Genomic DNA, 48,098 nt, shown 5'->3' with positions numbered 1-48,098 from the left:
TGTAAAAGTTTTTAAAGCACATCTCGAAGCCAACGAAACATTTAGAGATGCTCCCCAGACCATTCATGAATATTCTGTGGAAACAGCTACTGATTCCGCTTTTAATTTTAAGGATAAGCTATGCAGGTTCAGGTTGTTTATAAAAGTTTCAGCATTAGATCAGGAAAAGAATCAAATTGGGTTGGATGCTGAATACGGCATAGAGTTCCACTTCCATATCGAAAACCTGAATGACTACCTGATTCACCAGGAAGGAAACGAAGTGAGGGTTGATGGTATCCTCGGAACAAGCATGTGTGGAGTTAGCTACTCAACTGCCCGCGGAATTATCCTTGAACGGATGCAGGGAACCTATTTCGACGGGGTGATATTGCCGATTGTGAATGCTTCAAAACTTTTGCAGGAAGAAACAGAGGCAACACTCAAATAATCCCCCCAGTCATTATTTTTTGATTTTTGAACCGCAGAACATCGAATCATTAATGACTGAAAAATGTTCGCGCCAGTTTGAAAGCCCCCTGTGTCCTGCTCTCCGCGCTCTGCGCCCTGCTCTTTGCGCCCCACGTCTTCAAAAATCCAGCGTAAGCTGCACGCCGGCGGTGGGTGTGTCGAGGTTGGAGACGCCCAGCCCCAGCAGACGGATGCCCAGCGGTGTGGGCAATATTTCGGTGGTGAGCTCGCGAGCTAATTGCAGTAACGTTTCGTCGTCGTGGATGCATCGGGTAAGGCTGCGGCTGCGTGTGATCTGTCGGAAGTCGGCATATTTTACTTTGAGCGTGAGGGTACGTCCACAGATATTTTTCTTCTGCATCCGACGCAGCAGCTCTTCGCCAATCTGACGCACGTGTTCGTGTATTTCTTCCGACCCGGCGAGGTCAGTTTCGAAGGTGCTCTCCGTGCTGATGCTTTTGCGTTCGCGGTCTGGCGTCACCTCGCGTTCGTCGTGGCCACGGGCGATGTGGTAATAATAATTTCCTGACTTGCCGAACCATTTTACCAGATCGACCAGCTCGTGGCAGCGTAGGTCGGCGCCATTGGTGATACCGTGTTGCAGCATCCGCCCTGCGGTAACTTTGCCAATGCCAAAAAATTTGTGGATGGGCAGCTTGTCGATAAAAGCCAGCGCATGCTGTGGGTGGATAAGAAACTGGCCGTCGGGTTTTTGGTAGTCGGAGGCGACTTTAGCCAGGAATTTATTGTAAGATATCCCTGCCGAAGCAGTGAGATGAAGCTGCTCTTTGATTTCCGCTCTTATCTTCCGGGCTATCTCGGTAGCGAGTGGCACCGATTGTTTGTTGTGCGTCACATCCAGATAAGCCTCATCGAGCGAAAGCGGCTCCACCAAATCGGTGTATTCATAGAAAATCTCACGAATCTGTTCCGATACCTGGCGATAGACTTCAAAGCGTGGTTTTACAAAAATCAGCCCCGGACATTTTCGTGCTGCCGTTACCGATGGCATAGCCGAATGTACGCCAAAGCGCCGCGATTCGTAGCTGGCTGCTGCCACCACGCCACGCTTCCGGTTGCCGCCTACGGCCACAGGTTTGCCGCGCAGCGACGGGTTGTCGCGCTGCTCCACGGAAGCATAAAAAGCATCCATGTCGATGTGGATGATCTTGCGCCAGGGGAAGTTTTCGTGTGGATTGACAGGATCGTAGCTCATAGTTTTAAAAAAATCTTCTGATGATCCACAGCAAAATGCTTAGCACCACACTGACGAGCAACATGGTGGTGATGGGAAAATAAAACTTCATGTTCGGACGCTCAATGCGAATATCGCCCGGCAGCCGCCCCAGCCAGCTCAGATGACCCTGTGCCAGCCATACCACCATACCCGCTGCTACCAGGAGAATCCCCGAGATGATTAATATTTTTGCTACAGCCGGCATGGTGTTAGTTTTTATCTAAATTTGAAAATCAATAATTATAAACAATGGCGATGAAAAAGGCTAACGTGGTGTTTGCGCTATTCGTGTGGTTTGTGTTGACGAATTTGTTGGCATCGGCGCAAACTGCTGATGCAGGCGATGGCTCACGCTACCGCATCATGTTTTACAACGTCGAAAACCTTTTCGATCCGCTTGACGATCCTATGCACCGCGACGAGGAGTTTACGCCCGGGGGCGAGCGCCATTGGACCAACAAACGCATGTACGATAAAATCAATAAGATTTACAAAGTGATTATGGCCGTGGGCGAATACGATCCGCCTGCCATCATTGGACTATGCGAAATCGAAAACCTGCGTGTGTTGCAGAAGCTGATTTATGAAACGCCTTTAAAAAATTATGGTTACCGCATCGTTCATCATGAGTCGCCCGACCGGCGCGGCATCGATGTGGCATTGCTTTATCGCGCCGACCTGTTCCGCCCTTTTGCCGACAGCGCCATCGCGCTCACCTTTGCCGACGACACCAGCTACCGCACCCGCGACATTCTGTATGTGAAAGGTCTGGCCATGGGGCGGGAGATGCTCCACATCTTCGTCAATCACTGGCCGTCGCGCTACGGCGGATATATGAACACCGTCCGCCGGCGCAACGATGCCGCCGCACTGCTGCGCCGCCAGGTGGATTCGCTTACGGCTGCCCTGGCCTCACCCGCCATCATTATCATGGGCGATTTTAATGATGATCCTACCGACGAAAGTATGACGAAGGTGCTGCAGGCAAAAAAGCCAGAGCAACCCGCCGACCCCGGCGCACTTTACAATCTGATGCTGGTTCCCGATGCAGAATGGCCTTACGGTTCGTTGAAATATCGCGAAAGCTGGAACCACTTCGATCAACTTGTGGTTTCGGGCGCCCTTCTCGCCGACACACTTATGGTGCATGTAAAGCAAAAGCGTGCGCATGTTTTTCATGCCGGTTTTTTGCTTGAAACTGATGCTACCTTTCTGGGCTACAAGCCTTATCGTACCTATCTTGGTTATAAATATCAGGGTGGGTTCAGCGACCATCTGCCGGTTTATTTAGATTTGTTGATTCGGCCATAGCAAAAAATATTTTGTTAAAAAAATGGGAATTAGGTTGTAGGTGCTAATAATTAACTATTTTTAACACCGCAAATAACCTCAATTTTGAATTGTTATGATAAGCACCAACACACCTCATAGCATCAAAGCCGGGTCGCTGCTGATCGATTCGGCTCCTTTGACAGTAGCGGAAGGCGGGGGACAATACCGCGAGCTGGTGGAGAACGTCAACAAAGGTATGTTCGTTACCGAGCATGGGATTTTGAAACTGATAAATCCTCAGGCGACGCGAATGTTTGGTTATAGCCGGGAAGAGATGATTGGGATGAAGGTTTGGGAGTTTGTGTGTGATGAAAAGGCAGAGGAAATCCAAAATCTTTTTATTAAAAAAACAGATGAAACACACACTGCACAAACAGAGGTGCAATGCCAGCGCAAAGACGGAAGTCTGTTTTGGGCAGAATTGAGTTTGTGTGGTAGCAGCAACGGCAAAGTATACGGCTCCTTAGATGACATTACTTTGCGCAAAGCAATAGCCGATGCCCACAGCATGAGCGAGAAGCGCCTGATCATGGCATTGCAAAGTACAAAAGCAGGCTTGTGGGATTGGGATATGAAAACCGATGAAATGGCGTTCGACGCGCGCTGGGCCGAAATGTTGGGCTACTCCGCCGAGGAGCTAAAACCGCGCCTGATGACGTGGCAGAATATGGTGCATCCTGAGGACGAAGTGCTGTTTCAGAAAGCGCTGAAGGATTATCTGGAAGGACGAAAACCGTTGTATCGCTGCGCCTTCAGGATGAAAACAAAAACCGGCGACTGGGTGTATATCCTTGGCAGCGGCATGATAACCGATTACGATGAAGTTGGAAACCCCATCCGGATGGTCGGGACGCATCAGGATATTACCAAACAAAAAAACAACGACAAGCAATTGCGTGAGATCAATGCCACCAAGGATAAACTTTTCTCTATCATCGCCCACGACTTGCGCAGCCCCTACAATGCACAACTGGGATTTCTCGAGACATTGCTTGAAGAGGAGAGTCCTTATTCGACCGAGGAGCGCAAACGTATCATCCGTACTCTCTATAATAGCACCAGGCAATCGTTTGCGCTGCTCGACAACCTGTTGTTGTGGTCGCGGGCCAATGCAGGCAAAATAGCTTTTCGACCGGAAGTGCTGCTGGTGGCTCAGCTTCTGGAGGATGCTCTTGAGATGCAACGCTTTTCGGCGCAAGCCAAAAATATCACCATCGAATTCCATTTGCCCGACGACAACATGGAGGTTACTGCCGACAGTGAAATGACCGATACTATCCTGCGCAATCTGGTGAGTAACGCCATCAAATTTACACCCGAGGGGGGCAGCATTACATTGTCGGCTATGAAAAACGACCCGCTGCAAACCGTGATAAAAGTGACGGATACTGGTGTGGGTATACCTGCCGTCCAGGTGCCCCGGCTTTTCGATTCTGACAGCAATTATTCGACGGTAGGCACGCAGCAGGAACGAGGTACCGGCTTGGGGCTGATCGTGTGCCGCGAATTTGTGGAGCGCAACGGCGGAAAAATTTGGGTAGAGAGTACTCCGGGAAAAGGAAGCGTTTTTTACTTTACCCTCAACTCGGCACTCAATAATCCGGTATGTCATCCAAACTGTATCCGTAATTTCAGTGAGATTTTTCAACACATAAATGGTAATGAGCAGTTGAATCGCGATTTTCATAAAAGGATAATTCCTCAGTTTAAAAATTGCCACAAGCATACTTCCCCTGAACTTATTCGGTCATTTATCGAAACGCTTCGACCAATTGCATCTGTCCACAACATCATTCCTCTTCAGAATTTTTGTGGTGTCATCGATAAAAGTCTGCAAGCGGACGACCGCAATCAGATCAACATCTGCTTTACAGAATTTGAAAAGCTGATAGACCAAATGGAACTGCTGATGCCGGATTTGACTTGAAGAATGAGTGGTGAGAAACGAGAGGTGAAAGATGAGTGATGAGAAGATAGGTTTTAGAATTACAATTTCACGGATAGGATTCCGGCGATATCCTATAGCAAGCGATAGTTGTAAAATTTTTAATTCATTTTCGTTAAAATTACACAACCCTTCGACCGCAGCCACTGTCTTTCTGAGTCCCCAGACCAAGAAAAAATTGGTCCCATAACGATATGACAGAACCGTTTTCATAGCACTAAAGTCATGGTGTTAATGATATTGGTTTTTTGAAATAGATTTCTCCCCCTCTGCCCGCACCGCGATCGTGTCATTCCGACTGAAAGGAGGAATCTACTGCATTCCAATTATTTACAAAAACTTGTCATTAGTAGCGGAGCGAAGAATCTATCCTTACATCGAAAATTATTCTATCCAAGAACTTGTTATTAGTATTTTTAAGCTTTGATTTTTTCTTTGTTGCTTTCCTTTGCATTTTAGTATTTATGAAAACGCATATTCAAATAATTTCTCTGATAATGCTGTTGTCCGTTTCCGGGAAAATGGCAGCACAGGACACCACGCATCCCTTTTTCCGTGGCGAACCTATAGGGTTGGTGTTTACAGATTTTTATACAGGTATCAAACAGGGAGATAATCCGGCGGGCTTTGAGTTGAAGCGTGCTTATCTGGGTTATCAGTTTGAATTGGATAAGCATTTCAAAGCCAAATTACAGATCGATATCGGGAATCCCGGCGACGTTTCACAAGATACGCTACGACGCCGGTTTGCCTATTTCAAAGATGCGTGGCTGCAATACAGTGCCGGCAAATGGGCTTTTACTATCGGTATCATTCCGTTGCAGCAATTTAACATTCAGGAGCGCATCTGGGGGCATCGCTACATTGCCAAATCAGCACTCGACGAGTTTGGCCTGGCAACAAGCGCCGATTTGGGCGCTTCCGCTAAATACAATCCCACCGATTGGTTATCCCTGGATTTTACGCTGATGAATGGGGAAGGCTTTAACAATCTGCAAAGTGATAATTCATTCAAAGCCGGATTTGGCTTCACCCTGAAGCCTTACAAAGGATTGATCGTTCGCAGCTATGCCGATATTATCAATAAGAGAAATACTGAGTTGCTGCTAGTATATTTTGTGGGGTATGAAATCAAAGACAAATTCCTTTTTGGGGCAGAATATGACATCAAGCGCAATGAAGATTTTTTCGAAAATCATCATGAGAAGGTCTTTTCCGCATTTGCCACTTATCATGTAGTTAGCAAGTTTGGGATTTTTGGTCGTTACGACGTCCGGCGCAGCAACACACCGCCCGACGACACGCAGCGCTGGAACCTCACCGGCGATGGCAGCGCACTGATTGCCGGCGTTGAGTACAGGCCTATTTCCAAAGTGCGCACAGCATTGTCTTATCAGGAGTGGTTTCCGTATGCTACAAGTTCAGACAACGAAGCATTTCTTTATCTCAACATCGAATTCAGAGTGTGGTAGAGAATATTCTTGCTGTGATTTCAAAAATAGATTATTTCTACCAGAGCAGGCGCCAGCTACAAAAAATCTCATCAGATAAACAGCAGCAGACTTATTGCCATCACCACCATGCCGGCTATCATTCCGCCAATGGCAATGTGGTGCTCGCCATATTCTTCGGCGGTGGGCAAAAGCTCGTCGAGCGAGATATAGACCATGATGCCCGCCACGCCTGCGAAGATGACCCCGAAGGTGGATTCACTGAAAAAGTGCATCAGGATAAAATAGCCAAGCAAAGCGCCTACTGGCTCAGCAAGCCCTGAAAGAAATGAAAGCCAAAAAGCCTTTTTACGGCTTTTGGTTGCATAATAAATGGGAACCGACACCGCAATTCCTTCAGGAATGTTGTGGATGGCAATGGCTACCGCAATACTCACCCCGAGAGTCGGATCGGACAAAGCTGCCATAAAAGTGGCCAGGCCTTCAGGAAAATTATGGATGCCAATGGCAAGCGCTGAAAACAGACCCATGCGCAAAAGCTTCTTGTCGGTGGCGGGGTCGAGGTTTTTCATTTCTATATTTTTGATCTCATGCGGGTTTTCAAATGAGGGAATCAAATAGTCGATTATTGCTATCAGCGCTATGCCGGCAAAGAAAGCAACGACGGTATAAACATTTCCCATTTTTTCCCCAAGTGCCCCCACAAGCGAAATTTTGGCTTCTGAAAGAATCTCAACGAACGAAACGTAGATCATCACCCCGGCAGAAAAGCCAAGCGAGCCGGCCAGAAACTTTGGGTTAAACTTCCGCGAAAGCAGTGCCATCACGCTCCCAATGCCGGTCGAGAGACCTGCCAAAAGCGTAAGCCCAAAGGCAAATAGAAAGTTCTCTGTTTCCATTTTTTATTAAAAGTTTCTAATATTTAAGCGCACTTAAAAATGATACCATGATAGCTTAATTGATGTCTGGTTAATTGCAAATAAAATACTTTTCCACAGTACTTTTCGATGTTTCTTATCAGCTAATATATTTTGATTGATTTGTTGATGAACTGAAAAAAACGCAAGATAGGTAACTCCGCTGGGGTTCAGTTATTAAAACCCATCAATCAGGCTTTTCCATTTTGCTGCCAGAATCCTTCAGGTTCATAACCTTTTGCTTTTCTATATCTTTGGCCACAAAAATATAAAAATCAGTAACCAATGACTCAAGAGGAAGCCCGCCGGCAGATAGAAGCGCTGAGCCGTGAACTACACGAGCACAACTATAAATATTACGTACTGTCGCAGCCCGTAATTTCAGATTATGATTTTGATCAAAAGCTCAAAGAAATCGAAGCGCTCGAAAAGCAGTTTCCGGAGCTTACCGATCCTACCTCGCCCACGCAGCGTGTAGGCGGACAGATTAATAAAGAATTTAATCAGGTTAGGCACCGCTATCCGATGCTTTCGCTGGGCAATACCTATTCGCGTGAAGAGTTGAGTGATTTTATCGAGCGTATCCACAAAAACATCTCCGGCGAAGTGGAGTATGTGTGTGAGCTGAAATACGATGGCGTGGCCATTGGTCTGCGCTATGAAGCCGGACGCCTTACCCAGGGCGTTACCCGTGGCGATGGCGAAACCGGCGACGAGGTAACCGACAATGTTAAAACCATCCACAGTGTGCCTTTGCAACTCCATGGCAAAAGCTGGCCGGAAGATATTGAGATTCGCGGTGAGGTGCTGATGCCGCACACTTCTTTTGAACACTTGAATCGTCTCAAAGCCGAAAACGATGAAGCGCCTTTTGCCAACCCGCGCAACGCCGCTTCGGGCAGCCTTAAGATGCAGGACTCCGCAGAGGTAGCCAAACGCCGTCTCACTTGCATGATCTATTTTGTTCTGGGAGAAGAATTGCCGCACGACAATCATTACGACAATCTAATGGCTGCCAGCAAATGGGGACTCAATGTGAGCGATCATATTGGGCGATGCAAAACCATCGACGAAATTTTTGATTACATCAACCATTGGGATTCCGCCCGCACCAAACTGGATTTCGATATCGACGGGGTGGTGATAAAAGTGAATAGCTATCGCCAACAGGACCAACTGGGCTTTACGGCTAAGTCGCCACGCTGGGCCATTGCCTACAAATTCAAGGCGCAGCGGGAAGCTACACGGTTGCTCTCCATCGACTATCAGGTGGGAAGGACGGGTGTCGTTACGCCGGTGGCCAACCTGGAGCCGGTGCTGCTGGCCGGAACTACCGTAAGACGCGCGTCATTGCACAACGCCGACATCATGCAGCAGCTCGACGTGCGCGTTGGCGACAGCGTGTTTGTTGAGAAAGGGGGCGAGGTAATTCCTAAAATTACAGGCGTCGATCTGGACAATCGTCCTGCTGAGGCACCTCCCACAGAGTTTATAAAAAACTGCCCCGAATGCGGAACTGACCTGGTGCGACAGCCTGGCGAAGTTGCCCACTACTGCCCCAACGAAGACCACTGTCCGCCGCAGATAAAAGGCAAGCTCGAGCATTTTATCGGTCGCCGCGCTATGGATATCGACAGCCTGGGTGAGGGAAAGATAGAGTTGCTTTACGACAAAGGCCTGGTGGAAAATGCTGCCGACTTGTATGCGCTGAATTATGAAAAACTCTTTGGATTAGAAAAAGTGTTTCCCGCCGAGGGCGACCGCAAAGAGCGCATCGTAAGTTTTCAGAAACGTGCCACCGAAAAAATCTTGCAGGGCATCGAAGCTTCAAAAGCAATTCCGTTTCAGCGTGTGCTCTTTGCCCTTGGGATTAGATTTGTGGGCGAAACCGTTGCACGCAAACTGGCCGAGCATTTTGGTTCGATGCAGGCGCTGATGCAGGCAGATTATGAATCGCTGGTGGCGGTACACGAAATCGGCGACCGCATTGCCGGCAGTGTACTCGAATGGTTTTCACGTCCCGAACATCAGGAGCTGGTGAGCCGGCTCAAAGAATATGGTCTGCAGATGGAAATGGAAAAGCCCGCCGAAGCAGCGTCACAGAAGCTTGGAAATAAATCATTCGTGGTGAGTGGAACCTTTGCAAACTACTCGCGCGACGGCATCAAAGAAGTCATCGAAGCCAATGGTGGCCGAAATCTTAGCGCCATCTCCGGCAACACCGATTATGTAGTGGCCGGCGAAAACATGGGACCTGCCAAACTTGCCAAAGCCGAGAAGCTTGGGATAAAGATCATCAGCGAAGATGATTTTATGAAGATGATAAAATAAGTCGTTTCGACCAATTTTGCCGCAAAGATTGCTGTATCTGCCAAAGCCTGCCTCTGGCAAACAATTTGCAAACCCTGCCGACATTTTAAAAAATTAATAGCAATGATGATCTATCTGATTATTTTCGGGGTGTTTATGCTGCTTAGCTGGTTGGTACAGTCGCAGCTCAAAGCGAAGTTTGCCAAGTATTCAAAGATTCCTTTGGCTGGGGGTATGACGGGCCATGAGGTGGCGGCCGAGATGCTGCGCCAGAATGGCATCCATGATGTAAAGATTGGATCGGTAAAAGGACAACTCACCGATCATTATAACCCCGTCAACCGTACCATCAATCTGAGTCCGGAAATTTATCGGGGACGCAGTGTAATGTCTGCTGCTGTAGCGGCGCACGAAACGGGGCATGCGCTGCAGCACGCACAGGCCTATGCCTGGCTCAAAATGCGTTCGGCGCTGGTGCCGGTGGTAAGTTTCAGTTCACGATGGGTGCAGTGGGTGCTGCTGGCCGGCATTTTGCTCATTAACGTTTTCCCGCAGTTGCTGCTCATTGGTATCGTCCTGTTTGGCGCCACCACGTTGTTTAGTTTTATCACCTTGCCTGTGGAGATCGATGCTTCGCGACGGGCACTGGTGTGGCTCGAAAGCAGTGGCATCGTTTCGTCGCAGCAGCATGGTATGGCCAAAGACAGCCTGCGTTCTGCCGCCATGACTTATGTCGTAGCCGCACTCGCATCGCTTGCCACCTTGATGTATTATCTGATGATTTTCCTTGGGCGCCGCGACTAAGCTGATTATTCAATCGCAAAAAAAAGGCCTCTTAAAAATAATAAGAAGGCCTTTTTTATTATAAAATAAAGGCATAATGCCTCTTTGCAGCTTATTCCTCCAACTTACCAAACAAAAGCACATCTTCGCCGCTGCCCAAAAGCAGTGTGTTCTCGCTTACGCGGAAAGGAAGTGTCTTTTCGGAAATGATTTTCAGAAAGTGATTTTCGAGCGTATCGTCGTGACAGGCCATGCGGGTAGAAGCCACATAGCTTAAGGTGAGGCTGTCGGCGCTACTCTCCAATTTGCCGGTGAAACGGTTGCAGCCGCTAAAGCCATACGCCAGATGATGATTGATAGACATGTGCAGGGTAGGGATTTTTTGGTCGCCACCGGGAGCAATGTTGCTGTTGCCCATTCGGTGCAGCTGCCAGGCACCGTTGAGGCGATAGTTGCCAAGGAAATTTCCACAGCCTGAATAGTTTTTAAACCTCTTGTCAGTGGAGGATTTTACCTGTACATCGACTTTGTATTCGCTTTTATCGCCCGACATATTGTTGGTGCAGGTTTGGTGGATTATGTCAACGACAAGTGTGCCCGCTTTAGTTTGGGTTTTGTAGCGCACGGTATCTTCATGGGTGGCTTCTTCAGGATCGATTGCCGGAGTGGTGATGCTGAAAGCATCCAGAGCTTCAAACACCATTTTGTTTTCAAAGTCTATTTCCAGCGACCAGAAAGGCTCGTTGCCAGTAGCTATGAAATCGATGCCAACATCAGCTTTTTGATAATTAATAAAAGGGTCTGTTTCGGTGGTTTTTCGATACAGCTTGTAAAATTCGTGCTGACCGGTAGCTTGTTTTTCACTCTCCATGGGCAGTTTCCTGAGGTATGCACCACCGAAAAATAGTGAGACTTCGTCGGTGCCAGCGAGCGTAAGGGTACTGTCGGCGTCAAGACGCCAGGCGCCACTGCCGATTTCGTTTGGTCTGTCGTGCCCGATGAATGTGCGCTTCTGGTCGAAGGTGCTGTCGCTAAGTAATGTGAGCTGCCAGGCGATGGCATCACAATCGTCGCAGGGTATTTCACCAAACCAGGTGCCTACTGCTTGTTGATGTAGCTGAGCCGAAGCGGGCGTTTTTGTGTCAGTTTTGTTGCCTGCCGTACAGCCGGCAATTAGCAAAATCATTAAGTAAAATGGTAGTTTTTTCATAAATAAATGTTTTTTATAATAGACCTAACAGGCAATGGGCTATTTAGTTCTTTGATAAAAATAGCGAAATGAATTTTCAAATGCAGAAAAAATAGATTTTGTTTTGATTATTTCCCCATATTCCGGTAGATAATAATCCAGTCGTTTTTGTTGTGTGGGTTGAGCCAGTGCAGCATTTTATCCAGAAATCCAGGTTCGGCGGTGGTTTCGTACTCAAGTTCAGGAAATAGCTCGCGCATCGCTTCCAGCCGTTGTGGCAGCTCCTCGTCGCGGATAAATAGGACGAAGTCGGGTTCTATATCTTTAAAACTCATACTGCGCGGTAGCAGCCCGACAGGATGCACGGTGGTAACTTCATATATTTCGACCCACTGATCCAGATAAAACTGCGGCATCAGCGGCACACTGGCATGCGTACTGTTATCCACTACGATGGCTTCGATATCTTTATATTTTTTGAGATAACTCATCGCTTCCACCGGCGCCCTTTTGGAATACATGGTGCTTACCGCAAATAATAAAAGAGTATTAATGATCAGGAAAAATATCCAGCTTCCGCTGATCCATTTTCGGTGGCGCTGAAGCCAGCTACTGTCGCGCACGATGGCGAGCCAACCCGGTACTCCGATGGTGATGATAAAGGGAATGATGGTGATGATAAACCGCTCCTGCTTGTTGGGAAACCACGAGTGAAACGCCAGGAAAAGCAGCGTTGGAAGCAGGATCAGCAGGTACTTACGCGGATGTTTGAACATTCCGATAAGCAGAAAAATACTGACGGGTGGAATGAGGAAGCCAATGAGCACCACCAGATATTTGTACCATTCGCCGGTAAGGTAGCCGTAGCGGTTTGTCATGTTGTACCGCACGTATTCGGTAAGCTCGGCAAATGGCTGTTGCCAAATGATGATATCGACCAAACCTTGCAACAGCGCAATTGCCACCAAATAGCCTGCTCCGAAGAGCAGTGCCTGCCGGATTTCCCGACGCCAAAGCAACACCAGTCCCAGACCACCGGCAAAGATCGCGGTTTGAAACCTTACTGAAAAAGCTATCCCCGCTACAAAGCCGGCTGCTAAAATCCATAACCACTCCCGCCGGTGTTCGTTTTTAATCATCAGCATCCAGATACTGATCATGAGAAAAGGGATGGCAAAAACTTCTACCAGATTGCGGACGCTTATCCAGGGCATAAACCAGAAAGCCGCCAGCAGCAGTCCGGTGAGCCGCGCTGCCTTTACATCGGCCAGTCGATGGGCAATGCGAAAACCAAGATAAACTACAACCAGCGACCAGGCGCCATGCAGTGCGCGCACCACCAGCATTTTGCTCTGCGGGTCGGTGAGATGAAGCCATTCGAGAAATCGGAAGAAATAATAATGCAGGCCGGCGTAGAAAAAGCTGTGACCCGTTGGGCCTTCGTTTTCGGCATCCCACGGCAGCCAGTGGTTGAAATTTCCATCGTCGATCCACGACTGTGCAATCTCTATCACCAGAAAATGATCGTCGAGCATGCCCCAACCGCGGGCAAAAATCACTGCCACCAGGCGAAGAAATACAGCAATCCACATTACGGAAAGCAATGGATGGCGATCCCAATAATTTATTATTGAAGTTTTAATGGATGTCATGTTGATGGGAAAAGTTTGTCGCTAGCGCCTGACATCAGGCTTGTGATGCGATTCATATTAATATTTAATCGAGAGAATTTCTTTAATCTGGATTAGGTTTTTTTGCTTGCCTTCGTTTCTGGTAACTTTGGCGGAGTGGGTAAAGTAGCGGTGTACTTCGAGAAACTTCACCTGAAGCTCATACCACTCTTTGAGGGTCGTCACCCGCGTATTTTGCATGTTCCACTCGAGCCTGAGTCGTTGGGCAATCATAAAATAATCTTCCCTGCCGAGATAGTCCAGGTCGGCATCGCAGAGAATTTTTTCAGAGAGTGTGACGGCACATTGCGGCAACCGCGTGGTGTGAATCATCCGGCACACCTGGCCAATGCTATCTTCTGAATAGCCGTATTGTGGCAACATTTCGCGGGCAATCTGGCAGGAAGCAATCTCGTGTCCGTCGTAAGCTCTCAGCATTCCCGAGTCGTGGAGCAGCGCAGAGGTTTTTATCAGCAGTTCTTCATCAGGGCTAATGCCTTCAAGCTGCGCCAGTCTTTTGGCAGAGGAGTACACGTCGAGGGTGTGGTGGATGTCGTGGTAATAGAGCGTCGGCCGAAGCTCTTTCGACAACATCTGTAAAACATCCTTTTTCAGATTTTCAAAATCCATGACATCAATGATTGGTCAGCTAAGGATTAAACCAAAAAGAGCCGGAAGTTTGTGATCCGGCTCCTGATAATTTTTTATTGACGAGCTTAATAAGAAACAATTTTTTGCCAGTTGAGCTTGCGTGGGTTGATGCACATCACAGGTATTTGTGCTGCGTTGAAGATAATCTGTTCGTCCCACGAGCCGAGGATAAACTTTGCGAAACTTTGGTCGGGGTCGGTCATAATCATCACCATGTCAGCATTGTTGCTGGTGGCATAATCGGTGATCTGCTTGGCAAAGTTGGTGTTTTTTGCTGCTTCGCGTACGGTGTATTTCACATCATTTTTATCAAAAAATTCAGTGATTTGATTTACGGCTTCATCAATCTCGCGCCCATTCATCTGGTAGATGTGAATTTCGGAGCGGAATTGCTTGGCAATATGTGCTGCCCATTTTGTTTTTTCCCAGGGTCCCGAATCGCTGGTGATAGGTAGGACGATATGGCGATAACCTTCGTTGAAAGAACGTTTTTGCACCACAATTACCGGCGCCGGTGAGCTGGTAACTACTTTGAGTGCATAACTGCCCGTGAGGTGCTGCATGCCTACCTTGCCATGGGTTCCCAGATAAAGTATGTTGGCGCCAAGCTCTTTGGCTACGTCGCTGATGGTGGTAAAAATGTTGCCTTCACGTGTCACTCCTTCAGCTTCGACACCATAGTTTAATTTGAGGTCGTCGACGATAGCTTGCAGTTTGTCTTCTACCGAGGTCTCATCAAGGCTTTCTTTCTTTAGCTGCGCTTTGGTGGTCTTATCGATTACGTGAAGCACAACCACTTTATACCCTAAAAAACGGGCAGCTTCGGCGGCCTGACTAATGGCATTGTCACCAACAGGGGTAAAATCTGTCGGCACCAAAACGAGTTTGTTCATGTTTTCAATCATAATGTTTTGTTTTTATATGTTTTGCAATTGTTCGGTTGATGAGGCACAAAAATAAAGATTATTTCTTTGATTAATCTTTACACCTAATATTTTCACTTTTTACTTGCAAGTAATGTTTGCGGTTTTATTTCGCAGCTGATGATACGGTAAAGCTGCTCTACCAGCGACGATACCTGTGCGTTGGTGTTGTTGAGCAGTATCACTGTGATGCGCTCGTCGGGAATACGTGTGAGGCTTGAGGTAAAACCGTTCCAGAGGCCGTTGTGATAAATTACGCGGTGGCCGTTCATTTCTTTCAGGCGCCAGCCAAAGCCATAGTTGTAGGAGCGTCCACGGCGGGTAACGGTAGGGCAGAAGGCTTGCTGCAGGGTGGTGTCGCTTACAAGCAAAGAAGAATACAATGCCTGGTCATATTTGAGCAGATCGCGGGTGGTGCTGTAGATGCTCTTATCGCCCAATACTTCGTCGAGAGGGCTGTGATTGTGGCGGCCACGGCGATACCTTCCGGCATAGCCAATGGCCATGCGGCATGTTTGAGTATCTGTTGCGTTCCAGGCAAAGGTGCTGTTCATTCCCAGCGGATCGAAAATTTCGTCGCGTACAAATTCATAAAAACGCTTGCCTGATACACGCTCTACCACCAGTGCGAGCATGGCATAGCCGGTGTTGCTGTAAATATGTCGTTGTCCCGGCCAGCAGTCGCGGTTTGGATTGTGATCGATGAGCAGTTGCAGCACATCTTCGTTGGTGAGGGGTTGCTCTTCGGGCCAATAATTATCAACAAAATACATGTAGTTCTGTAATCCTGAGGTGTGCTGCATCAGGTGTTTTATCGTGACTTTAGGATAGGGAAATTCGGGGATATAATTCACTACTGGTGCGTTCAAATCGATTTGGCCGCGTTCGTAGAGAATGAGTGCCGAGAGTGCTGTAAAACTTTTGCTCACAGAGGCAATCTGAAAAACGGTGTTGCCGTCCAGGGTGTCTTTGGTGTCGAGATTGGCGAAGCCATGGCAGTATTCTGCTACAGGATAACCATCCACAGCCACCAGTGCCGAACCGTTAAAACGGTTGCGCCTCAGAACCCGATCCACCAGCGAATCTATTTTGCTGATTGAAGACGCAGGAAGTGGCGGGGGGGTATCGGGTATGGTTAGCGGCTTGCTGTCGGGCGCCACGTTTTGGTTGGTAGGCGCATTATAGCTGGCTAATACAAATACAAAAAACAGGATTAGAAATCTCAGATTCATTATAATAAAACTTTGTCCCCTAAAGCATTTGGCTGCAAATGTAGAATAAAAAAGAAATCTTTTCGGTTCACCTTCTCGGATTTAGCATTTTATTAACTGCTGAATGCCCGGATTCGTGTGTTGTCTTTTAATTTATTTAATACAACTGTTTGGTTAACGATAGATTCTTTCCCGAAATATTGGGACTACAATGACAAGTTTCTGTAAGTGATTGAAATCTATTCCAAAAAAATAGAATCATCAACACCACAACTTTAGGGCTGTGAAATGGTTTTGTCATATCGTTATGTTGAAGAAATCCTGAGGTTTCGGAATGAAGCGAAGAATCTTTTTTAGTAAGGATTTTTTTACCGGACGACAATGATTTTTGATTATAATAAACGGGAAGGATAAACAAACCTTTTCTTTATTTGTAAAAAATAGAAGAGATGACTGAAGTGTATGCCATAATGCTGCCTGATGAAGGTGTTTTTAACAAAGCGGAACCGGCGTTGTTGCAGGCGTTGGAGCCATCACGGCGACCGGCACCCTGGCGATACGGCCATCGGGCAGTGTTTCAGCGTAAGGTTTTGGGCAGGATGTTGCTCCAGTGGGCGGCAGGAAATATGTACAGTTTGCCCGCCAATCAATTGACAGTAGAAAAACTTCCCATCGGGAAACCTGTTTTCGACAAGCATCCCGAAATACATTTCAATGTGTCGCATAGTGGCCAATGGGTGGTGGTGGCGCTGTCGGAAGCGCCTGTGGGTGTTGATGTGGAAAAGGTGAGGGATGTGAATCTAGCCGTAGCCCGGCGTTTTTTTGCCAAAGAAGAATATGCGCAACTCATCTCTCAGCCTCCGGAATTACAGCGATCGTTTTTTTTCGATCTTTGGACGCTTAAAGAAAGTTACCTTAAAGCTTTGGGAACTGGTCTTACCCGCCCGCTCAATACTTTTGTGGTGCGACACGAAGAGCAACAGTTCAGGCTTTACGCCAATGGTCAGCAGTTGAGCGAGACCCTGAACCAACTTAACCTGGAAGATGATTACAAACTTGCTGTTTGCAGGTTTGAGGACACCGCAACGATTTCGGCGCAAAAAATAACGCTGGAAACCCTGTTGAAGTAGGAGAAGAGAAAATTGATAAAAATGTATTCATGAAAAAATACCGAAGCCTTACTGCCCGGCTCACCTATACCATCTCTGCCATCGTGCTGGCTATTTTTATAATAATCGTATTCATAAATTTTTGGTTTACACGTTCCAACCTGCTGGAAGATGCCCATACAGATGCGCGCAATATTTCGGCACTCATCGTCAGTGAGATTCAGCAGGAGCTTTTGCGCGTAGAGCTGCCCACCAAATATTTGGCAGGTTACCTCTCGCAGGATCAGCTTGACAGCGATGAAATTGCTATCCTGTTGCAGTTGCTCACCACCAACAATGAGCGTATTCCCGGAGGCTTCGCTGTTTATTTCGACAAAACTTCACCAACAGACAACCAGCCGAATTTTCTTTTTTATCAGCATGGTGCCCATTCCGACACGATGGAGAATGCTTTTGTTGAAAAACTCCGCACATGGGCCATGCGACTGAAAACCGAAAATAAACCATTTTGGAGTGAAGCCTATAAAAATGCAGGAGGCAATGAGCTTAGTGTGGCTTACCTGGTGCCGGCATATTTGAGTGTGGATGATAGCACCCGTATCCGCGGGATGATAGGAGTGGAGCTACGCCTGAGCTGGCTTCGCGAGGTGATAGAAAAAAGAAAACAGCATCAGCGCGATTATGTTTTTATCCTTTCGCAGCAAGGTAAACCGCTGGTACGGCCAAGAGGTGAAGCCAATTTTGAGAACGATATTTATCAAACAGCCAAACAAATCAACAATCCCGATCTGGTGATGCTGGCCGATCAAATGCTGGCCGGGCACAGCGGATTTGTTACCATAGATTGGGTGTTTGAAAACTTTAAATCACTGGTTTATTACATGCCCGTGGCGCAAACGGGATGGTCGGTGGCGGTGGTTTTCCCGAAGCGTGACCTGCTTAGCGATCTTTATCTCACCACTATTATAACCACTGCCACCGGCATAGTCGGTTTTTTGTTGATAATCTTCACCATTCTCCTCATTACCCGTCGCCTTACCCGTCCGTTGCAGCAGCTTTCGCAAAGTGCCCGCGAAATTGGTCAGGGCAATCTGACCGTGGAAATGCCCGCAGTGCCCTCCAACGATGAGGTGATGGTGCTCAAGGATTCGCTTGAAACCATGCAAACGGAGTTGCAGGCTTACATCAAAAATCTGATGGCTACGCAACGTTACAAAGATCGGGTGGAGGGCGAGCTGCGCGTGGCTCACGACATACAAATGGGATATTTGCGCAGCGACTTTACTAATTTCTGTGAAAACCGAAATTTCAACATTGCGGCTACACTAAAGCCTGCCCTTCAAATTGGCGGCGACTTCTACGATTTTTTTGATGTTAATGAGCATACCGTTTGTTTTGCCATGGGCGATGTTGCGGGCAAAGGTATTCCTGCCGCGTTGTTTATGGCCATTGCGCTCACGCTCACTCGCTCGGCAGCTTATGCTACCCAAAGTCTCAGTAAGATTGTAGGTAGAATAAACGACATTTTGGTGAGCCAGAATGAAAATGCAGTCTTTACCACCTTCTTCATAGGTTTGCTCGACACACGTACCGGCGCGATAAACTTTTGCAACGCAGGCCACAACTATCCGTATCTGTTGCAGCAAGGCGAATTGTATGAGGTGAAAGCTACGCATGGCCCGGCGCTCGGAGTGGTCGATCAGGTGAGTTACAAAACCGGGAAATTACAGATGAATGCGGGTGATAAGCTGGTGCTTTACACCGATGGCGTAACGGATGCCGAAAATAGTGAAAATATCTTTTTTAGTAAAGAAAATCTGGAGCTTGTGCTGACCAGCGATGGTGCCGCGGATATCCGGGAGCTACTGCACGGCTTGATGCAGCAGCTCAAAAAGTTCACCGGAAACCAGCCCCCTTCCGACGACATTACGGTGATGGCGTTGCAGTGGAGTGGGAGCGAGGAGAAAATTTCAAATTCCAACTCGCAAATTTCAAAAGACAAATAAATTCCAAATTTCAAATTTCAAACTTAGCTGATCATTTCCCTGGTATAGCCGCTGGTAGAGCTGGTTGCGGTGGCTGAGCGTAGTCGAAGCCAACTAGCCGAAACCTGGCCATTGAGATTTGTTTGGAGCTTGTCTTATTGTTTTTTGGAGCTTTACATCATACTTCAATATGTCCGGTAAGATAGGTCACCGCTTTGCCGCCAATTTCTACGCGGTCGCCCGACATTTTGCAGTGGAGCGTGCCGCCACGTTCCGATATCTGCCGCGCCAGCAAATGCACCTTGCCCAGCTTTTTCGACCAATAGGGTGTGAGGATGGTGTGTGCCGATCCCGTCACCGGGTCTTCGTCGATGCCAATGGCCGGAGCAAACATCCGCGACACAAAGTCGCAGCTTTTTCCCGGCGCAGTCACGATTACCGCATGATAAGGAAGCTGGCGGAGAAACTGAAAATCCGGTTGTAAAGTTCTGATAAAATCCTCATTGTCGTAAACAGCCATCAGATAATCGAGTGCCTCAGCAGTGTACAGCACTGATTTGCCCACCGCTTCTTTTAATATCGTTGGTGCTTCTACATCTTCATAAAACCCTGCCGGAAAATCCAGCACCAGCATATCGTCTTGTTTTTTAACACGCAAATTGCCGCTACGAGAAGTCAAAAAGAGGATGTCGCCGGAGAAGCCAAGATGTTCAAAAAGTACGTGTGCCGCAGCCAGTGTTGCATGTCCGCACAAATCTACTTCCACCGTGGGCGTAAACCAGCGAATTTGATAAACGTTGCCGGACTTTACAAAAAAGGCTGTTTCCGAAAGGTTGTTCTCTTTGGCTATTTGTTGCATCAGCGCATCATCGGGCCAGTGGGGGAGTGGACATACTGCCGCAGGATTTCCGCTGAAAACTTTATCTGCGAAAGCATCTATCTGATAAATGGGGATACGCATAGTTGTCGTTTTTGATATGAAAGGCAAAGATAAAAAAGGTGGTGGATAAAGGGACGGAAAGTAGAATTGTAAATTCCAAGCTCCAAAAGTCAAATAATTTCCAAATTTCCAAATTTCAAATCCGGAGCAGTTTTGTTATTGAAATTTCTATATTGAAATTTACTTGGAACTGTTTACTCCGACTATTGGCGGATGATTTATTGATTCATGGAATTTATCATTGAGGTGTCGTTTTTGCCGGTATGATAATTGCAAGACTTGGAGCCTGTAAAATATTACCTTTGCCGTTACGTTTTAAGATTCATCGTTCATTGAAAAATTTGGGGCTGATTGGTTTTGACAGCAAGGAAGTGGTACAGTAAGCATGCCGGGCATTTGGAATGTGGCTCGTTATCAACTATTCCTAAAGCCATAACTGGCAATAATAACTACGCTCTCGCAGCCTAGTCGAAGTTTAGTAGACTAGCGCCCAATCCCGACACCAGGTGTCGAGGACGAGACATCCCGCAGGCGGATAAGTCTTTTTCCTGTCTGAGTTCGGGGTGAAGCAATTAAAGACTAGCCACATGCAAGCTTCGGGCTTGTGGCGAAAACAAAGAAGATAAGTTTCAGGTTGGCTGTTTGTTGCCTGCCTGTTGCCGACAATCAAGAATAAACTAAGCGTGTAGAAATCTCTATTGCTGCTTGTTTGGACCAGGGTTCGACTCCCTGCAGCTCCACTATCATTGATAAAACAGGGTTATTTGGTGTTAAACTAAGTAACCCTTTTTTTATTAAAAGTCACTAAATATGAACCTTTCGATTCCATTTAGGAATGTCATTGTTTTTTGTGGCAAGAATAAATTGGATGTTCAGTTGGATGTAAATCACTTTCAGCACAAAATCTACATCCACAATGCACCGATTATTTTATTGCTATGTAAGTAAGAATTCCCCTTCCTTCCCATCTTTTCCAGTCATTCCATCAACCCAATGTGACGAAACGCGCACGTGGGAGGCTTTTTATTTACCTTTGCCCGTCGTAAAAGGTACTTTATTAAAAAGCAAGTCATCCAATTATTTGAAGCGCTAATATGAAAATCGATAAAAATACGAATCTGGCCGAGCTCAACCAATCCAGCCATGGAACAATGATACAAAACCTGGGCATCGAATACACCGAAATTGGCGATGATTACGTGTGCGGCCGTATGCCCGTGGATGAACGCACCTGGCGTCCCGGCCATATTTTACACGGTGGTGCCAACATTGCCTTTGCCGAAACCATTGGCGGACTTGGCTCACTTGTGCTGATAGATGGTTCCCAATATGATGTGCGCGGAAGTAGCATCACTGCCAACCACGTGGGGTCGGCAACGGGAGGTTGGGTGTATGCCCGCGCCGAGATCATCCATCAAGGCAAACGCACGCACCTCTGGAATATCGACATCACCGACCAAAATCAGCGCCTGATCTCTACGATTCGCCTCACCAACTTTATCGTTCCGCGATGAGTCTGGAAATTTTAATCGAACGTTTTATTGCCAAAGCCCGAAACGAATCCTCCGGCTTTGCCGTCTGGTATTTGCCCGGCAGTAATATTCCAATGGCTGTGGTGCAGCAGGAGGGAGAGGCGGAGCACATTAGTGATTTGAGCCAACTGCATGATCGTTCAGGATTTGTAATGGCTCCGTTTGTGGTTTCAAAACAAAATCCGGTTTTACTGCTTTCGCCGAAAGGATTGTTGCAGGGGGAAGATGAAATTGTACGGTATGTTGGTGATTTCAGCGGAAGCTTCGATTTTACTAATAATAGCTCTGATGAGAATTTTGTAGAAACTCCCAAAGAAGAATTTATTTCTCAATGCAGCAACGCCATCGAATTAATACGCAAAGGCGAAATAGATAAGGTTGTGCTTTCGCGACAAAAATTTGTCAAGCGTCGCGAGGATATCCCTCCCGGCAGTTTGCTTCAGCTTTTAAAGTCAAAATATCCTGACGCTTTTGTCTGTCTTTTTTATACGTCTGTCACCGGCTGGTGGATGGGAGCCACTCCGGAATTGTTGCTGCGCGGACATGCTGACGAATATCAAACCATGGCGCTGGCCGGAACGCGTGCTCATTCTGCGCAAACACCTTTTTCGCCATGGCCTGAAAAGGAGCAGTTGGAACAGAAATTCGTAACCGATTACATCATCGAAAAGCTTGTGAGTAATGACGCTAACGACATTCATTGTGCTGCGCCTTTTACGCGAACTGCCGGAGCCATCGAACATATTTGCACTGAAATTTCTTTTAAATCCGGCAATGCCGGTAAGTTGCTGCAAGCTTTGCATCCTACCCCGGCGGTTTGTGGCATGCCGGCAGATATTGCTAAGGATTATATTTTAAAAACTGAAAAACACAACCGCGCCTATTATTCCGGATTTCTGGGCATGCTCAACATAAACGGGCAAACGGATGTTTACGTCAATTTGCGCTGCATGAAGCTACTTGGTGAAGGCAATCTTCTATACGCCGGTGCAGGCATAACCGCCGGTTCAGACCCGGAAAAGGAGTGGCACGAAACTGAAATGAAAATGGCCAGCATGGGGCGCGCACTGAATGATTTTAAAAACAAATGATGATGATTTCTGATAAATATTCCGCACAACTGCTTGCGGAGATTATGCGGGCGAAAGGCATCGTGGAGGTAGTATTCTCGCCAGGTTCGCGGAATGCGCCACTCATCAACACATTTGCTTCGTTGCATGAGTTCAACTGCTTCACCATTGTGGACGAACGTAGCGCCGCCTTCTTTGCTTTGGGGATGGCCAATCAGAGCGGGCGCACCGTTGCCATAGCCTGCACTTCCGGCACTGCCATGCTCAATTATGCTCCGGCCATTGCGGAAGCCTTTTATCAGAAGGTTCCTTTGTTAATCCTTACCGCCGACCGCCCCACCGAATGGATCGATCAGGGCGACGGACAAACCATCCGCCAACGGGATGCTTTTCGCAATTTCATCCGCGGAAGTTATGAGTTGCCACAAAATCACGACACTGCCGACAGCCGCTGGATGACCAACCGGCTGATTAATGAAGCTATCAATAAATGCCGTTTTCCCGTCCCAGGGCCTGTGCAAATCAATCTGCCGTTTGCCGAACCGCTTTATGGCATTACGGAAATGGAACCCGAAAAGCCACGCATTATTCATCAGCCGAAGCTAAAATATTCGGTTGCTGATGACGATCTCCGGCAGATAGCCGATCTTATTAATACTACTGAAAATGTAATGCTGCTGGCCGGACAAAATAATGGCGACATCATAATGAATGACGCTTTGCGCAAAATTGCCGTGTTGCCGCAATGCATTTTGTTGACAGAAAATATTTCAAATCTTAATAACGAAAACGGTGTTGCGTGCATCGATAAACTACTGTCAGTCATTGGCGACCGCCAGAAAGATTTTGCGCCCACGCTACTGATCACTTTTGGTGAGGCGGTGGTGAGCAAGCGCATCAAAACATTTCTGCGAAAGCATAAGCCAACGCATCATTTGCATGTAAATGCTTCGCCCGATCATCCCGATACATACCAATGCCTGATGCACAGCATCCACGCTGAAGTTTCCGCTTTTTTTGATCAGATTGCGTCGCTTTTGCAGGAAGGAAAGAGTGATTATCATCAGCAATGGAAAGAGCAGTGCGCCATTGCCAACCGGCGGCACAGCGAATTTTTAAAGCAATGCCCGTTTTCTGATTTTAAAGCTTACGCGCTAATCTTCGACGAGCTGCCTCAGCCTGCCGATCTGCATCTGGGCAACAGCAGTCCGGTGCGTTATGGTCAGCTTTTCGATCATCTTGCAGGGATGCGTCATTTTGCCAACCGAGGTACCAGCGGCATCGACGGCTGTTTATCCACAGCCGCGGGAGCAGCGCATCTTTCTGAAAATCTGACTGTGGCCATCGTGGGCGACCTTTCGTTTTTTTACGATAGCAATGCATTGTGGAATAATTATCTGAACAAAAATCTCCGGATCATTGTAATTAACAACGGCGGCGGCAACATTTTCAGGATCATCCCCGGCCCTTCGGATACCGATCATCTTGAAACTGTTTTTGAAGCCCGCCACCAGCGAAGTGCGATCGCTTTGGCAAAGTCTTTTGATATTAAATGTTTTGAAGCTGCCGACGAACAAACGCTTGCGGAATTACTGCCCGCGTTTCTTGGTCCGGATGCGGAAGCTCCTGCGCTGCTCGAAATACGAACCGATGGCCGACGCTCAGCGAAAGTGCTCAACGACTATTTTAAATACTTAGAAACGGGAAGGTTTTGATTTTTAATAAAAATTTTTTATCTCATGGAAAATAGAAACTGGACAACGATAAAAGAATACGAGGAAATTTTGTTTGATTTCTGGGAAGGTATTGGCCGCATCACCATCAACAGGCCGCGCTACCACAATGCTTTTACGCCAACCACCACGGCGGAGATGAGTGACGCCTTGCATCTGTGCCGCGAAGACCAGCGCATAGCGGTGGTGGTACTCACAGGAGCCGGCGACAAAGCCTTTTGCTCGGGTGGCGACCAAAATGTGAAAGGCCACGGCGGCTACATTGGCAAAGACGGGGTGCCACGCCTCAACGTGCTCGATGTGCAAAAGCAAATTCGCTCGCTGCCCAAACCCGTTATTGCGATGGTGAACGGCTATGCCATTGGTGGGGGCCACGTGCTGCACGTAATCTGCGATTTGACCATTGCTTCCGACAACGCCATCTTTGGGCAAACCGGCCCCAAAGTGGGCAGCTTCGATGCCGGTTTTGGTTCGTCGTATCTGGCCAGCATCGTGGGGCAGAAAAAAGCCCGTGAGATTTGGTTTTTGTGCCGCCAGTACAGTGCTGTCGAAGCTTTGGAAACGGGAATGGTAAACAAAGTAGTGCCGCAGGATCAGCTCGAAGACGAGGTGGTAGAATGGGCAAAAATAATGATGCAGCGCAGCCCGATGGCTTTGCGCATGATCAAGCTGGGTCTGAATGCCGACCTCGACGGACAGGCGGGCTTGCAGGAATTTGCCGGTAACGCCACGCTGCTTTATTATCTCACCGAAGAAGCGCAGGAAGGCAAGCATGCCTTTCTCGAAAAGCGCGATCCCGACTTTGGTAAATATCCCAAATTCCCGTAATGGCAACTTTCAGATCGTGGGTTTCAGCCTCGCGGCTGCGCACTTTGCCACTGGCTGCCTCCAGCACGCTGGCCGGCAGTTTCATGGCTGTGGCCGATCGCGTGTATAATATTTCAATTATCATCTGGGCGCTCGTCACCACTTTGCTGCTGCAGATACTCTCCAACATGGCCAACGATCTGGGCGACTCGCTCAAAGGTACCGACAACGAACACCGGCTGGGGCCGCTGCGCACCGTGCAAAGCGGCAACATTAAAGTGGCTGAAATGAAAATGGCCGTGGCAGTGGTGGCTTTGATTACGCTGATTTCTGGAATTATTCTTATCGTTTCGAGTCTGGGAATTGCAAATTGGAAAGTCCTGCTCTTTCTGGCGCTGGGCATCGCAAGCATTGCGGCAGCCATAACCTACACCATCGGGCGCACAGCTTATGGCTACAGCGGATTTGGCGATCTTTTCGTGTTTCTCTTTTTCGGACTTACCGGCGTATTGGGCACCTATTATCTCAACGCACACCAACTAAACGCCGACACTTTTCTGATGGCAATTTCAGTAGGATTTCTCAGCACCGGGGTGCTTAACCTCAACAACCTGCGCGACATCGACAACGACCGCCGTTCAAACAAACACACCATTGCCGTGAGGCTTGGAGAGCGCAACGCCAAAATTTATCATCTGCTTCTCATTGTCATTGCTTTGACGGCTGGGATAGCCTACACATTGCTTAATTTCGTGTCGCCCTGGCAGTTTCTTTACTTGCTCACATTGCCTCTGTTTGCCTCTCAATTGATCGCTATTTTCCGCATCAAAGAACACCGCCGCCTCGACCCGTTCCTGCGCTACCTGGCACTCACCACTTTTGCTTTTGTATTACTTTTTGGCGCCGGTATTATGATATCCTTATGAAAGCCTGGTTTAAAAAATATCAGCTCCATTTTCATCGTCCGGCAGGCACTTCCCGTGGCGTTATGACCACGCGCGAGGGTTGGTTTATTTTTGTAAAAAATGATTCTTCAGATTATACCGGCATCGGCGAAATAGCGCCTTTGCCCAATCTTAGTTGCGATGACCGTCCTGATCTGGAATCGAAAATAAATGAAGTATGTAAGGATATTAATAACTACAAATTTTGGCTCGGTGAAGGGTTGCAGGATTTTCCTTCGGTGCGTTTTGGTCTGGAGACGGCATTGTTGGATTTAAAAAATGGTGCTGACCGGGTGTTGTTCCCTTCTGAATTTACGACCGGCCGAGCTGGCATTCCCATCAATGGTTTGATTTGGATGGGCGATGCAGAATACATGCAGGAGCAGCTTTCGCAAAAAATAGAACAAGGGTATCGTTGCATAAAATTAAAAATCGGCGCCATTGATTTTGATCGAGAGTTGCAACTGATTGCTGCATTGCGAAAGCAATATGATTCCGCTGCCATCGAGATACGCGTAGATGCCAACGGCGCTTTTGGTGCTGATGACGCAATGGAAAAGTTGCAGCAGCTCGCAAGATTGGATGTGCATAGTATCGAGCAGCCGGTGCGGCAGGGGCAGTGGCCATTGATGGCCGAAATTTGTAAACACGCGCCGTTGCCCATAGCGCTCGACGAAGAGCTGATTGGTGTCAACGCTTTCGCTGAAAAAGAAAACCTGCTCGACACCTTGCAGCCGCAGTATATCATTCTGAAACCTTCGCTGCACGGCGGCATGGCCGGCTGTGACGAATGGATAGCGTTGGCGGCGGAGCGCAACATTGGTTGGTGGATTACCTCAGCGCTCGAAAGCAATGTTGGGCTAAGTGCCATTGCGCAATATACTTTCCGTAAAAATGTAACCATTCCGCAAGGCCTCGGCACCGGACAGCTTTTTACTAACAATATTCCGTCTCCGCTTGAGATCGAATCAGGCCAACTTTTTTATAAACCGGAAAGATGTTGGGATTTTAAAACCCAGATGGCATTAGAAAAGTAGTCAGAAGGAAGCATTGTTAGCGTTCAGCTTAGGCTGGTTTCGACTTGGTTCGACTACGCTCACCAACCAACCAACGCTCAACCACCGCCTAAGCTGAATCTATTTTTGCAGGCTTAGCCTGCTTTTTGCAAATTTTGATTGAACAGGTACAGTCTGTAAAAATAAACAGGACGAGGGCTTCGACAAGCTGGCTTCGACAAGTTCAGCCACCGCAGCCACCGCAGCCTCGTCCAAACGCCACGATTCAAATATTGAAAAATGATTTAAAAACTTAAAATGATCGATCACAGAAATATCAACGGAATAACGTTTCAAGGAAAATATCGCGAAGGCGAGGCGCTGCGTGATTATTGCACCGAAGAGCTGTCGATGAAGCAAACCGAACCTTGGCGCCGGAGCATCTTCAGTTTCCTAATGCAATGGCTCGACGACAAAAGCCACATCATCGTTCCTTCAAGCGGCAGCAGCGGCCAGCCAAAGCAGTTGCAGCTTAGCAAGCAGCACATGGTGAACAGTGCGCTGAAAACGGGTGCATTTTTAGATTTAAAAAAAGGAGACAGTGCTTTGCTTTGCCTATCGGCAGATTATATTGCCGGCAAAATGATGCTCGTAAGGGCGATGACGCTTGAGCTGAATCTTTTCATCACAGAACCCGCAGACAACCCGCTGCAGAATATTCCTGATGCGCGTTTCGATTTTGCCGCGATGGTGCCTTTGCAGGTACACGAATTATTAAAAACCAAAGCTGGCGAAGCAAAACTCAACAATATCCGAAACCTGATCATCGGTGGCAGCGACATTGGATTTGCTTTAAGAAATAAAATTAAAACCTTGACCAACCGCACTTTTCATACCTATGGCATGACAGAAACCGTTTCGCATATTGCCATGCAGCAGCTCAACGGACAGATTCCCGACGAGGTGTTTCATCTCTTACCGGGCGTAAATATTTCTACCGACAGCCACCAACGGCTGATTATTGACGCTCCGGATGTTGCCTCAGTGCCGGTTCATACCAACGATGTAGCTGAACTGCTCACTCCCGACACTTTCCGTATCCTGGGGCGCTACGATCAGATGATCATTTCCGGTGGCATTAATCTTTTTCCAGAAGTGCTCGAAGCGAAAATCGAAACTTTTATTCCAAAGCGATTTGCCATTTCATGCGTTGCCGACGAACGACTGGGTGAAAAAGTGGTTTTGGTGATCGAAGATGAGAAGTGGGAAGTAGAAAATACTCGAATACTGAAAGCCAATATTTCTAAAGCATTGGAGCGGTTTGCCATTCCCAAAGAAATTATTTTTATTAATAAAATCCCGGAAACTCCTAACCAAAAGATTGATCGGATTGCTTTAAGGAAGGCCGTGGAAGTCTCGGTTTAAAGTGATTTAGTTCTGATATTAATTGTTGTAATTCTTTCCGTAGCCCAGGTTTTAAGCCTGAGTTTTCGAGACGATTTAAGGAAAAGTTCAGGGCATTTATGCCCTTTTCATAAATCAATTATTAATCAAATTTCGTAACGAATGGTGCACAAAATTGAAATTCTGTAAGGGCGTAAACGCCCTGAAAAAAAGAATTGTTTGATCGCTTCAAATCCCAGCCATGAATTGCTGGGCTACGGAATCGGAGATTCGACGGGGAAAGGCTCTGCTCTATGCGCCTTGCGCCTTGCTCTTTACGCCTTGCGCCCTGCTCTATGCGCCTTGCGCCCTGCTCTATGCGCCTTGCGTCCTGCTCTTTGCGCCTTGCGCCTTGCTCTTTGCGCCTTGCTCTTTGCGCCTTTCTTCCGTAATTTTCTATCTTTGCCATCCACACATAAAAATTCATCTTTATGAATTACCATATCATCACCGCTTGGGCGCCCGGAGCTTTCGAGATCATCGTTATTCTGGTAGTGATTCTGCTGCTTTTCGGCGGACGCAAAATACCGGAACTGATGCGTGGCATCGGCAAGGGTATCAAAGAATTTAAAGATGGTGTAAAAGACGACGAGAAACCGGACGACAATCCCAAAGACTAAGCTGGCACTTCCTGGCCAGACTTGAGGAGCGGTTGTAGTTTTTTGAGCGCTGTGGCTACATCGGGCACTTTGTCGAAAATCAGCCGCAGCTTGCTTTCTGTCTGGTGCATGCGAAAAGCCACCGGGTTATTTTTCATGTAGTTGAGGACGAATCCAAAAGCCTCCGACTGGTAATACCCCGACTCCTGGGTTCCCACAAAATATCCAATCATTTTTTCATTTTTCAAAACTACTTTTTCAAGACCTATCTTGCGGGCTATCCAGCGCACGCGGATCGTATCGAAGAGCGAGTCCACTTCGGCAGGGAAAGCTCCAAAGCGGTCGGTGAGGCGCTTAGCAAAACGTTGCAGCGCTTCTTCGCTGGCCACGTTGTCGAGTTCCTTATAAAGGCTAAGTCGCTCGGTGGTTACAGCTACATAATCTTTCGGGATAAGAATTTGCAGGTCGGTTTCTATCTGGCAGTCGGTAACGAAGTCGCGTGGGGGCTGATCGCTGAAGACATCTTTAAATTCCTCTTCGCGCAGCTCAAGCATGGCTTCATCCAAAATTTTGTGGTACATCTCGTAGCCGATGTCGGAGATAAAACCACTTTGTTCGGCGCCCAGCAGGTTTCCGGCGCCACGGATGTCGAGGTCACGCATGGCGATGTTGAAGCCACTTCCAAGATTAGAAAATTCCTCGATGGCTTTCAAGCGTTTGCGGGCTTCGGTGGTGAGGGAGGACAGTGGCGGGGAAAGCAGGTAGCAAAAAGCTTGCTTGTTGGCACGTCCCACGCGCCCGCGTAGTTGGTGCAGGTCGCTCAGGCCGAAGTTCTGGGCGTCGTTGATGATGATGGTGTTGGCGTTGGGAATGTCGAGCCCGTTTTCGATGATGGTGGTAGCTACCAGCACATCGTAGTCGCCTTCGATAAAGTCGAGCATCACCTGTTCCAGATGTTTCCCGTCCATCTGCCCGTGGCCAATTCCGATTTTTACGCCGGGACAAAACTTGCGGAGCATGTCGGCTACTTCGGCGATATTTTGTACGCGGTTGTGCACAAAATAAACCTGCCCGTTGCGCGACACTTCGTAATTGATGGCCTCGCTGATGACCTCTTCGCCAAAGCCGCGCACTTCGGTATGGATGGGGATGCGGTTGGGCGGCGGTGTGTTGATTACCGAAAGGTCGCGGGCACCCATCAGCGAAAACTGCAACGTGCGCGGAATGGGCGTGGCGGTGAGGGTGAGCGTGTCCACATTCACCTTCATTTGCTTGAGCTTTTCTTTTACACTTACACCAAATTTCTGCTCCTCGTCGATGACGAGCAGCCCCAGGTCGCGGAATTTTATTTTTTTTGACACCAGCTTGTGGGTGCCGATGAGGATATCAATTTTGCCTTCTTCCAGCTCTTCGATAATGCGCGACTGCTCTTTGGCCGACTTGAAGCGGTTGATGTATTCGACGTTTACAGGAAAGTCTTTAAGTCGTTTTTTGAAAGTTTTATAATGTTGCAAAGCTAGGATGGTGGTGGGCACCATTACAGCCACCTGTTTGCTGTCGGTAACTGCTTTGAAAGCGGTGCGCATGGCCACTTCTGTTTTTCCAAATCCTACATCACCACAAACCAGCCGGTCCATCGGATATTCTTTTTCCATGTCGCTTTTGGCGTCCTGCGTGGCCGTGTATTGGTCGGGAGTATCTTCGTAAATAAACGATGCTTCCAGCTCGTGCTGCAGGTAGGAGTCGGGTGCAAAGGAAAAGCCTTTGGCACGCTTCCGTTCAGCATAAAGCTTGATCAGCTCGCGGGCGATGTCCTTCACCTTTTTCCGGGTGCGCTCCTTCAGGCGGTTCCAATTATTTGAACCCAATCTGTTGAGTGTCGGCGGCATCCCTTCTTTTCCTACAAACTTAGAAATACGATGCAGCGAGTGGATGCTCACATAAAGCAGATCGCCATTTTGGTACACCAAACGTATGGCTTCCTGCTCTTTGCCTTGATTATCCACCGTTTCGAGACCATCGAAGCGCCCAACGCCATGGTCGATGTGTGTAACGAAGTCGCCGGGCTGCAGGTCGTAAATTTCTTTTAGCGTCAGCGCCTGACGTCCTTTGTTGCTTTCGCGAAGATGAAAACGGTGGTACCGGTCAAAAATCTGATGATCGGTAAATAGCGCCAGCTTAAGCGTGTTGTCCATAAAGCCTTCGTGCACCGGCAAAGCAATGGCTTCGTATTCGAGATGGCTTGGAGTGTTGTCTTTTTTGATGGCGTCGCTCAGGATGGCATTCAGCCGCTCCACCTGCTTCAGGCTGGTTGCAAATATTATATTGTCGAGGCCGTTAAGCGTGTTTTGGTGTAACTGTTTTATAAAAAGATCGAAATTCTTGTTGAAAGAGGGCTGCGGAAACACATCGAAATGGAAGTTGGCGGTGGCGTCGAGCATGGTGGCGGTACCAAATTCGACAACCGAAAACTCCAGCACCTGAGCTACGAAAGTGTCGCCATTAATAAAGAATTGGTGCGGATCGGTTTTTATTTTTAATACAGAAATATCGAAAGCTTCCAGCGCTTTGTCCATCTCCAGATTCATCCTTTCAAAGGTATAATGCATATCGTCGAACCAGAAAGTGGTGCCGGCGGCTACGAAGGATGTAAAAGGAATTTTCTCCTCGCTCTGGTCGCGTTTCTGCAGGTCGGGCATCACCGATACGCTGTTGTGCATTGTTAGCGAGAGCTGATTGCCCGGCTCAAAAGTGCGGATGGATTCGATCTCATCACCAAAAAATTCGATGCGGTACGGGTAGTCGCTCGAAAAAGAAAAGATGTCGATGATGCCGCCGCGAACAGCATATTGTCCGGGTTCTACCACAAAATCCACAAGGTCAAATTTTAGATCGGCAAGCGCTTCCTGCGTAAACTCCAGCGTGAGGCGGTCGCCTTTTTTAATGTTCAGCGTATTTTTGGCGACCACCAGTTTGGTCACCACTTTTTCGGCCAGCGCCTCGGGATAGGTTACAACGGCAAAGTTGTGCTTCCGTCCGTGCAGCTTGTTGAGCACCTCGCTGCGCAGCAAAATATTGGAAGCATCCGTTTTTTCTATTTCATAAGGCCTTTTGTAAGAGGTAGGGAAAAAGAGCACCTTGCGTCTGCTGTATTCTTTGTCGCGCTCGCCAAAGAGGCTTTCCAGATCATTATGAAAATAGGCTGCCGATTCCTTGTCGGGAAGGACAAAAACCTGCGTGCCTTTGAGAGTTTGCATCACGCTGGCAGCTACAAAAGCGCGTTGCGATCCCTTGCCGCCCGACAGATGCACCCGCTGTAACTGCTCTTGTAGCAGCAGTTCGGCCATCTGCCGTACCTGGCTGTTGCTGGTATAATGTTCGAGAATCTCTGCTGTGTTCAATGATTATTTTTTTGGATTTGCAAAAGTAAGCGTTTCATGCCGAAAGGCAAATCCCTCATAATGTCGATTTCCTCAAATCTTCGTGACGAACCGGGCAACGCATGGGTTTGGTAAGTGATTGTTTTAAATGTTTTCGGTGATATTGCTAATTTTGAAGCCCGAAAAGGATGTTCTATTTAAAACTGTAATATTTATTTATCAAAAATGAAACACTACTACTTTTTACTATCCCTTTCCTTGCTGCTGATTAGCGTCGGAATCACCGCGCAGGCGCAGCAGTCTGCCGCTGTTCCTGAATTTGTAAGTGAGCATCTCGACCAATACGTGCTCGATGCTTTAGCCGACTGGAACCTGCCCGGAGTGGCGGTGGCCATTGTTAAAGACGGCAAGGTGCTCGTGGCCAAAGGTTATGGATTGCGCGATCATCGCCTGCCCGATTCGGTGGATGCCAATACGCTTTTTATGATCGCCAGCAATACCAAATCATTTACAGCCACCGCAGTGGCCATGCTCGAGCATCAGAAAAAATGCAAAATCACCGACAAAGTAGTGGATCATGTGCCCGGCTTTGCCATGAACGATCCCTGGGTGACACAGCATGTCGCCATTGCCGATGTGCTTTCGCACCGGCTGGGGCTGGGTACTTTTCAGCGCGACTTTCTGTACTTTTATTCCAATCTGAAAACCGAAGAGATTTACGAAAAGTTCCCTTTAATAATTCCCCAATACGAATTTCGTGAGCGTTACGGCTATTGCAATGCAGGCTATTTTTGGGCAGGCCAATGTATCGAAAGTATCACAGGAAAGCCGTGGAATAATTTTATCGAAAACCAGTTGCTGCAGCCGCTCGACATGAATCGCACATTGATGCTCTCAGAAAATTTGCAACAGCAACAAAATATAGCTTCTGCGCATACGCTTCAGCAAGGTGTACTCACGGTATTTCCACATACAAACATCGATGTGATCGGTCCGGCGGCTTCGATGAGTTCGTCGGTAAATGATCTTAGCCATTGGGCTATTGCCCAGCTCGACAGCGGTCGCTACGAGGGTCGACAGGTAATTCCTTATGAAGTAATTCGCAAAACACGTTATCCACAAACCATCCAGAGGCGCAACTCATTTTATGGACTCGGCTGGTCCATCGATGAATACAAAGAGGTGGAAGTGGTTTCGCATGGCGGTGGCATATTGGGTTTTTTTACAGGCGTTACGTTGGTTCCGGAAATGAATCTCGGCATCGTGGTGTTAACCAACTCCGACGAGAATTGGTTTTACGATGCGTTGAAAGACGAAATTCTCGACGCTTTTCTTGATAAACCTTTTGGCAATTACAGCAGCCGATATTTGCAGCTTTACAATCGGCGGCAGCACAATGCAAACCAACAAATTCAACAATGGCGCGATACGGTGGCGATGAATTTCCAGCCTTCGTTGCCGCTCAATGTGTTTTCCGGTCCCTACCATAATGAAATCTACGGGAGCATCCGCGTAAGCGTATCGGGCGATTCGTTGCTGATCCAGTTCGAACATAATCCCGACCTGAAAGCAACTTTGCAGCATCTTTCCGGCGACAGGTTTTTGTGCACCTATTATCCGTCGCGCATGGGCACCGAAGTGTTTCCTTTTGTTGTGAAAGATGGGCAGGTACACGGATTTACCCTCAAGGTAGCCGACAGGCTTGAATATACCACTTACGATTTTACCAAAGTGTTCGTGGATTAGCTTTATTCAAATTCCCTGATTACATCGTTGGCCCATGAAAGGTCAGCCATCACCGCCGGGAAGCCAATGGTGGAGGTGAGCAGGATGATGGCGTGACGGATTTCGGCGGCATCGTTACCGGATTGCAAAAGCTGCCGTGTATGGCTGTGAACGGCGCCTTCGCTGCGGATGGCAACGGCCGCGGCCAGTTGCACCAGATTGGCCTTTTTTTCGCTCAGTGTTCCCGCACCTTTGGTGGCTGCGCCCAAGTTTTCGACTGCCTTTAAAAATTCAGGATATTGTTCTGCAATACGCTGGTAGTGATTTGGAATTTCTTTATGCATAGCTGATTGAGTTTTGTCGTTAGAAATTTTGTTCCGTTTTGGCAAAATTAAATAATCTGCTTTAGTACCACTTGCGTAGAAATAAATTAGCCACCGAGACAGCGTTAAAAGTTATTAAAATGAAAGGAAATGACATGAGAAATCAATCAGTTGGGGAGTAAATTTTTTTTTAAAAAAACTATAATACCTTTGCAGCAATGAAGCTTTACGTAAAATACATGGTGAGCCTCCGGTGCATAATGATGGTAAAGGAGGAGCTGAAAAAGCTGGGGCTGAAATATGTCGTGGTCGATCTTGGCGTGGTTAACTTTCTGGAGGATATAACAGTGGAACAGCGCGAGCAGTTGAAAGTAAATCTGTTAAAGTCGGGCCTGGAGGTAATGGACGATAAGAAAGCAATTCTAATTGAAAAAGTAAAAAACGTGATTACGGAAATGATTCATTATTCTGATGAGGTGCCTAAGGAAAATGATTCTGATTACATCAGCAGAAAAATGGGATACGATTACACCTATCTTGCCAATACGTTTTCGGAAGTGAAAGGTATTACCATTCAGCAGTTTATTATAATTAACAAAATTGAAAAGGCAAAAGAACTCATATTGTATGACGAGCTTAATCTTACGGAGATTTCCTACAAGCTTGGATACAGCAGTGTAGCACATCTTTCCAATCAGTTCAAGAAGATTACGGGGTTAACTCCTTCCTTCTTCAGGAATCTGAGTCAAAAGCGTAAGCATAATTTAGAAGACGTCTGAGCCTAATTGAAGGTCACTACGGCAGGCTTTGATATCTCAAAACCTCTGAAACCATAATCTGTGGTTATAAATGAATTTGTTTTGAAAATACTCGCTCCTTTGCTTGGAACAAAAGGATAAAATGCCAGCGAAAACTGAAAGTTGCTAAAGATCAAATAATCGTTTTTTATTAAAACGCCCAAACCAAAAAAGGAATAGAGCCGGCTTCTGCTAAATCCTGTTGATTCGTCGCCAAGCATTCCCAGGGATGCGAAAAAATAAGGACCAAAGTGGAAGCCTATCAGATTCCAGGGAGCATAACTTTGGGTTTGTAGCGTTAGCACCACCATGCTTGTGGCATTATAAGCAAGCTCTTCAAAACCTTTCATATCTTCTTTAAAAGTGAGGTCATCACCGGGAAACCTGTTTAAACCAATAATTACTGTTGGTTTAAAAAACTGCCTTACTTTCCAATTCCCCAATTGATACAGTGATGTGCCGTAATTTAACCGACCGGTGAACACACTCTGCTGAAAGCTTGATCCTTTTATAAATGTACCATATTCGAGATGCGTGCTCAGGTAGCCAAACCGATAATAATTACCCCATGCGGCCTGCAATCCCAGATACCAGCGGTCCTGCTGCTTAACATCGAAACCTCCTGTTATGCCAAAAGACCGCCCTATCGGTACGAACTCAATTTTTCCAAATTCAAAAATGTACCTGTCGCGGATATATTGCCGCGAAGTAAAACCTATGCCGGCAAACAAAACAGTTTGGCTGTTGAATACATTTGCAGGCATCGATTCCCCGGATTTTTCCGGATATTTATCTACAAGCAGCCGTCCCGACAGGATAAGATTACTGGTTCGGTCCTTTACCGAATTTCCTTTAAACAATTGATATGACCATGCACCCCAGTAGTCCTGGATATTGTTGCGCGCGGATACGTGAAGAATGGTGTCTTGCTGAACATAGGAAACCGAAGCGATCTGTTGCCCAAAAAAAATGCCCCCTGCCCATTTTGTCAATGGGGAATAAAAATTCCTTTCAAAGGCAATGGTTCGTAAAAGATACGTATTGTCGGAAAAATAATATTCGGCTCTGGCGCTTATGTATGAGGCTTTGATATTGGGAACCAAATAGCTGAAGCGTGTAAAATTGGTGCCCGTAGGTTTGTCCCATTTTAGGTCTGTCCGGAAGCGATGCCCCAGGCCGGCTAAATTATTATCCGTTAAATCCAATATAGTGGAATTACCCGAAAGGTCGAAACCCGGGACTAAGCTCCATACGTCCCATGTCCAGACATATACATCGAGCGAGTCAGAACCTTTGGAAGCGGGCATTGTAAAGAGTTCAACGTCCCGCAGATATTTTTGGGATCGGATCAGTCGCTCTGATTCCTGCACTGCCAAAGAATCATAGCGGTCACCTTTTCGGAATAGCAACATGTTTTGGATGGTCGTCTCCTTCGTCTTTACATGCAGTGCGTTGCCTGTTTTCATCAGCCAACTCTTCGGATGCAAAGAGGTATCCTGGACGTAATGGCCAAAAGGATCGAATGTAACTACATGAATATCTCTGACAATCTTCCCTTCATTCTTCAAATAAGGTTTCGGTACAATACTTTTACTCCTTTTTGCTTTTCGGGTTTTCTCGGCTGGAGCTTCTTTTAGTAATAAGCGATAGAGAAATTTGGTGAATCTTTTCTTTTTTGAGAAGCCTTCGATGGCACCATAGCGTATCGAATCATTTTCAATCCTTATAGAATCCCTGACAGCCCGCAACGAATCGCGTGTGACCATAGCCGAATCAGCAACGGGAACAGGTTCTTGTGCATGTACCTGCCCGATAAAGTATGAGGCGAAAAACACGATAAATAATACTCTGACGTACATAGCCTATCCCGTTTCATGTAATGTCTTGTTGTTCTTAACTATTTAGTTTTTTTATCAGCCCCAATCAAATTGCCCACGCTACCCCTCATTTCCGCCAGCCGGCGGAGAAGTCTCACGCACACTTTCGCTTGTGCGTTGGCTGCTCCTCCGCCAGCCGGCGGACTGGGGGGTGAAAGGGGAGGAGCTTATTGACATTTTTAATTAAAATTGAACCCAGCATTTTATATCAGAGCTTTTAAAAAAAAATTAATTCTCCTCCAGCATTCCATCGTTCTTATTTCTCCTCTTCTTTTATATTACCTTTAGGGAAATTTTGATTTATCTTAAGCTGTTTCTCTTCTTCCTTTCTTTTCTTCTTTTCCTGTCTTTTGAAATATCCCCTGAGAAGAAAGCTATTTTTTAGTGCTGTCAAATTTTCACTCAGGCTTTTACTGCTCTCTTTCAAGTTTTCAAAAGTCTGGCTAAGATCCCCCGACATGGCAGTATCCCGCACCAGCAATCCGAGGGTACCGTCGCCTTCATTAATTTCCGTCATGATCGCGTTCATTTGCCCGGAAGTCATCTCCGTATTGGCCGCCGTCAAATTGAGGCTGGCCATAATGGAATCAATGTTTGTATTCAGGTTGTCCATGATAATGGTAAGTTTTTCCTCTGCACCCGTGCTGATATCTTTAAAATTAATGATGATGTCACTGATGTTTTCCGCAATGGTCGAGTCCTGTATTAGTCTTCCTATCGTTCCTTTGCCGTGGTTGACATCGATCATTATTTCGGCTAACTGTTTTGTTATTACCTCGGCATTTACCGCTGATATTTGAAGGCTTGCAATAATGGCATCCATTTCAACCGGCTCCGACGACAAAAGTATTTGCCCTGTTATGACCGACGCGGCGTTGGCGGAACCTTGTGTTATAATCAAAACACGATCGCCAATAATTCCCTCGGAACCAATTGTAGCCAGGCAGTCTGTTTTTATAAATTGCTGTACATCTTCTTTGATGATCATGCCAACCTGTATGGTCGAATCGTTGATAATTTTGATTTTGTCAACTGTTCCAATATTAATACCCGAAAAACGGACATTATTTCCAACCTGCAACCCGCTTACATTATAGAAGGTAGTGGTAAGCTTGAACACCGGATTGAATAAGTTTTTCTGTCTTCCAATCAGGAATATGCCCAGAATAAGGAGTACAAATCCTCCGGCAACAAACAATCCCAATCGTACTTTAAATGATGATGAGCTCATATCTGTAAATCTTAAATTATTTGAAGAATGATTTTATTAAAGGATCTGTCGAGTTTTGAAATTCCTCGATCTTTCCTTCTGTGTAAACTTCTCCATCCTTCAGCATTATAGCGCGATCGGCAGTAGCCAGAGCACATTCAATATCATGCGTAATGATGATGGAAGAGGTTTTATATTTTTTCTGAACAGCATTGATAAGCGCACTTATCTCATCAGAAGTTACCGGGTCGAGTCCCGTTGTAGGTTCGTCGTAAAGCATGATCAGGGGATCCACCACAATGGTGCGGGCCAGACTTATCCGTTTGCGCATTCCGCCTGACAGTTGCGAAGGCATTTTATCCAAAGCACTCTCAAGCCCAACATTTTCCAATGCCTCATGTATCTTGTCGTTGACCTCTTTTTTGGTCATGTGTTTTTTAATCCTACGCAAAGGGAATTCAAGATTTTGCCGCACCGACATAGAATCGTACAAGGCACCACTCTGGAAAAGGAAACCAATTTTCTGTCTTAATTCACCTAGTTGTTTTTTGTTTAATGAATTTACTTCTGTTCCGAGTACGTCAATGGTACCTCCATCGGGATTCAATAACCGGACAATACACTTGATAAGAACTGACTTGCCTGATCCTGATTTTCCGAGCACAACAAGATTTTCACCTGGTAAAAGTTTGAGGGAAACATTTGTCAAAACATCCTGTGTTCCAAAGCTTTTTTTCAGGTTTTTAATTTCAATCACAGGATCGTCGACTTTGCTTCCGGCCGATGCTTCGATGATGCTATCTGATATTAAATTTTTCATTGCATCATATCAGTTATTTGAACAGCAATCATATCCACAACTATCACAAGTAAAGATGCCAGCACTACTGCTGAGTTTGCAGCTTTCCCCACACTCTCAGTTCCTCTGCCTGCGTTGAATCCTTTGTAGCATCCTACAACGCCTATCACAGCTCCGAAGAAAAAGGTTTTGATAATGGCAGGGAATAGGTCTGAAAAATCGATGACGCTGAATGCGCGGGAAAAGAATAACACAAGATTCATATCGCCTTTTATGTTATAACCGACCCAACTGCCCATAAGTCCAAAGGCATCAGCAAACAACACCAGGATGGGCAGCATGATAGTGGCTGCAATGACGCGCGTCACAACCAGAAATTTGATAGGATTGGTAGCAGAAACTTCCATGGCATCAATTTGCTCGGTCACGCGCATCGATCCCAGTTCGGCTCCCATTCCCGAACCTATTTTACCTGCACAGATCAAGGCGGTAATTACCGGGCCAATTTCACGAATAATAGATATTGCAACCATACCGGGAAGCATGGTTACAGCGCCAAAATCTTCCAGAGGAGGACGGGATTGAATGGTGAGTACAAGGCCCATGATAGCACCTGTAATGGCAACCAGCGGCAGTGACTTATTCCCTATTTCAAAACATTGACGAAGAAATTCTTTAAATTCAAAATGCACAGAAAAGGTTTCCTTGAAGATACTCCCGATGAACATGGACATATTGCCCACTTCAGAGAAAAAGCCATGTGCTATTTTTGTTTTTGCAATGGTTTTTTCGCTGAGTTTGATGGTTTGCGCGGTAGCGAAACTCTTTACTTTTATGATGGGGATTATCTTTTTCATTTTTTAGTGTATAAATAGTTTTCTGCACCAGGCCTATTAGAACTCCGAGCTGTAGGGGCAGGCTGGCTATTTCTTTTTGATTTTGATATTAAAAATTGCGCTATCCGGCATCGTGTCACCCAATAGAAATCCCCACGGTTTTAAAGAATCGATTTGATCGAAGATGACCTTAACTATTGCTGTGAGCGGGATTGAAACAAACATCCCCGGAATACCCCATAAAGCTCCAAATGCCAGTATGACAATAATAGAAACAAGGGCATTGACTTTTACTTTGGAGGCCACAATTTTGGGAACAATGTAGTTGTTGTCGATCAACTGGATGAAATACCCGTGGGAACATTAAAGTTTTATCGATAAGCCAATTTTGCCACTGGAAAATGCATTGCCGCCACCAAATTCAAGGTTCAGGCCGACTTTGTCGTTAAAATAATATCGGCCACCAATCTGGGCGCCTAAACCCAGACCTGAAGTGTTGTCTCCATGATAATCTTTGGGAGATGACCATACATAAAAGCCCACGTTTAGGCCAGCATAAAAGTCCCAATTTTGTGGAATATCCAACAAACTGTTAAAGTGATAATTCCCATTACCCGCGAATCCCATTACATTGTGATGATATTTATGATTGTCCCAATCATCATTGTAAGAACGATAAGAAAATTCACCGCCAATCGTAATATCCTTGTGAACACTGTAATCTATTCCAATATAAAACGGGACGCCCCAACTTGAGAAGCCAACTCCAAGATTAAGTTGAGCTTTACCAACTGGCAAAGGGCTTTGGCTAAAGGCAAAGCCGGAAAACATGAGTAAAGCAATTGTTGTTAAAATAAACTTCGTTTTCATTATTTCAATTTTTATTTATTAAACCGACTCCTCTGTCTTTCAGATTCATCTTGTTGTTTTTACTGTTATTAATTTTGATAGACTTGACTTCTTGCAACACCTTAGATTACTTCATCATATCCGCTCTTGATAATCGTAGAAATCATTTTGAACCGCTCACTGGCTTTGATAATATTTCGGGAATGCGCAGGGATAATAATAGATTCTCCGGTGTTGAGCAAATTGAAATTCCCATCAATGACAATCTCAGCTTTTCCATCAATCACCTGAATAAATGTATCAAATGGAGAGGTTTTTTCGGTTAGTGCTTCCCCGGTATCAAATGACGATACAGTAACATTTCCTGTTGTCTTTTTGATGATTGTTTTAATCACAACTGAATTGGGGACATACTCAATAATTTCCACGATGATAAAGGATTTTGATTTTTCATGTTCTAATTCCTTCCTCCTTAATACTTTATCATCAATTTTTTCATCTGTTTTGGCAGCGCCGTCTGTTGGTTTGATCATGATTCATAGTTTTTAAAAGTTTGTACTTCTTTTTATTTCAATCCAATTCAGCGGCATCGATCCCTAATAGGTCTCCTGAAAAGTTTGGTTTGATCACACTAATTATAGTTCGACAAAAGTAGACACGAAATAGTGGAGCGCTCTTACACCTAAAAACCTAATTATTACATGTATCACACATTCCTAATTTGCATGTGTGAATGATGTAACTCTTTTCTAATTAGGTGTAACACTTCCCCTTGGTAAATGAAGGACTTTTGCACCGTGAAAATTTATTCACCAACTAATACAAAACAATATGAAAAAAATCTTATTCATTTTTGCAATCGCATTGATTACGAGCTTTACCACGACAGTGAAGGCTCAGAGTGTTTATCACCCTTGGATTATCGGCGTGAGCACTAACTACGCAGACTTCAATGTAATCAACTATCCTGTTGCCGATCAGTTTCAGGATGCCAACTGGATGGGCAAGCAATTGCCAACCATGTTGCGTTTTGGCCGTATGCTGAACAACTCATTTACGCTTACTGCTGTTGCTTCACAGATTACATTAGAGTCTAACAAGCTGAATCGCATACCACTGGAGAAAACCATCAACAGCGACTTTTTCTGGAAAGTAGGTGGACAAATTGAGTATCACCTTGCCAACGGCTACATTATCAACGAGAAGAGCTGGTTTGCTCCTTATCTGTTTACCGGGGTAAGCGGTTCTACACTGGATGATGTAACTTATGCGAGCATTCCCATGGGTGTTGGTTTCAACATTTGGGTATCAGAATATATAGGTTTCAACTTCCAGGGATCGTATGATTACATGTTCGACTTTAACGACTACATGCATTATTCAGCGGGCATCATCGTGCGTTTTGGTAAGCCAATCGATAAAGATAAAGACGGCATTCCAAACCTTTATGATGCTTGTCCGGAAGTTCCGGGAGTAGCAGCACACGACGGCTGTCCTGATACGGATGGCGACGGCATTGTAGATAGCCTCGACAAATGTCCGGATCGCTACGGTCCTGCTTCTGCTGACGGATGTCCTGACATGGACGGCGACGGGATTCCAGATCATCTGGACAGATGTCCTAACGAGCCAGGTACCCTTGCCAACCAGGGCTGTCCTGATACCGACGGTGATGGCGTTGTCGACATCGACGACCACTGCCCCAACGAACCAGGCCCAGCTGCTACACATGGCTGTCCTGATGCTGATGGTGACGGCGTTCCCGATATGTGGGATCTATGCCCCAATGTGCCAGGTCCAAAGAGCAATGCCGGTTGTCCGATAGAAGAGAAAACTACCACGATAATTATTCCTGTTGAAAAACAGGAAGCTATCCAAATGAACCAAAAGAACATTCAGTTCGACCTCAACAGTGATAAACTGCGTGATAGTTCCATAGAAAGCCTGGATAACATCATCAAAATTATGAACGAATATCCGAAGTCGCGTTACACCGTGTATGGTTATACCGATGATACAGGTCCTGCTGACTTCAACTTCGAACTGTCGAAGAAGCGCGCTGCTTCCGTTAAAGATTATTTTGTGAAAAACGGAGTCGCTGCCAATCGTCTGGACTCTGTAGGCTTTGGAGAACAAAACCCATTAGTACCCAATTCCGGCGAGCCAAATCGTAAGTTGAACCGCAGGGTAGAAATTAATTCTATCAATGAATAAATCCGGCAGTATTTTGTCGACAAAGGTATCGACCCTACACGGATGACTTTTATAGGATATGGCGAATTACGCCCCGTAGCTGCCAATGATACTGCTGAGGGCAGAGCAAGAAACAGGCGCGTTGAAATACACCTGGTTCAATAAAAATTGTCTCACCCCCACTCCCCAAAAATCTAACCCCCTAGATTTCTAAAGGGCCTTTTGTTTCCCAACAAATTGCCCTTTTTTTGTGGGGTGTTTTTACTCAAGATCCGTTGATTTTAATTCTTTTTTTGATGTTGATAGAGAATAGTATAGGGTATTTATTTTTGGATGCTTCACGCAAAGTTTGTTTTTTAATTTTGCCTTTTAAATCTAATATTATGAAAATCATTTGCTCTGATCAAATAGCTCTTTCCTCCACCGAAAGTACCAGCAACAAAATCCTGCGCATCGCCCTGATGCCCGAAGTAGCCTGCAATCTTACCGAAACCTGGACCTATCCCGACAGTATGCCGCAGGAGATAGTTTTCGTTATCCGAAATAATAAAAAAGTTATCGGGCAGGCGGCCTATAACAATATCCGCTGGTTCAACCGCAAGGCGGCTTTGAGTTTGTTTATCCATCCCGAATACCAGCGTCAGGGTGTGGGCACGCTGGTGATGCAGCATCTCATTAGCCACGGTTTCGATCATCTCAATCTACACCGCCTCGAAGCCGAGGTAATCAGCTATAACCAGGCAGCTATGGCGTTGATGAAAAAAGCAGGATTTACCGAAGAGGGGCGGTTGCGTGAAGCGCGCTACTTCAACGGAAGTTACGTGGATATCCTGAGCTTTGGGCTGCTGCGGAAAGAACATCAGGAAAGCTCCAAAAAACAAATTCCAAAAAACAAATAAATCACTGTGGTGTTGCAAGAATGATGCGACCCCGACGGGGTCGAACACATTCCTAGCATTCATTGTGCTATAAACATTTGAACCCTTTGGCTTCATCTCTTGACTTCGTAATCATTAAATTACCGATTTTGCATCACCAATTTGGTGACGCAACCAAAAATTCTCATCCTTTTTTTGATGTTTTACTTTGTCCCTGTTTCGCGCCTTTAATCCCGAAGGGATTGTATGTTTATAGAAAATATTGTTGCAAGAATGATGCGACCCCGACGGGGTCGAACATATTCCTAGCATTCATTGTGCTATAAACATTTGAACCCTTTGGTTTCATCTCTTGACTTCGAAATCATTAAATTCTAGATTTTGCATCACTCAATTGGGTGACGCAACCAAAAATTCTCATCTTTTTTTTGATGTTTTACTTTGTCCCTGTTTCGCGCCTTTAATCTCGAAGGGATTGCATGTCTATAGAAAATATTGTTGCAAGAATGATGCGACCCCGACGGGGTCGAACACATTCCTAGCATTCATTGTGCTATAAACATTTGAACCTTTTGGTTTCATCTCTTGACTTCGATATCATTAAATTACTGATTTTGCATCACCAATTGGATGACGCAACCAAAAATTAATAACCAAAAATTAATAACCAAAAATTAACAACCAACATTGTAGGCAGAAATAAAGGCAGATATTTTGGAAAAAATATTCAGGGTGACGCATTGTCGAAGTCAGGAAATGACTGGAGTTCCTTTTTCAGTATTTTCATAAAAAAACCCGCGATGCTATTGCATTGCGGGTTTTTGTTTGTCCTTTCTGTTCGTTAATGTGCGCGATTATTTTACAATAAGTTTTTGAATGATGGTTTCTGAGTTTGTTCGGATTTTAATAAAATACAAGCCTGCCGGAATCATGCTAAGGTCGATTCTTTGATTGTCGGATGAGAGTTGGTTTTTAATTATCAAGCATCCTTGCTGATTGCTTATTTGCACGCTTTTAATATCCTTGCCCTTCACCACAACATGATCGTTTGCCGGATTGGGATAAATCTTTACAGTAGCAGCCCCGTTGTTGGATATTCCCGTGTATATGTCGCCTCCTGACGGTTGTAGATAAAAATCATAGCTGATTATCATCCCGTCTCCGATCACGATGTTTTGGATGGTCTCACTCTGGTGGTTTTGTGCCATGCACGTGACATCGTAGGTGCCGGCGTTTAGCAAAAGTACATAGTGTGAGCCAAAGGGTGTTGTGCTGGTGATGGCTCCATTGTCGGTGTTTGTTGCGCTTACCCAGGCATCGCTGATGGAAATGTTGGTATAAGCATCGCGCACAAAGCCCTGAATTTTGGAAAGGGCACCATCGATGGTAATCATCACCGGGCCGGCTTTGGGTGATTCGCCATTGGAATACACTGCCGATACGCCATAAATATGAGTCCCTGCCGGCACTGCTTCGTCCACGTAAGTGGCTGGAGTAAGCGACACCTCAGCGAGAAGCTCTTCGTCGCGATATATTCTGTAACCGGTAAGGTCGGTGGCTGGCGGAGCGTTCCAGCTCAGACTTACATTGGTGCCGTTAAGTTGGGCTACAAGATTGGTTGGCGGGTCAAGGATGGCAGCAGGAGCAAAGGAGATTTTTTCGAGCAACTGGAAGCTGCCGCTATAAACCAGCGTGCTGGTGCCTGTGGTTACGTCGGCAATATGTGTTCCCTGGCCGTTGGTCCACATAATATTGCCATTGCCTAATTCCCAGCACCCCCTGGCACCGCCGCCTGAGGTTCCGCCAATGGTTTCGATATGGTTGCCCTCGCTGTCGTATCTGTGTATACCCGAGGGATAGCCGCTGGCGGAATTAGAAAACGAGGCGGCCAGGTAGTTGCCATTGGCCGTTGGGGTAATCTGTTGGATGAATTTTATTTCTCCCGGAACATTCCAGGGGTTAAGAAAAGTGCCGTTCAAATCGTATTCGCCAATCTGAGAAGGAAAGCCGCCTGCATCGGAGAAACTGATGAGCACGTGGTTGTCCGCGTAGGGCAAAGACATCCAGGGGCCGCCATCTACCTGAAAGTTGCCCGTAACTACGCCGTCAAAATCGATTTGAATCACTGCATTACCAGGAGCCCCGTTATCGTTACCGGAATTGGCAAGCCATACCTGGTTGTTAATAATGCCCATACCCCGTAAATTGTCCATTCCGCCGCTTTCGCCAATTGCGCCAAGTACATTGCCGTTTAAATCCAAACGATGAACCTTATCTTTAGTCTGGTCAGAGATCCACAGCTCATCCTGCACACGAATGACGTGTTTTACTGTTCCCGGGTCAAGGCTCGTGAGTATGATATAATCATCATACATCAGCGTACCATCCTGCGTGTCGAAGAGGATGATTTTCTTTACGTTGTTGGCACTCCCAACGCTGACGATGAAATCGCCCTGGGGCTGTGCCTGCATAAGATTGCTGATAAAGAACACAATCAAAGCAATCCAAACTGTTTTAGTTGTAAATCGTTTTTTCATAAACCCTCCTTTTTTTTTAATAAATATTTCATTTAAAACAGCCGCCAATATTTTCATAATCACCGGTAGCCGTTTATTGAGAGGCAAATATACTGAAAACATGTTCGTCATCAAAAAAAAATGACTACAAATATGTGTAGCCATTTTTTAATAGGACAGATTACTTTTTAACCTTAGGCGGTTAGAAGTTTACCTCTGCCAATCAGTATCAAAGTTCCAATCAATTACTTCCCGGAAGTTTGCGCTTCACAGGATCATTCGACAACAATTTTTTCAGTAAGTGTTCCTTGCCCGGTGATTACTTTTACGAAATAAATGCCGGGTGCAAAGTCTGCAACGTTAAGGGAGAAATTAGTACCCGTCGTTTCTCTGTTTAAAACAATTTGTCCGAGATGATTCATGATTTTTACTGCGGTCATGCTTTTTTCAGCAGTGATGTTCAAAACTGAATTAGCAGGATTTGGATAGATGCTGACGGAGCGACGAACTGGATTTTCATTAATACCAACGATATCTTCCAGGTCGAACTTCTGTGCCTGCAACACTTCCTTGGTTGTATTGTCCTGCAGGAAAACCACGATTTCGCAATTGTCTTTTACGTAGCCGGCAATATCCACAGCAAAAGTGCCTTCGTAGGTGGGTTGGCTCGAAAAGTTCATAGCTGTACCGAATTGATCAGGATACATCTTGCGGCACACAAAGTTGAGTTCTGTTTGTCCCTGCCAGTTTTGGGCGATCTCCGATTCGGTAATTACCACATGCAACACAATGTTATTGCCCGAATAAGGATAAATGTTATCAACCGATACGTAAGCATCTACTGCATTGGTTCCACTATTTACAACATTCAGATCCATTTCAAATAGCGACATTTTAGCAGCACGTTCCTCATAGGAGGGGAGGTAGGTTTGGTACAAGCTCTGGGAATTGTTGCCACCCACATGCGAAATCACACCGTCAAAAAATGCTGTTGGAAAGCCGGTGATGTTGTAATAAGTCCCATTACGATAATCGGTTTGTGGCGTGGCGTAGTTATCGTTGTTGTGGTATTCGATAACAGCTACATTATGGCCGTTTTCGATAAGATCGTCGGCACCCAGGGCGGCACCCGGACAATACGGACACCAGGTACCAGTGCCAATTTCGACCAATACCATTTTGCGTTCGGTACCACCTTCAATATAAACTTCTATAGGGCCGGCGCCTGCCGAAATGCCTTCGTCATACACAGCTTTTACATCATACATGTAATAATTGGGTAGTAAATCCAAATCCACATAGGTAGTTGGGGTGATCTTTTCGGCAATCATCACGCCGTCGCGATAAACATTATAACCAATAATATCTCCAGAAGGAGCATTCCATTGCAATGTCACATCGTTGTCGAGTACAGTGGCGGAAAGGTTGGTAGGAGCGGGGAGACCTGCAAAATTTTCGAGGGTGAAGTTATCAAAGTAACATTTGGGAG

Annotated in this window: 41 protein-coding genes and 1 other RNA gene (1 of these 42 only partly in view); 22 read left to right on the top strand and 20 right to left on the bottom strand. The window is 46.3% G+C overall.

The features are described from left to right. On the top strand, positions 1-430 hold a 430-nt coding region (locus VFC92_06410; GenBank protein ID HZK07816.1), incomplete at its 5' end, for a hypothetical protein. Between the two features lie 138 nt (positions 431-568). Here VFC92_06410 and dinB read toward each other — a convergent pair. After that, a complete protein-coding gene (gene dinB / locus VFC92_06405; protein HZK07815.1) occupies positions 569-1,666 on the bottom strand; it encodes a DNA polymerase IV in 1,098 nt (365 codons plus the stop codon). A 4-nt stretch (positions 1,667-1,670) separates the two neighbouring features. Further along, positions 1,671-1,892, bottom strand: coding sequence for a DUF2905 domain-containing protein (locus VFC92_06400; GenBank protein ID HZK07814.1), 222 nt, complete (start codon positions 1,890-1,892; stop codon positions 1,671-1,673). A gap of 50 nt (positions 1,893-1,942) precedes the next feature. Here VFC92_06400 and VFC92_06395 point away from each other — a divergent pair, with 50 nt between their 5' ends. The 3 genes from VFC92_06395 (at position 1,943) to VFC92_06385 (ending at position 6,436) form a co-directional block, all read left to right on the top strand. After that, positions 1,943-2,998, top strand: coding sequence for an endonuclease/exonuclease/phosphatase family protein (locus tag VFC92_06395; GenBank protein HZK07813.1), 1,056 nt, complete (start codon positions 1,943-1,945; stop codon positions 2,996-2,998). A gap of 94 nt (positions 2,999-3,092) precedes the next feature. Beyond that, positions 3,093-4,946: a PAS domain-containing sensor histidine kinase gene (locus tag VFC92_06390; GenBank protein ID HZK07812.1), complete on the top strand. Its 1,854-nt coding sequence runs from the start codon at positions 3,093-3,095 to the stop codon at positions 4,944-4,946. A 482-nt stretch (positions 4,947-5,428) separates the two neighbouring features. Beyond that, a complete protein-coding gene (locus VFC92_06385) occupies positions 5,429-6,436 on the top strand; it encodes a porin (GenBank protein HZK07811.1) in 1,008 nt (335 codons plus the stop codon). 71 nt (positions 6,437-6,507) lie between these two features. Here the strand turns inward: VFC92_06385 and zupT are convergent, their stop codons facing one another. Next, positions 6,508-7,314 (bottom strand): zinc transporter ZupT, encoded by an 807-nt coding sequence (gene zupT / locus VFC92_06380; protein HZK07810.1) that lies wholly within the window; start codon positions 7,312-7,314, stop codon positions 6,508-6,510. Between the two features lie 303 nt (positions 7,315-7,617). Between zupT and ligA the strand changes: the two genes are divergently transcribed. Together ligA and VFC92_06370 are read left to right on the top strand one after the other, a co-directional pair. Continuing rightward, positions 7,618-9,663, top strand: coding sequence for an NAD-dependent DNA ligase LigA (gene ligA, locus VFC92_06375; GenBank protein HZK07809.1), 2,046 nt, complete (start codon positions 7,618-7,620; stop codon positions 9,661-9,663). Between the two features lie 102 nt (positions 9,664-9,765). Further along, positions 9,766-10,446 carry a zinc metallopeptidase gene (locus VFC92_06370; protein ID HZK07808.1) on the top strand — a complete coding sequence of 227 codons (681 nt, stop codon included), beginning with the start codon at positions 9,766-9,768 and terminating at the stop codon, positions 10,444-10,446. A 91-nt stretch (positions 10,447-10,537) separates the two neighbouring features. Here the strand turns inward: VFC92_06370 and VFC92_06365 are convergent, their stop codons facing one another. The 5 genes from VFC92_06365 to VFC92_06345 form a co-directional block, all read right to left on the bottom strand. Beyond that, a complete protein-coding gene (locus tag VFC92_06365; GenBank protein ID HZK07807.1) occupies positions 10,538-11,635 on the bottom strand; it encodes an META domain-containing protein in 1,098 nt (365 codons plus the stop codon). 107 nt (positions 11,636-11,742) lie between these two features. Further along, positions 11,743-13,266, bottom strand: a complete 1,524-nt coding sequence (locus tag VFC92_06360; protein ID HZK07806.1) for a glycosyltransferase family 39 protein — start codon at positions 13,264-13,266, stop codon at positions 11,743-11,745. 57 nt (positions 13,267-13,323) lie between these two features. After that, positions 13,324-13,914, bottom strand: a complete 591-nt coding sequence (locus VFC92_06355; protein HZK07805.1) for an HD domain-containing protein — start codon at positions 13,912-13,914, stop codon at positions 13,324-13,326. Positions 13,915-14,000: 86 nt separating this feature from the next. Further along, a complete protein-coding gene (locus VFC92_06350) occupies positions 14,001-14,840 on the bottom strand; it encodes a universal stress protein (protein HZK07804.1) in 840 nt (279 codons plus the stop codon). A 92-nt stretch (positions 14,841-14,932) separates the two neighbouring features. Continuing rightward, on the bottom strand, positions 14,933-16,090 hold the full coding sequence (locus VFC92_06345) for a serine hydrolase domain-containing protein (protein HZK07803.1): 1,158 nt from the start codon (positions 16,088-16,090) through the stop codon (positions 14,933-14,935). Between the two features lie 428 nt (positions 16,091-16,518). Between VFC92_06345 and VFC92_06340 the strand changes: the two genes are divergently transcribed. After that, positions 16,519-17,199: a 4'-phosphopantetheinyl transferase superfamily protein gene (locus VFC92_06340; protein ID HZK07802.1), complete on the top strand. Its 681-nt coding sequence runs from the start codon at positions 16,519-16,521 to the stop codon at positions 17,197-17,199. Positions 17,200-17,228: 29 nt separating this feature from the next. Further along, positions 17,229-19,184, top strand: coding sequence for a SpoIIE family protein phosphatase (locus VFC92_06335; protein HZK07801.1), 1,956 nt, complete (start codon positions 17,229-17,231; stop codon positions 19,182-19,184). Positions 19,185-19,341: 157 nt separating this feature from the next. On the opposite strand, the gene VFC92_06330 is transcribed toward VFC92_06335, so the two are convergent. Then, positions 19,342-20,124 (bottom strand): PhzF family phenazine biosynthesis protein, encoded by a 783-nt coding sequence (locus VFC92_06330; GenBank protein HZK07800.1) that lies wholly within the window; start codon positions 20,122-20,124, stop codon positions 19,342-19,344. 322 nt (positions 20,125-20,446) lie between these two features. Between VFC92_06330 and ssrA the strand changes: the two genes are divergently transcribed. From ssrA to tatA, 9 genes are all read left to right on the top strand, one after another. Next, positions 20,447-20,846: a transfer-messenger RNA gene (ssrA, locus tag VFC92_06325) on the top strand. Between the two features lie 351 nt (positions 20,847-21,197). Beyond that, entirely contained in the window at positions 21,198-21,617 is a 420-nt protein-coding gene (locus VFC92_06320; GenBank protein HZK07799.1) for a PaaI family thioesterase, read from the top strand. After that, positions 21,614-22,726 carry an isochorismate synthase gene (locus tag VFC92_06315; GenBank protein HZK07798.1) on the top strand — a complete coding sequence of 371 codons (1,113 nt, stop codon included), beginning with the start codon at positions 21,614-21,616 and terminating at the stop codon, positions 22,724-22,726. Before VFC92_06320 ends, VFC92_06315 begins: the two co-directional genes overlap by 4 nt. Then, complete coding sequence (gene menD / locus VFC92_06310; protein HZK07797.1) at positions 22,723-24,420, top strand: 2-succinyl-5-enolpyruvyl-6-hydroxy-3-cyclohexene-1-carboxylic-acid synthase; 1,698 nt, start codon at positions 22,723-22,725, stop codon at positions 24,418-24,420. Before VFC92_06315 ends, menD begins: the two co-directional genes overlap by 4 nt. A 24-nt stretch (positions 24,421-24,444) precedes the next feature. Further along, on the top strand, positions 24,445-25,266 hold the full coding sequence (gene menB / locus VFC92_06305) for a 1,4-dihydroxy-2-naphthoyl-CoA synthase (protein ID HZK07796.1): 822 nt from the start codon (positions 24,445-24,447) through the stop codon (positions 25,264-25,266). Then, entirely contained in the window at positions 25,266-26,171 is a 906-nt protein-coding gene (gene menA / locus VFC92_06300) for a 1,4-dihydroxy-2-naphthoate octaprenyltransferase (protein HZK07795.1), read from the top strand. The genes menB and menA overlap by 1 nt, the downstream gene beginning before the upstream one ends. Further along, a complete protein-coding gene (gene menC / locus VFC92_06295) occupies positions 26,168-27,226 on the top strand; it encodes an o-succinylbenzoate synthase (protein ID HZK07794.1) in 1,059 nt (352 codons plus the stop codon). The genes menA and menC overlap by 4 nt, the downstream gene beginning before the upstream one ends. A gap of 276 nt (positions 27,227-27,502) precedes the next feature. Then, on the top strand, positions 27,503-28,609 hold the full coding sequence (locus VFC92_06290; protein HZK07793.1) for an AMP-binding protein: 1,107 nt from the start codon (positions 27,503-27,505) through the stop codon (positions 28,607-28,609). A gap of 449 nt (positions 28,610-29,058) precedes the next feature. Next, complete coding sequence (gene tatA, locus VFC92_06285; GenBank protein ID HZK07792.1) at positions 29,059-29,247, top strand: twin-arginine translocase TatA/TatE family subunit; 189 nt, start codon at positions 29,059-29,061, stop codon at positions 29,245-29,247. On the opposite strand, the gene mfd is transcribed toward tatA, so the two are convergent. Further along, on the bottom strand, positions 29,244-32,627 hold the full coding sequence (gene mfd / locus VFC92_06280; GenBank protein HZK07791.1) for a transcription-repair coupling factor: 3,384 nt from the start codon (positions 32,625-32,627) through the stop codon (positions 29,244-29,246). The two genes, tatA and mfd, sit on opposite strands and share 4 nt — an antisense overlap. Before the next feature lie 204 nt (positions 32,628-32,831). On the opposite strand from mfd, the gene VFC92_06275 reads away from it, so the two are divergent. Beyond that, positions 32,832-34,352 carry a serine hydrolase gene (locus VFC92_06275; protein HZK07790.1) on the top strand — a complete coding sequence of 507 codons (1,521 nt, stop codon included), beginning with the start codon at positions 32,832-32,834 and terminating at the stop codon, positions 34,350-34,352. A gap of 2 nt (positions 34,353-34,354) precedes the next feature. Here the strand turns inward: VFC92_06275 and VFC92_06270 are convergent, their stop codons facing one another. Next, a complete protein-coding gene (locus tag VFC92_06270; protein HZK07789.1) occupies positions 34,355-34,675 on the bottom strand; it encodes a carboxymuconolactone decarboxylase family protein in 321 nt (106 codons plus the stop codon). Between the two features lie 197 nt (positions 34,676-34,872). Between VFC92_06270 and VFC92_06265 the strand changes: the two genes are divergently transcribed. After that, positions 34,873-35,433 carry an AraC family transcriptional regulator gene (locus VFC92_06265; protein HZK07788.1) on the top strand — a complete coding sequence of 187 codons (561 nt, stop codon included), beginning with the start codon at positions 34,873-34,875 and terminating at the stop codon, positions 35,431-35,433. 2 nt (positions 35,434-35,435) lie between these two features. Here the strand turns inward: VFC92_06265 and VFC92_06260 are convergent, their stop codons facing one another. From VFC92_06260 to VFC92_06230, 7 genes are all read right to left on the bottom strand, one after another. Next, positions 35,436-37,310: a hypothetical protein gene (locus tag VFC92_06260; protein HZK07787.1), complete on the bottom strand. Its 1,875-nt coding sequence runs from the start codon at positions 37,308-37,310 to the stop codon at positions 35,436-35,438. Positions 37,311-37,584: 274 nt separating this feature from the next. Beyond that, complete coding sequence (locus tag VFC92_06255; GenBank protein ID HZK07786.1) at positions 37,585-38,559, bottom strand: MlaD family protein; 975 nt, start codon at positions 38,557-38,559, stop codon at positions 37,585-37,587. Positions 38,560-38,575: 16 nt separating this feature from the next. After that, positions 38,576-39,358: an ATP-binding cassette domain-containing protein gene (locus tag VFC92_06250; protein ID HZK07785.1), complete on the bottom strand. Its 783-nt coding sequence runs from the start codon at positions 39,356-39,358 to the stop codon at positions 38,576-38,578. Then, on the bottom strand, positions 39,355-40,194 hold the full coding sequence (locus tag VFC92_06245; protein HZK07784.1) for an ABC transporter permease: 840 nt from the start codon (positions 40,192-40,194) through the stop codon (positions 39,355-39,357). Before VFC92_06245 ends, VFC92_06250 begins: the two co-directional genes overlap by 4 nt. A 66-nt stretch (positions 40,195-40,260) precedes the next feature. Beyond that, the gene (locus tag VFC92_06240) at positions 40,261-40,512 is read right to left on the bottom strand and encodes an AI-2E family transporter (GenBank protein ID HZK07783.1); all 252 of its coding nucleotides are present in this window, start codon (positions 40,510-40,512) and stop codon (positions 40,261-40,263) included. Positions 40,513-40,536: 24 nt separating this feature from the next. Next, a complete protein-coding gene (locus tag VFC92_06235) occupies positions 40,537-41,043 on the bottom strand; it encodes a hypothetical protein (GenBank protein ID HZK07782.1) in 507 nt (168 codons plus the stop codon). 101 nt (positions 41,044-41,144) lie between these two features. After that, positions 41,145-41,555 carry a cupin domain-containing protein gene (locus VFC92_06230; protein HZK07781.1) on the bottom strand — a complete coding sequence of 137 codons (411 nt, stop codon included), beginning with the start codon at positions 41,553-41,555 and terminating at the stop codon, positions 41,145-41,147. 298 nt (positions 41,556-41,853) lie between these two features. On the opposite strand from VFC92_06230, the gene VFC92_06225 reads away from it, so the two are divergent. The 3 genes from VFC92_06225 (at position 41,854) to VFC92_06215 (ending at position 44,114) form a co-directional block, all read left to right on the top strand. Continuing rightward, positions 41,854-43,236 (top strand): OmpA family protein, encoded by a 1,383-nt coding sequence (locus VFC92_06225; GenBank protein ID HZK07780.1) that lies wholly within the window; start codon positions 41,854-41,856, stop codon positions 43,234-43,236. After that, the gene (locus VFC92_06220; protein ID HZK07779.1) at positions 43,237-43,380 is read left to right on the top strand and encodes an OmpA family protein; all 144 of its coding nucleotides are present in this window, start codon (positions 43,237-43,239) and stop codon (positions 43,378-43,380) included. A 218-nt stretch (positions 43,381-43,598) separates the two neighbouring features. Then, a complete protein-coding gene (locus VFC92_06215) occupies positions 43,599-44,114 on the top strand; it encodes a GNAT family protein (GenBank protein ID HZK07778.1) in 516 nt (171 codons plus the stop codon). Between the two features lie 833 nt (positions 44,115-44,947). Here VFC92_06215 and VFC92_06210 read toward each other — a convergent pair. Continuing rightward, positions 44,948-46,630: a T9SS type A sorting domain-containing protein gene (locus tag VFC92_06210; GenBank protein HZK07777.1), complete on the bottom strand. Its 1,683-nt coding sequence runs from the start codon at positions 46,628-46,630 to the stop codon at positions 44,948-44,950. 254 nt (positions 46,631-46,884) lie between these two features. Then, positions 46,885-48,098, bottom strand: partial view of a T9SS type A sorting domain-containing protein gene (locus tag VFC92_06205; GenBank protein ID HZK07776.1) — the end only. Its footprint extends 1,258 nt past the window's final position; only the last 1,214 of its 2,472 coding nucleotides appear in the window; its start codon lies off the right edge, out of view — the gene reads right to left on this strand; the stop codon is at positions 46,885-46,887.

This window comes from Bacteroidales bacterium (assembly GCA_035647615.1).
In the GTDB taxonomy this organism is placed as follows: Bacteria; Bacteroidota; Bacteroidia; order Bacteroidales; family 4484-276; genus SABY01.
This window is presented reverse-complemented; position numbering and strand designations above follow the sequence as displayed.

Excerpts from the sequence above, each read along its gene's own strand:
- VFC92_06400 (HZK07814.1), bottom strand. The coding sequence starts at position 1,892 with ATGCCGGCTGTAGCAAAAATATTAATCATCTCGGGGATTCTCCTGGTA.
- VFC92_06355 (HZK07805.1), bottom strand. The coding sequence starts at position 13,914 with ATGGATTTTGAAAATCTGAAAAAGGATGTTTTACAGATGTTGTCGAAA.
- VFC92_06215 (HZK07778.1), top strand. The coding sequence starts at position 43,599 with ATGAAAATCATTTGCTCTGATCAAATAGCTCTTTCCTCCACCGAAAGT.
- VFC92_06245 (HZK07784.1), bottom strand. The coding sequence starts at position 40,194 with ATGAAAAAGATAATCCCCATCATAAAAGTAAAGAGTTTCGCTACCGCG.
- VFC92_06260 (HZK07787.1), bottom strand. The coding sequence starts at position 37,310 with ATGTACGTCAGAGTATTATTTATCGTGTTTTTCGCCTCATACTTTATC.
- VFC92_06360 (HZK07806.1), bottom strand. The coding sequence starts at position 13,266 with ATGACATCCATTAAAACTTCAATAATAAATTATTGGGATCGCCATCCA.
- tatA (HZK07792.1), top strand. The coding sequence starts at position 29,059 with ATGAATTACCATATCATCACCGCTTGGGCGCCCGGAGCTTTCGAGATC.
- dinB (HZK07815.1), bottom strand. The coding sequence starts at position 1,666 with ATGAGCTACGATCCTGTCAATCCACACGAAAACTTCCCCTGGCGCAAG.
- VFC92_06330 (HZK07800.1), bottom strand. The coding sequence starts at position 20,124 with ATGCGTATCCCCATTTATCAGATAGATGCTTTCGCAGATAAAGTTTTC.
- VFC92_06230 (HZK07781.1), bottom strand. The coding sequence starts at position 41,555 with ATGATCAAACCAACAGACGGCGCTGCCAAAACAGATGAAAAAATTGAT.
- VFC92_06335 (HZK07801.1), top strand. The coding sequence starts at position 17,229 with ATGAAAAAATACCGAAGCCTTACTGCCCGGCTCACCTATACCATCTCT.
- VFC92_06270 (HZK07789.1), bottom strand. The coding sequence starts at position 34,675 with ATGCATAAAGAAATTCCAAATCACTACCAGCGTATTGCAGAACAATAT.
- menC (HZK07794.1), top strand. The coding sequence starts at position 26,168 with ATGAAAGCCTGGTTTAAAAAATATCAGCTCCATTTTCATCGTCCGGCA.
- VFC92_06365 (HZK07807.1), bottom strand. The coding sequence starts at position 11,635 with ATGAAAAAACTACCATTTTACTTAATGATTTTGCTAATTGCCGGCTGT.
- VFC92_06345 (HZK07803.1), bottom strand. The coding sequence starts at position 16,090 with ATGAATCTGAGATTTCTAATCCTGTTTTTTGTATTTGTATTAGCCAGC.
- VFC92_06290 (HZK07793.1), top strand. The coding sequence starts at position 27,503 with ATGATCGATCACAGAAATATCAACGGAATAACGTTTCAAGGAAAATAT.
- VFC92_06340 (HZK07802.1), top strand. The coding sequence starts at position 16,519 with ATGACTGAAGTGTATGCCATAATGCTGCCTGATGAAGGTGTTTTTAAC.
- menD (HZK07797.1), top strand. The coding sequence starts at position 22,723 with ATGATGATGATTTCTGATAAATATTCCGCACAACTGCTTGCGGAGATT.
- VFC92_06350 (HZK07804.1), bottom strand. The coding sequence starts at position 14,840 with ATGATTGAAAACATGAACAAACTCGTTTTGGTGCCGACAGATTTTACC.
- VFC92_06370 (HZK07808.1), top strand. The coding sequence starts at position 9,766 with ATGATGATCTATCTGATTATTTTCGGGGTGTTTATGCTGCTTAGCTGG.
- zupT (HZK07810.1), bottom strand. The coding sequence starts at position 7,314 with ATGGAAACAGAGAACTTTCTATTTGCCTTTGGGCTTACGCTTTTGGCA.
- VFC92_06320 (HZK07799.1), top strand. The coding sequence starts at position 21,198 with ATGAAAATCGATAAAAATACGAATCTGGCCGAGCTCAACCAATCCAGC.
- menA (HZK07795.1), top strand. The coding sequence starts at position 25,266 with ATGGCAACTTTCAGATCGTGGGTTTCAGCCTCGCGGCTGCGCACTTTG.
- VFC92_06390 (HZK07812.1), top strand. The coding sequence starts at position 3,093 with ATGATAAGCACCAACACACCTCATAGCATCAAAGCCGGGTCGCTGCTG.
- VFC92_06255 (HZK07786.1), bottom strand. The coding sequence starts at position 38,559 with ATGAGCTCATCATCATTTAAAGTACGATTGGGATTGTTTGTTGCCGGA.
- ligA (HZK07809.1), top strand. The coding sequence starts at position 7,618 with ATGACTCAAGAGGAAGCCCGCCGGCAGATAGAAGCGCTGAGCCGTGAA.
- VFC92_06210 (HZK07777.1), bottom strand. The coding sequence starts at position 46,630 with ATGAAAAAACGATTTACAACTAAAACAGTTTGGATTGCTTTGATTGTG.
- menB (HZK07796.1), top strand. The coding sequence starts at position 24,445 with ATGGAAAATAGAAACTGGACAACGATAAAAGAATACGAGGAAATTTTG.
- VFC92_06225 (HZK07780.1), top strand. The coding sequence starts at position 41,854 with ATGAAAAAAATCTTATTCATTTTTGCAATCGCATTGATTACGAGCTTT.
- VFC92_06315 (HZK07798.1), top strand. The coding sequence starts at position 21,614 with ATGAGTCTGGAAATTTTAATCGAACGTTTTATTGCCAAAGCCCGAAAC.
- VFC92_06250 (HZK07785.1), bottom strand. The coding sequence starts at position 39,358 with ATGAAAAATTTAATATCAGATAGCATCATCGAAGCATCGGCCGGAAGC.
- VFC92_06395 (HZK07813.1), top strand. The coding sequence starts at position 1,943 with ATGAAAAAGGCTAACGTGGTGTTTGCGCTATTCGTGTGGTTTGTGTTG.
- VFC92_06235 (HZK07782.1), bottom strand. The coding sequence starts at position 41,043 with ATGAAAACGAAGTTTATTTTAACAACAATTGCTTTACTCATGTTTTCC.
- VFC92_06265 (HZK07788.1), top strand. The coding sequence starts at position 34,873 with ATGAAGCTTTACGTAAAATACATGGTGAGCCTCCGGTGCATAATGATG.
- VFC92_06275 (HZK07790.1), top strand. The coding sequence starts at position 32,832 with ATGAAACACTACTACTTTTTACTATCCCTTTCCTTGCTGCTGATTAGC.
- VFC92_06385 (HZK07811.1), top strand. The coding sequence starts at position 5,429 with ATGAAAACGCATATTCAAATAATTTCTCTGATAATGCTGTTGTCCGTT.